General features: G+C 63.5%; 56 protein-coding genes and 1 tRNA gene (1 of these 57 only partly in view). 33 read left to right on the top strand and 24 right to left on the bottom strand.

Going from position 1 to position 56101, the window contains the following annotated elements:
- Nucleotides 1-153: 153 nt before the first annotated feature.
- The 4 genes from QQL24_RS21995 to QQL24_RS21980 all read right to left on the bottom strand — a co-directional run bounded on the left by QQL24_RS21995 (nt 154) and on the right by QQL24_RS21980 (nt 3730).
- Nucleotides 154-426, bottom strand: coding sequence for a hypothetical protein (locus QQL24_RS21995; protein ID WP_284314439.1), 273 nt, complete (start codon nt 424-426; stop codon nt 154-156).
- Between the two features lie 110 nt (nt 427-536).
- The gene (locus tag QQL24_RS21990; RefSeq protein ID WP_284314438.1) at nt 537-1346 is read right to left on the bottom strand and encodes a DUF6065 family protein; all 810 of its coding nucleotides are present in this window, start codon (nt 1344-1346) and stop codon (nt 537-539) included.
- Nucleotides 1333-2103: a DUF6065 family protein gene (locus QQL24_RS21985; protein ID WP_284314437.1), complete on the bottom strand. Its 771-nt coding sequence runs from the start codon at nt 2101-2103 to the stop codon at nt 1333-1335. Before QQL24_RS21985 ends, QQL24_RS21990 begins: the two co-directional genes overlap by 14 nt.
- A gap of 238 nt (nt 2104-2341) precedes the next feature.
- Entirely contained in the window at nt 2342-3730 is a 1389-nt protein-coding gene (locus tag QQL24_RS21980) for a coiled-coil domain-containing protein (protein WP_284314436.1), read from the bottom strand.
- A gap of 589 nt (nt 3731-4319) precedes the next feature.
- On the opposite strand from QQL24_RS21980, the gene QQL24_RS21975 reads away from it, so the two are divergent.
- Nucleotides 4320-5012 carry an outer membrane protein gene (locus QQL24_RS21975; RefSeq protein ID WP_284314435.1) on the top strand — a complete coding sequence of 231 codons (693 nt, stop codon included), beginning with the start codon at nt 4320-4322 and terminating at the stop codon, nt 5010-5012.
- A gap of 240 nt (nt 5013-5252) precedes the next feature.
- Here QQL24_RS21975 and QQL24_RS21970 read toward each other — a convergent pair whose 3' ends face one another.
- Complete coding sequence (locus QQL24_RS21970) at nt 5253-5978, bottom strand: outer membrane protein (RefSeq protein WP_284314434.1); 726 nt, start codon at nt 5976-5978, stop codon at nt 5253-5255.
- Between the two features lie 332 nt (nt 5979-6310).
- A tRNA-Thr gene (locus tag QQL24_RS21965) sits at nt 6311-6386 on the bottom strand.
- A gap of 149 nt (nt 6387-6535) precedes the next feature.
- Here QQL24_RS21965 and QQL24_RS21960 point away from each other — a divergent pair.
- From QQL24_RS21960 to QQL24_RS21920, 9 genes are all read left to right on the top strand, one after another.
- Nucleotides 6536-7900, top strand: coding sequence for an L-serine ammonia-lyase (locus QQL24_RS21960; protein WP_284314433.1), 1365 nt, complete (start codon nt 6536-6538; stop codon nt 7898-7900).
- Nucleotides 7901-8151: 251 nt separating this feature from the next.
- Nucleotides 8152-8475, top strand: a complete 324-nt coding sequence (locus QQL24_RS21955) for an ArsR/SmtB family transcription factor (RefSeq protein WP_284314432.1) — start codon at nt 8152-8154, stop codon at nt 8473-8475.
- Nucleotides 8472-8903, top strand: a complete 432-nt coding sequence (locus QQL24_RS21950) for an SRPBCC family protein (protein ID WP_284314431.1) — start codon at nt 8472-8474, stop codon at nt 8901-8903. The genes QQL24_RS21955 and QQL24_RS21950 overlap by 4 nt, the downstream gene beginning before the upstream one ends.
- A complete protein-coding gene (locus QQL24_RS21945) occupies nt 8903-9430 on the top strand; it encodes a cytochrome b (RefSeq protein WP_284314430.1) in 528 nt (175 codons plus the stop codon). The genes QQL24_RS21950 and QQL24_RS21945 overlap by 1 nt, the downstream gene beginning before the upstream one ends.
- Nucleotides 9431-9687: 257 nt before the next feature.
- Complete coding sequence (plsX, locus tag QQL24_RS21940; RefSeq protein WP_284314429.1) at nt 9688-10764, top strand: phosphate acyltransferase PlsX; 1077 nt, start codon at nt 9688-9690, stop codon at nt 10762-10764.
- On the top strand, nt 10764-11741 hold the full coding sequence (locus QQL24_RS21935; RefSeq protein ID WP_284314428.1) for a beta-ketoacyl-ACP synthase III: 978 nt from the start codon (nt 10764-10766) through the stop codon (nt 11739-11741). The genes plsX and QQL24_RS21935 overlap by 1 nt, the downstream gene beginning before the upstream one ends.
- A gap of 416 nt (nt 11742-12157) precedes the next feature.
- Nucleotides 12158-12475: an integration host factor subunit alpha gene (locus QQL24_RS21930; protein WP_284314488.1), complete on the top strand. Its 318-nt coding sequence runs from the start codon at nt 12158-12160 to the stop codon at nt 12473-12475.
- Nucleotides 12476-12675: 200 nt separating this feature from the next.
- A complete protein-coding gene (locus tag QQL24_RS21925; protein WP_284314427.1) occupies nt 12676-13335 on the top strand; it encodes a MerR family transcriptional regulator in 660 nt (219 codons plus the stop codon).
- Nucleotides 13336-13415: 80 nt separating this feature from the next.
- A complete protein-coding gene (locus QQL24_RS21920) occupies nt 13416-15047 on the top strand; it encodes a phytoene desaturase family protein (protein ID WP_284314426.1) in 1632 nt (543 codons plus the stop codon).
- Nucleotides 15048-15288: 241 nt separating this feature from the next.
- Here the strand turns inward: QQL24_RS21920 and QQL24_RS21915 are convergent, their stop codons facing one another.
- Complete coding sequence (locus QQL24_RS21915; protein WP_284314425.1) at nt 15289-15561, bottom strand: DUF4242 domain-containing protein; 273 nt, start codon at nt 15559-15561, stop codon at nt 15289-15291.
- An 81-nt stretch (nt 15562-15642) separates the two neighbouring features.
- Between QQL24_RS21915 and QQL24_RS21910 the strand changes: the two genes are divergently transcribed.
- Nucleotides 15643-16656 (top strand): AraC family transcriptional regulator, encoded by a 1014-nt coding sequence (locus QQL24_RS21910; protein ID WP_284314424.1) that lies wholly within the window; start codon nt 15643-15645, stop codon nt 16654-16656.
- A 62-nt stretch (nt 16657-16718) separates the two neighbouring features.
- On the opposite strand, the gene QQL24_RS21905 is transcribed toward QQL24_RS21910, so the two are convergent.
- The 3 genes from QQL24_RS21905 to QQL24_RS21895 form a co-directional block, all read right to left on the bottom strand.
- A complete protein-coding gene (locus QQL24_RS21905; protein ID WP_284314423.1) occupies nt 16719-18869 on the bottom strand; it encodes a sodium-translocating pyrophosphatase in 2151 nt (716 codons plus the stop codon).
- Between the two features lie 313 nt (nt 18870-19182).
- Entirely contained in the window at nt 19183-20766 is a 1584-nt protein-coding gene (ggt, locus tag QQL24_RS21900; RefSeq protein ID WP_284314422.1) for a gamma-glutamyltransferase, read from the bottom strand.
- Complete coding sequence (locus tag QQL24_RS21895) at nt 20763-21482, bottom strand: FadR/GntR family transcriptional regulator (protein WP_284314421.1); 720 nt, start codon at nt 21480-21482, stop codon at nt 20763-20765. The genes ggt and QQL24_RS21895 overlap by 4 nt, the downstream gene beginning before the upstream one ends.
- 176 nt (nt 21483-21658) lie before the next feature.
- Here QQL24_RS21895 and QQL24_RS21890 point away from each other — a divergent pair, with 176 nt between their 5' ends.
- The 4 genes from QQL24_RS21890 (at nt 21659) to QQL24_RS21875 (ending at nt 25732) form a co-directional block, all read left to right on the top strand.
- Nucleotides 21659-22495 (top strand): ABC transporter substrate-binding protein, encoded by an 837-nt coding sequence (locus QQL24_RS21890; protein ID WP_284314420.1) that lies wholly within the window; start codon nt 21659-21661, stop codon nt 22493-22495.
- Between the two features lie 10 nt (nt 22496-22505).
- On the top strand, nt 22506-23273 hold the full coding sequence (locus QQL24_RS21885; protein ID WP_284314419.1) for an amino acid ABC transporter permease: 768 nt from the start codon (nt 22506-22508) through the stop codon (nt 23271-23273).
- Entirely contained in the window at nt 23270-24079 is an 810-nt protein-coding gene (locus QQL24_RS21880; RefSeq protein WP_284314418.1) for an amino acid ABC transporter ATP-binding protein, read from the top strand. Before QQL24_RS21885 ends, QQL24_RS21880 begins: the two co-directional genes overlap by 4 nt.
- A 108-nt stretch (nt 24080-24187) precedes the next feature.
- Nucleotides 24188-25732, top strand: coding sequence for an esterase-like activity of phytase family protein (locus tag QQL24_RS21875; RefSeq protein WP_284314417.1), 1545 nt, complete (start codon nt 24188-24190; stop codon nt 25730-25732).
- A gap of 234 nt (nt 25733-25966) precedes the next feature.
- Here QQL24_RS21875 and thiL read toward each other — a convergent pair whose 3' ends face one another.
- From thiL to QQL24_RS21830, 9 genes are all read right to left on the bottom strand, one after another.
- The gene (thiL, locus tag QQL24_RS21870) at nt 25967-26953 is read right to left on the bottom strand and encodes a thiamine-phosphate kinase (protein WP_284314416.1); all 987 of its coding nucleotides are present in this window, start codon (nt 26951-26953) and stop codon (nt 25967-25969) included.
- 92 nt (nt 26954-27045) lie between these two features.
- Nucleotides 27046-27507: a transcription antitermination factor NusB gene (gene nusB, locus QQL24_RS21865; RefSeq protein ID WP_284314415.1), complete on the bottom strand. Its 462-nt coding sequence runs from the start codon at nt 27505-27507 to the stop codon at nt 27046-27048.
- The gene (locus tag QQL24_RS21860) at nt 27504-28028 is read right to left on the bottom strand and encodes a 6,7-dimethyl-8-ribityllumazine synthase (RefSeq protein WP_284314414.1); all 525 of its coding nucleotides are present in this window, start codon (nt 28026-28028) and stop codon (nt 27504-27506) included. The genes nusB and QQL24_RS21860 overlap by 4 nt, the downstream gene beginning before the upstream one ends.
- A gap of 73 nt (nt 28029-28101) precedes the next feature.
- Nucleotides 28102-28716 carry a riboflavin synthase gene (locus tag QQL24_RS21855; RefSeq protein ID WP_284314413.1) on the bottom strand — a complete coding sequence of 205 codons (615 nt, stop codon included), beginning with the start codon at nt 28714-28716 and terminating at the stop codon, nt 28102-28104.
- Nucleotides 28717-28722: 6 nt separating this feature from the next.
- Nucleotides 28723-29877, bottom strand: a complete 1155-nt coding sequence (gene ribD / locus QQL24_RS21850; RefSeq protein WP_431310733.1) for a bifunctional diaminohydroxyphosphoribosylaminopyrimidine deaminase/5-amino-6-(5-phosphoribosylamino)uracil reductase RibD — start codon at nt 29875-29877, stop codon at nt 28723-28725.
- An 84-nt stretch (nt 29878-29961) separates the two neighbouring features.
- Nucleotides 29962-30444 carry a transcriptional regulator NrdR gene (gene nrdR, locus QQL24_RS21845; RefSeq protein ID WP_284314411.1) on the bottom strand — a complete coding sequence of 161 codons (483 nt, stop codon included), beginning with the start codon at nt 30442-30444 and terminating at the stop codon, nt 29962-29964.
- 126 nt (nt 30445-30570) lie between these two features.
- A complete protein-coding gene (gene glyA / locus QQL24_RS21840; RefSeq protein WP_284314410.1) occupies nt 30571-31866 on the bottom strand; it encodes a serine hydroxymethyltransferase in 1296 nt (431 codons plus the stop codon).
- Between the two features lie 349 nt (nt 31867-32215).
- The gene (locus QQL24_RS21835; RefSeq protein ID WP_284314409.1) at nt 32216-33460 is read right to left on the bottom strand and encodes a L,D-transpeptidase family protein; all 1245 of its coding nucleotides are present in this window, start codon (nt 33458-33460) and stop codon (nt 32216-32218) included.
- Between the two features lie 298 nt (nt 33461-33758).
- A complete protein-coding gene (locus QQL24_RS21830) occupies nt 33759-34166 on the bottom strand; it encodes a DUF6163 family protein (protein ID WP_284314408.1) in 408 nt (135 codons plus the stop codon).
- 275 nt (nt 34167-34441) lie between these two features.
- Here QQL24_RS21830 and hemB point away from each other — a divergent pair, with 275 nt between their 5' ends.
- The 3 genes from hemB to QQL24_RS21815 all read left to right on the top strand — a co-directional run bounded on the left by hemB (nt 34442) and on the right by QQL24_RS21815 (nt 36127).
- A complete protein-coding gene (gene hemB / locus QQL24_RS21825) occupies nt 34442-35482 on the top strand; it encodes a porphobilinogen synthase (RefSeq protein WP_284314407.1) in 1041 nt (346 codons plus the stop codon).
- Nucleotides 35483-35575: 93 nt separating this feature from the next.
- Complete coding sequence (locus tag QQL24_RS21820) at nt 35576-35827, top strand: type II toxin-antitoxin system ParD family antitoxin (RefSeq protein ID WP_284314406.1); 252 nt, start codon at nt 35576-35578, stop codon at nt 35825-35827.
- Between the two features lie 12 nt (nt 35828-35839).
- Nucleotides 35840-36127 carry a type II toxin-antitoxin system RelE/ParE family toxin gene (locus tag QQL24_RS21815; protein WP_284314405.1) on the top strand — a complete coding sequence of 96 codons (288 nt, stop codon included), beginning with the start codon at nt 35840-35842 and terminating at the stop codon, nt 36125-36127.
- Here QQL24_RS21815 and QQL24_RS21810 read toward each other — a convergent pair whose 3' ends face one another.
- The gene (locus tag QQL24_RS21810) at nt 36128-36412 is read right to left on the bottom strand and encodes an Rdx family protein (protein WP_284314404.1); all 285 of its coding nucleotides are present in this window, start codon (nt 36410-36412) and stop codon (nt 36128-36130) included.
- A 112-nt stretch (nt 36413-36524) separates the two neighbouring features.
- On the opposite strand from QQL24_RS21810, the gene QQL24_RS21805 reads away from it, so the two are divergent.
- The 7 genes from QQL24_RS21805 to QQL24_RS21775 all read left to right on the top strand — a co-directional run bounded on the left by QQL24_RS21805 (nt 36525) and on the right by QQL24_RS21775 (nt 43427).
- A complete protein-coding gene (locus QQL24_RS21805; RefSeq protein WP_284314403.1) occupies nt 36525-37865 on the top strand; it encodes a branched-chain amino acid ABC transporter permease in 1341 nt (446 codons plus the stop codon).
- Nucleotides 37866-37990: 125 nt separating this feature from the next.
- Nucleotides 37991-38740 carry an arginyltransferase gene (locus tag QQL24_RS21800; protein ID WP_284314402.1) on the top strand — a complete coding sequence of 250 codons (750 nt, stop codon included), beginning with the start codon at nt 37991-37993 and terminating at the stop codon, nt 38738-38740.
- Nucleotides 38741-38838: 98 nt separating this feature from the next.
- Entirely contained in the window at nt 38839-39120 is a 282-nt protein-coding gene (locus tag QQL24_RS21795) for a GCG_CRPN prefix-to-repeats domain-containing protein (protein WP_284314401.1), read from the top strand.
- 474 nt (nt 39121-39594) lie between these two features.
- The gene (locus QQL24_RS21790) at nt 39595-40470 is read left to right on the top strand and encodes a carbohydrate ABC transporter permease (protein ID WP_284314400.1); all 876 of its coding nucleotides are present in this window, start codon (nt 39595-39597) and stop codon (nt 40468-40470) included.
- A complete protein-coding gene (locus QQL24_RS21785) occupies nt 40455-41270 on the top strand; it encodes a carbohydrate ABC transporter permease (RefSeq protein ID WP_284314399.1) in 816 nt (271 codons plus the stop codon). Before QQL24_RS21790 ends, QQL24_RS21785 begins: the two co-directional genes overlap by 16 nt.
- A gap of 1 nt (nt 41271) precedes the next feature.
- A complete protein-coding gene (locus tag QQL24_RS21780) occupies nt 41272-42321 on the top strand; it encodes an NAD(P)-dependent alcohol dehydrogenase (protein ID WP_284314398.1) in 1050 nt (349 codons plus the stop codon).
- 20 nt (nt 42322-42341) lie between these two features.
- On the top strand, nt 42342-43427 hold the full coding sequence (locus tag QQL24_RS21775) for an ABC transporter ATP-binding protein (protein ID WP_284314397.1): 1086 nt from the start codon (nt 42342-42344) through the stop codon (nt 43425-43427).
- Nucleotides 43428-43683: 256 nt separating this feature from the next.
- Here QQL24_RS21775 and QQL24_RS21770 read toward each other — a convergent pair whose 3' ends face one another.
- Nucleotides 43684-44598 carry a PfkB family carbohydrate kinase gene (locus tag QQL24_RS21770; RefSeq protein WP_284314396.1) on the bottom strand — a complete coding sequence of 305 codons (915 nt, stop codon included), beginning with the start codon at nt 44596-44598 and terminating at the stop codon, nt 43684-43686.
- A 607-nt stretch (nt 44599-45205) separates the two neighbouring features.
- Nucleotides 45206-45364 (bottom strand): hypothetical protein, encoded by a 159-nt coding sequence (locus QQL24_RS21765; RefSeq protein WP_284314395.1) that lies wholly within the window; start codon nt 45362-45364, stop codon nt 45206-45208.
- A 239-nt stretch (nt 45365-45603) separates the two neighbouring features.
- Here QQL24_RS21765 and QQL24_RS21760 point away from each other — a divergent pair, with 239 nt between their 5' ends.
- Together QQL24_RS21760 and QQL24_RS21755 are read left to right on the top strand one after the other, a co-directional pair.
- Nucleotides 45604-46164: a GNAT family N-acetyltransferase gene (locus tag QQL24_RS21760; RefSeq protein ID WP_284314394.1), complete on the top strand. Its 561-nt coding sequence runs from the start codon at nt 45604-45606 to the stop codon at nt 46162-46164.
- 291 nt (nt 46165-46455) lie between these two features.
- Nucleotides 46456-46914 (top strand): hypothetical protein, encoded by a 459-nt coding sequence (locus QQL24_RS21755; protein WP_284314393.1) that lies wholly within the window; start codon nt 46456-46458, stop codon nt 46912-46914.
- 108 nt (nt 46915-47022) lie between these two features.
- Here QQL24_RS21755 and QQL24_RS21750 read toward each other — a convergent pair whose 3' ends face one another.
- Nucleotides 47023-48153, bottom strand: a complete 1131-nt coding sequence (locus tag QQL24_RS21750) for a Gfo/Idh/MocA family protein (protein WP_284314392.1) — start codon at nt 48151-48153, stop codon at nt 47023-47025.
- 242 nt (nt 48154-48395) lie between these two features.
- Here QQL24_RS21750 and QQL24_RS21745 point away from each other — a divergent pair, with 242 nt between their 5' ends.
- Nucleotides 48396-48563: a hypothetical protein gene (locus QQL24_RS21745; RefSeq protein ID WP_284314391.1), complete on the top strand. Its 168-nt coding sequence runs from the start codon at nt 48396-48398 to the stop codon at nt 48561-48563.
- A gap of 246 nt (nt 48564-48809) precedes the next feature.
- On the top strand, nt 48810-49637 hold the full coding sequence (locus QQL24_RS21740; protein WP_284314390.1) for a MurR/RpiR family transcriptional regulator: 828 nt from the start codon (nt 48810-48812) through the stop codon (nt 49635-49637).
- Between the two features lie 59 nt (nt 49638-49696).
- On the opposite strand, the gene iolG is transcribed toward QQL24_RS21740, so the two are convergent.
- Nucleotides 49697-50683: an inositol 2-dehydrogenase gene (iolG, locus tag QQL24_RS21735; protein ID WP_284314389.1), complete on the bottom strand. Its 987-nt coding sequence runs from the start codon at nt 50681-50683 to the stop codon at nt 49697-49699.
- Nucleotides 50684-51033: 350 nt separating this feature from the next.
- On the opposite strand from iolG, the gene QQL24_RS21730 reads away from it, so the two are divergent.
- From QQL24_RS21730 to iolB, 4 genes are all read left to right on the top strand, one after another.
- On the top strand, nt 51034-52953 hold the full coding sequence (locus QQL24_RS21730; RefSeq protein WP_284314388.1) for a bifunctional 5-dehydro-2-deoxygluconokinase/5-dehydro-2-deoxyphosphogluconate aldolase: 1920 nt from the start codon (nt 51034-51036) through the stop codon (nt 52951-52953).
- A gap of 165 nt (nt 52954-53118) precedes the next feature.
- Complete coding sequence (iolD, locus tag QQL24_RS21725) at nt 53119-54945, top strand: 3D-(3,5/4)-trihydroxycyclohexane-1,2-dione acylhydrolase (decyclizing) (protein WP_284314487.1); 1827 nt, start codon at nt 53119-53121, stop codon at nt 54943-54945.
- Between the two features lie 94 nt (nt 54946-55039).
- Nucleotides 55040-55924: a myo-inosose-2 dehydratase gene (gene iolE, locus QQL24_RS21720; RefSeq protein WP_284314387.1), complete on the top strand. Its 885-nt coding sequence runs from the start codon at nt 55040-55042 to the stop codon at nt 55922-55924.
- Between the two features lie 126 nt (nt 55925-56050).
- Nucleotides 56051-56101, top strand: partial view of a 5-deoxy-glucuronate isomerase gene (iolB, locus tag QQL24_RS21715; protein WP_284314386.1) — the beginning only. Its footprint extends 744 nt past the window's final position; only the first 51 of its 795 coding nucleotides appear in the window; its start codon is at nt 56051-56053; its stop codon lies beyond the right edge, outside the window.

Here is a 56101-nt window from a genome sequence, read left to right as displayed (position 1 = left end):
TGAGGGGCAAGACTGCCCATCGACCATGCGAACCTGACCTCTTCCTGAAATCTACGATTCAGCAGGCCTCGCCTCGGGCGAGCAATTTCACACCGCCCGGATGATATTTCGGCATCTCCTCGCGCCATTCGAAGGAATGGCGGGAAGCCGCCGCTACCGATCCTCCTGCTTTCCGACGATGCGGCTAACAACCGGAGCCGGGCTTTCGGCACCGGTTCGAACCCTGCCGCGCACATAACCTCTGGCAACCGCCGCCGCCAGGCGTTCGACCTCCGCCTCCAGATAGGCATTGGCAATGAGGGAAGCGGCAAGGGCCGAACGGACATCGCCGTCCGCGAGGCGAATCGCTTCCTCGACGGATCGCGCCAGTTCATCCTCGTCGATCGCAGGTTTGCTTCCGACTTCCCCGACCTGATCCCGTTCCATGTCTTGCCTCTCCGGATCCGCTCTCCTTCATGCCCGAGTTATCGGAACAAATAAAGAACAAACATGACAGGCAGATCCGCCGACTGGAGATATCGACAAGGAAAACTTGGCTAATCCTGCACCGGTTTGACGCGACTGGCAGGAAGCGGCTCCTTCAGGCCGCGCTTCACGCGGTGGTTCTCGTCAGCCGTCGACTTGCCGGTCGGCGACTTGCCGACCAGATAGTTCTTTTGCCATTTCTGCTCCAGCGCCAGTTCGTCGCCCGCATTCAAGGCAGCATTGAATTTGGTGCGCTCGCTGTTCCAGGATTTGTATTCCCGGTGGAGATCCGGGTTGTCCTCGATGCGTCCCATCACCGGCTGGACGCTTTCGATGGCGACGCTGGGCACCATAGTGATGAAGCAGAAGGGCTCATCCTTGGCGAAATGCACCGTACCGGGCTCGGTGAATTTCCAGTTCATGGTGAAGGTAAATGGCAGCCAATTGGTCTCCACCAGGCCGTCCAGCGCCTGGATGCCGTGCTTGAGCCTGTTCGGCGCGCCCCGAGCCCAGACCATCCAGCCCGGATCCGTGCGGAAGAGGTAACCGGGGTGGAAGGTGATGATGCCATGACCAAAGTTCAGCGCGACATGATGAAGGTGCCGGCCTGGGTCATGCGGCCGCAGGATAACCTCGCTGGAGGCGTTATAGCCGGTCCAGGTCGCCGAAAATCCAAGCGGATTGAGCAACTCCCAGCCCGACGAATTTGCCATGGTCAGAGGCGTGCAGCGATAGGCGAAGCGATGATTGGTATAGTCCATCCAGTCGCGCTCGGCGACGCCTGGCACCAGCGCCGGCGGATTGTCGATGAGCGCGTAGCATTCGAACCTGGGCGCTTTCGTCGGCGCAGGATCCGTTTCGTTCCTGTCATTCGGGCTCATGCTTCACCGGACACTCCGAGACGGGCCTTCTGAGACTGCGCTTGACGCGGTGATCATCGCCAGCGATCGAACGCCCCGAAGGCGATTTACCGACAAGATAATTTCTCTGCCATTTCTCTTCCACGGCCAGAGGGTCGCCCAGATTGAGCGCTGCCGAGAATCTCGTTCGCTCGCTGGCCCAGATCTTATATTCGCGATGCAATTCTGAAGCGTCCTCGATCGGCCTTATCGTGGGCTGGATGCTCTCGATTGCGACGCTGGGCACCACCGTGATGAAGCAGAAGGGTTCGTCCTTCTCGAAATGCACCGTGCAGGGCCGGGTGAACTTCCAGTTCATGGTGAAGGGGAAAGGCAACCAGTTGCTCTCCACCAGCCCGTCGAGGGGGTGAATACCGTCCTTGATGCGGTTGGGGGAGCCACGCGCCCAGATCACCCACCCCGGATCGGTGCGGAAGAGGTAGCCGGGATGAAAGCTCAATATGCCGTGCCCGAAGAAGAAGCCCGTCTGGTGCAAGGATCGCCCCGCCTCGTGGGGCCGCAGGATGATGTCGTCCTTGCCGTTGCCACCGGTCCAGGTTGCGGAAAAGCCGGAGGGATTGAGCACTTCCCAGCCTGTCGCATTGGCGATGGCCAAGGGTGTGCAGCGATAGGCGAAATGGTCGCTGGTGCGATCCATCCAATCGCGCTCGCTCGAGCTGGCAACCAATTCCGGCGGATTTGGAGAGAGCGCGAAGCAATCAAGCTTGGGAGGTGCCATCATGGAAACCCGGAGAAAGCCGGAGAGCAGGATGCGACAGTCGGACCATCAAATGCCAGCCGAAAATCGGGCCTCTCCACTGCGTTCGAACGTCGGAGAGACAGCGTCGGCATGAAGCAGGGGGAGCCGGGCGCGCCTTAGCCCGGCCTTTGCCTGAGCAACCGATCATGAGGAACCCGCTGTTTTGTGAGGGCAGCGAGCCCTGGTGTCACTTATCCGTAGTCAGGGTCGGCTCAAGCTAACCGGCAGGGCCCGTTGGGCCCGTTGGGCCTGTAGGGCCGGTCGGTCCCGGTGGGCCCGGCGGTCCGGTGTCGCCCGTCGGGCCGGTTGGGCCGGTCGGCCCCGTGTCGCCCACCGGTCCGGTCGGTCCCGTCGGGCCGGTCGGACCAGTCGGTCCGGTGTCGCCCGTTGGCCCAGGAAGACCGGGTGTCCCAATAGGACCCGGTGTCCCAGGCAGACCCGGTGTCCCGGGGGTTCCAGGTGCGCCGGGTGTTCCGCCAACGGCTGCTCCCCTAGGCGGACGTGGCAGGTCTGCGGCATCCCGGCCAATATAGCTCGGCATATAGTCTTCGCGATCCCGCCGGATGAGCGACTTGCCCTCAGGGTCGGGCGTGATCACACAGCGATAGTTCTGTTCGGGATTCTTGCACCAGACCGCCACCGATGGCGTGGACCGGCTCGGCTCCGTACCGAAGAAGACCCGCACGCCGGCCATGAACGAAAAATCATGTCCGTCACGCGAACGGCCCAATGCGTCGTCGGACCGGCCGCCAAAAGCCGCATCGGCGAAGATCGACGCCGCCGTATTCGTCGTGAAATTCGTGAGGTACTCGGCGCCGCCGACGAGCTGGTTCCGGCCGCCGCTGTAGCGATGGCCGATATTCAGCTTGAGATTGTCCGTGACATACCAGGCGATGCGGGCATCGTCGAAGAAGCGCACCTCATTCTTCTGCCCATCCAAGCCAACTACATCGCCCACCCGGCTCCACTCGGCGCCGGCAATCCCCTCGAAGCTGAACTGCCCCCAATAGAGCTGTCCTTCCAGACCGGCCTTGGCGTTGTACATGCCGGCCGTATTCGACGCCCAGGCTCCGCTACCATAGACATAGCTGCCATAGGCGCCGATCGCGCCAGCCTGCGGATCACGCCAGAAGGCATGGCCGGCTGCTCCCGCAAACCCATTGTCCCGCGTCATACCGCCGAGGGCATCGATCTGGAAACCAAAGGGTTCGCCTAGCGGAATCGCCGCCGAGCCACCGACATATCCGAAGGCGCTGCCGCCATTGCCACCGCCGCCGCCAGCCTCAAGCTTGAAATTGGGGGCGGAAACGGCCTGCCTGCTCGGTACCGGTGGAGTGACTACGGCTTCAACCGGCTGAGCAGGGGCCGGCTCCGCCGTCACCACCTCGCGCCTCTTGCCTGCCGGCCTGGACTTCAACCGGTCGATCTCGGCATCGGCGGCCTTCAGCTTGTTCTCAAGCACCGACTGTCTGGCCTGAAGCTTCATGAGGAGCTTATAAAGCTCGGCATTGGACGCCTCCTGCCCCCAAGCAGGCGCGGCCAGCCCCAGGAAACAGGCAATCGCCAAGGCAGAGCAACTCGCACGAAGCTTCTTATTGACAGTCATATGTTCGATCCCGCCGTGACAATGCCTTCTGATGGCTACTCACTGTGCCGGACAGTCATATATTCTGCTGAGAACCACTTCCGCCTGCCCCAGGCCGGAAAGCGCGCAATCCTCGCCTGCCCCTGCTTCAAGGAACATCAAAATGCAGCCTATGAGTCAAGTGATTCTGCGGCATGCGATTAACGCAGTCTGAATACTGTGCTACGTCATACAAGTTGAATCTTAGTCTGGGCGACTTATCGTCAAAGCAAACGAGTACAGAAAGAGTTGTCTCTCATTGCGCTCCGCTGCAGCATTCTTCAAGCTATGCTCCATCGCTCGAAAGACTTTTCTGGTCGAGCAACCGAGTGATCAGCGGCCAGAAGCGCTGCCACCCGTGTGCTGTTGACCATGACGGCTTCGTACACGACACTCCAGTCCGAAACTGTCGAGAAAGGCCGCCGAAGCTTGTTTGTCGATCGACTATCTTATCGCTAAGTTGAAACTCAAGACTATGGAGTGATAAAGAACGCAACGGAAAGATTGACCGTTCATACTGCGATATGGCACATATATTTGCGATTCTTCCTTGGCACGGGGCTGGAACGTCATGAAAAGATTCGTATTGGCGATGTTGTTACTTTCCCCAGTACCCGCATTCGCGGCGGATCTCTCACCGGAACCCGCGGAGCCTGCGCCCGCCGTTGTCACACCTTACAATTGGACGGGTTTTTACGTCGGCGCGCATATTGGCTATGGCTGGGGACGAGAGCACGACACGCTGAGAAATACCACCTTGGCGGAGGCGATGGATCGTTTCGACGTCAACGGCGTGCTCGGCGGTATCCATGGGGGCTACAACCAGCAGTTCGACGGCAATTTCGTTGTCGGCCTGGAGGCAGACGCCGATTTGAGCGGCATCCAGGGTAACGACCACACAGCACAGGCGGGCGGGGCAAGCCGGCTTGACATGAGGAACCGTTGGCAAAGCTCAATCCGCGCCCGCGTCGGTTACGCCTTTGACCGCTTTCTGGTCTATGCGACCGGAGGCATGGCTATCGGCGATATACGCGAGCGTTGGACCATTCTTAACGGCACCCTTGCCGGCTCCTCGACCAAAACGCGCGTTGGCTGGACCGCCGGCGCAGGCGTCGAGTATGCCTTCGACGATCACTGGGTCGGTCGTGCGGAGGTTCGCTATACCGATTTTGGCAAATCGAACTTTACGGTGGGTTCGGGTGTCCGCTTCAAGGCGGGCTTTCATGAAACCGTGGGCCTGATCGGCGTCAGCTACAAATTCTGACGACACGCCCCAGAGCAAAATGCATTCAGGCAGGAGCGGGGTTCCAGATCAGCTCGCTGGTAGCGAATGCATTTTGCGATTCTTGGTGATTCGATCTGAGGGTAAAACGCCCTAAGTTTCAAAGCGAGGTGCTGCCCAAGCCTCTCATCTCAGCCTAGCTGGCCGTTACGCGACATCGTCAGGCGTGACGACAGGGAGGCACCGATGTGTGAAAACGGCGCCCTCTGAACAGCTGATGTCTCAGAATTTGTAACTGACGCCGAGTGTTGCCGTGGTCTGGTTCCAGCCGGCCTTTACCGGCCCGTCAACTGTCTCGTAGCTCTTCTTCGAAAAATCGCTGTAGCGAATCTCGGCGCGGCCGATCCAGCTCGGAGTGAAGGCATATTCGGCACCTAGGCCCACCGTCCAGCCAATATGGGTGTTGCTGGAGTCCTGGCCGGCCGTCGTGAGCTTGGCATTGGCGAAAGCAACGCCGCCGGTGGCGTAGAGCAGCAGGTTGTCGATGGCGTAACCGGCACGAAGACGCGCGGAGCCTTGCCAGTCCGTCTTGAGCTCCAAAGTGCGGACAACGGCGCCGCCGGCATAAACCGCTCGCGCACTGCCACTCAGGTTCGTGTAGTCAAGATCGCCTTCGACACCGAGAACGAACCGGTCGATCTGGTAGTTGTAGCCGGCGTGAGCACCGCCGACAAAGCCATCCAAGTCAAATTTGTCGGCACTGGTCGCAATTACCAACCTTGGATCGCTGAAACCGGGGAACAAGTCCCCCTGATTGTCCTCTTCCCGGCCCCAACCATAGCCCGCGTGGACGCCGATATAGGGGCCGTTCCAGTCATACGGCGCGATTGCGGGCGCCACGGGTTCCGTTGGTGCGGCGGCGAGGTCCGCAGCATGGATCGACGATGTCGAAAAGAAAACCGCCACCGCGGCAACGGCAACACGACCTGAATACATAGACAGCCCCATTCGATACCCGCATCATCATTATGCTCGGGACCAAGGGGATTCAAATGGGATTGCGCCCAAACATCCCGATATGACAAAGTTTTGGGCAAGCCTGTTACCGGGAAGCGACATGGCTTCCACCAGCACTCGAACGTGCTGCCGCCCTACATGAAATCCATCGACCGCCAGTTGGCCAACATCGCAAAAAAAGCCGCTCGGCGCGCCACAGTGAGACTCGCTGAGAACAAAATCAGATATTTTTGTCGGAACGGCTACCGCCTGTGTGTCGGAATAACTTTCCGACAGGAGACCCGAAGTAGGGTATAAGCCCCTGAGATGCAAAATGAATATGATGGTGCCGGTTGCGTGAATCGAACACGCGACCTACCGCTTACAAGGCGGTTGCTCTACCAGCTGAGCTAAACCGGCGTCGGTTTTGGGGTAGCAATTCAGGCCTCGCGGCGCAAGTTTCCTGTGCAACGAAAATTGATGTAATATTTGTTACGAGTCGCCCAAAGGCAACCTGTTTCGATTGTTGCAGTCCAGTCACAGCGGCGTTTCAGGAGAGTCTTCTGCCGATGATAAGTGTCTTCGACATCTTCAAGATCGGCATCGGCCCCTCCTCGTCCCACACCGTGGGCCCGATGCGGGCGGCGGGCCGCTTCGTGCAGTCGCTGCGCAAGCAAGGCCACTTCGTCCGCACGCACCGGGTCGAGACCACGCTCTTTGGTTCGCTGGCCTGGACAGGCCATGGCCACGCCAGCGATATCGCCGTGATTCTCGGCCTGGCCGGCGAGGAGCCCGAGACGGTCGATCCGGAGGCGGTCGCCACCATCGTGGAGGAAGCGACCTCCAAGGGCATGATGGCGCTGGGCGGGCGGCGCGCCATGAGCTTCGAGCGCAATCGCGACATCATCTTCGACCGCAAGACGCCAGCCAAGGGCCATCCCAACACGCTCTCCTTCACTGCCTGGGACGAGGATGGCACCGCGCTGCTCACCGAGTTCTATTTCTCCATCGGCGGTGGCTTCGTGCTGGCCGAGGGCGAGAGCGCCGTGGCGAAGGATGCCGTCGAAGTCCCCTACCCCTTCGCCAGCGCCGCTGATTTGCTGCGCATCGGCAGCGAGCATGGCCTCACCATTGGCGGCGTCGTGATGGCCAACGAAAAGGCGAGCCAGCCGGAAGCCGCCATCCGCGAACGCCTCGCCCGCATCCGCGCGGTGATGGATGCCGCCATCGACCGTGGCATGAGCCTGGAAGGCGAGTTGCCGGGCGGCTTGCGCGTCAAGCGCCGCGCCAAGGCGTTGCATGACCGCCTGCTCACCGATATCGGCCGCAATGTCCGCGCGCCGCATGAGGTGATGGATTGGGTCTCGCTCTATGCCATCGCCGTGAACGAGGAAAACGCCGCGGGCGGACGCGTGGTCACGGCGCCCACCAATGGAGCGGCCGGCATCGTCCCAGCCGTGCTGCGCTACTACCACGACTTCTGCGATTTCAGCGAGGAAGGCGCCGACGAATTCCTGCTCACCGCGGCCGCCATCGGCATGCTGTTCAAGATGAACGCCTCGATCTCGGGCGCCGAGGTCGGCTGCCAGGGAGAGGTCGGCGTCGCCGCCTCCATGGCGGCCGGCGGCCTAGCCGCGGCGCTGGGCGGCACCATCGCGCAAGTGGAAAACGCCGCCGAGATCGGCATGGAGCATCATCTCGGCATGACCTGCGACCCGATCGGCGGCCTGGTGCAGATCCCCTGCATCGAGCGCAACGCCTTCGGCGCCAACAAGGCCATCGCCGCCGCCTCCCTCGCCCTACGTGGCGACGGCACCCACAAGGTCAGCCTCGACCAGGTGATCACCACCATGCGCGTCACCGGCGCGGACATGCAGTCCAAATACAAGGAAACCTCGCAGGGCGGCCTCGCCGTCAACGCGGTGGAGTGCTGAGGGTAGAAGCCGACAGACAGTGGCTCGCCATGGCGAGGCGCAGGGTCGGAGTGGCGATCACCGATCGCCAATCTTGGCTGTCGGCGCTGCATACATAAGGTTCACGGGCAGGAAAGATGGCGATTGGTAATCGCCACTCCGCGCTTGGTGCGCCTTTCCCAAAAATGCGAACGCCCTTTTCACGATCGGCATACCGGCTTGACAAATCCATAACTGCAAAGTTATTAATAACTATGGAGTTATGAATTGCGATGAACGCGGCATCCGACACCCTCTTCCGGACCCTCGCCGACCCCACGCGCCGGGCGATCTTCGAACGCCTGGTACGAGAGGGGGAGTTGACCGTCCGCGCCCTCACCGATCATTCCGGTGTCTCGCAACCTGCCATCTCCAAGCATCTGGGCGCCCTCAAGCTCGCCGGCCTCGTGCAGGACCGCCCCGAAGGACGCCAGACCCACTACAGTGCCCGGCCCCAGGGCCTCGCGCCGCTGATCGACTGGATGAGCCTCCATGCCGCTTTCTGGCAGGACCGCTTCGACCGGCTTGAAGATCTCTTGAACAGGATGGACCAATGACTGCCAATCGTTCCGTCGTCGTCGAGCGGCTGATGCCGCATCCGCCTCAGAAGATCTGGCGCGCCCTCACCCAGGGGCCGCTGATCGAAGAGTGGCTGATGAAGACCGATTTCGAGCCCAGGCTCGGCCACAGATTCAATTTCCGCACGGACCCCATGCCCTATTGGAACGGCGTGCTCGACTGCGAGGTACTTGCGCTCGAACCCCACGAGAGCCTTTCCTACAGCTGGAACGCCTCCGGCGCGGAGGCGGCCAACGGCTTGAAGACCGTGGTGACCTGGACGCTGACGCCCACCGAGGGTGGCACGCTGGTACGCATGGAACAGTCCGGATTCCGGGCCGAGGAGGAGGCGAATTATCAGGGCGCTCTTCATGGCTGGCGGCGCAATCTGGCCGGCCTCGAGCGCATCGTCGCGGGCCTTGCCTGATGCGCTACCACCCTCTCCTCGTGGCGCTGCATTGGCTCTCGGCGGTTCTTGTCATCGCCACTCTTTTCGTCGGTTTTGGCCTCCTCGCAACCATGCCGAATGAGGCCGCCGGCAAGATCGCCATCCTGCGCTGGCACATGGCCGGTGGGATGCTGATCCTTGCCCTGACGGTCATCCGCCTGGTGGTGCGCTGGCGCACCGCCAGGCCGGCAGCCGCACCGACGGGCAACATGCTGCTCGACCGCCTGGCCACGCCCGCTCACTACGGCCTCTATTTGCTGATCGTGCTGATGGTCGCGACGGGCTATGCCACCGGCATCCTCGCCGGCCTTCCCGCCATCGTCTTCGCCAATTCAGGCGATCCCTTGCCCCGGAGCTTTGCAGCCTATCCGACCTTTACCGCCCATTTTCTGCTGGCCCTCCTGCTGGCGGGCCTCATCGCGATGCATATCGTTGCCGCGCTCTATCATCATGTCGTCCTGAAGGACGGCCTGTTCCGGCGCATGAATTTCGGACGCCGCTCCTGAAGCTCCGGAGCCTTGCGCCGTTGTGCCCCGCCACCCATGGGCTCACAAGAATAAGCGCGCTTTCCCCAGAATCGTCAAAATCATCATCTTTCTGACGTGAGAATCTGCCATCGGGCAGGGCTATGCGCGGGGGATGACGGCGAAATTCCGGCCGTCAACCTTCGTTATACTCTTGTGGTGCATGGTCTTTTGCTGCAAAACGCAGCGCCTTCCGACCGCGCGCAGCGGACAGACGAAACAGGGCTCTCGAGCGATTCATGGCTTCCGACAATCGGGCTTCGAAAATTCGTATCGCCCTTGATGCGATGGGTGGCGATCACGGCCCCACGGTCGTGGTCCCCGGCGCCGAAGTCGCGCTCCTCCACCATCCCGATCTGAGCTTCGTGTTTTATGGCGACGAGACGGCCGTGCGTCCGCTACTGGATGCGCGCCCCAAGCTCGCAGCGGTTTCCAGCATCCATCATACCGATATCTCCATCCGGATGGACGACAAGCCGAGCCATGCCTTGCGCTATGGCCGCAAGAAATCCTCGATGTGGCTCGCCATCGACGCCATCAACAAGGGCGATGCCGATGCCACCGTCTCGGCGGGCAATACCGGCGCACTGATGGCGATGGCCCGCTTCTGCCTGCGCACCCTTGCCGAGATCGACCGCCCCGCCATCGCCGCCCTCTGGCCGACCTTGCGCGGGGAATCCATCGTGCTCGATGTCGGCGCCTCCATCGGCGCGGATTCGGATGCCCTGATCGACATGGCCGTGATGGGTGCGGCCATGGCCCGCATCGTGCTGGGGGTCGAGCAGCCTACCGTCGGCCTGCTCAATGTCGGCGTCGAGGAGGTCAAGGGCCTCGAAATGGTGCGCGAAGCCGGCCGCATCCTGCGCGAGACCAGCCTGCCGGACCTCACCTATCACGGCTTCGTCGAGGGCGATGATCTCGGCAAGGGCACGGTGGATGTCGTCGTTACCGAAGGCTTTGCCGGCAACATCGCCCTCAAGACCGCCGAGGGCACTGCCAAGCAGATCGCCTCCTATCTCCGTTCGGCCATGTCGCGTACCCTGATGGCGCGCATCGGCTATCTCTTTGCCCGCGGCGCCTTCCAGGCCCTGCGCGAAAAGCTCGACCCCAACCGCGTCAATGGCGGTGTCTTCCTCGGCCTCAACGGCATCGTCATCAAGAGCCATGGCGGCGCCAATGCCGAAGGCTATGCGGCGGCCATCGGATTGGCCTATGATATGGTGAAACAAGACTTGATGAAAAAGATCACCGAAAGCCTGAGCTTCGACCACCGCGCCGTGACGGCCGCTGCTGCAGCCAATCCGGATGCAGCATAATGGCAACGCTTCGTTCCGTGGTCCGGGGTATCGGTTCCTACCTTCCCGAAAAGCGCGTCACCAACGACGATCTCGCCAAGATCGTCGACACCTCCGATGAATGGATCGTGCAGCGCACCGGTATTCGCGCCCGCCACCAGGCGGCCGAGGGAGAGTTCACCTCCCATCTCGCCACCAAGGCGGCGGAACGGGCGCTGGCCGAGGCCGGGCTGAAAGGCTCGGACATCGACCTGATCGTACTGGCGACCTCGACGCCCGACAATACTTTCCCGGCCACCGCCACCACCGTGCAGGCCAATATCGGCATGACGGGCGGCGCTGCCTTCGACGTCCAGGCCGTCTGCACGGGCTTCGTCTATGGCCTCTCCATCGCGGACAATTTCCTGCGCTCTGGCTCGGCCAAGCATGCGCTGGTGATCGGCGCCGAAACCTATTCGCGTATCCTCGACTGGAACGACCGAACGACCTGCGTCCTTTTCGGCGACGGCGCCGGCGCCGTTGTGCTCGAAGCCACCATGGGCGATGGCTCGATCCATGACGAGGGCATACTGGCCGCGAGGTTGCGCTCGGACGGCACCCACAAGTCGAAGCTCTTCGTCGACGGTGGTGTCTCCTCCACCGGCACGATCGGCAAGCTGCGCATGGACGGGAAGGAAGTCTTCAAGCTCGCCGTCGGCATGGTGCCACAGATCCTGCATGACACGCTCGACGATGTCGGCCTGCCCTTCGATGCGGTTGATTGGTTCGTGCCGCACCAGGCCAACAGCCGCATCATCCACGCCACGGCCGAGAAGCTGGGCCTGGCGCCGGAGAAGGTAGTGCTCACCGTGGCCGACCACGCCAACACGTCCTCGGCCTCGATCCCCCTGGCTCTCGACGTCGCCGTCAAGGACGGGCGCATCAAGAAGGGCGATCTGGTCCTGTTGGAGGCCATGGGTGGCGGCTTCACCTGGGGCGCTGCGCTCATCCGCTGGTAACAACGGACCAGTCCTCCTCACTCATCGCCGCGTTGCGGCCATCAGTAAGTGTGCACTGCGGCATGAAGTGCCCCTGTGCGCGCACGGGATCGCCCGTATGGCGCAATTTTCTTTACACGGTCCCGCGTCTGCGAAGCATCATTTCGCGCCACATTGCGCGCTAGATGACTCCGGCCTCGATTGGAGGTTGACCTTGGCCGCATTCGTCAATAGCTTCGCTTTTTCAGTGACATAGAGTCGGGACTTGAATCCTGGCCACACTGGTGGGGATTGCGGAGTGGATTTCACGGTGGTGCTACGGTCATTGCCGGATATTGAACATAGTTCAATTGCGTAATCTGGAACTGCAGTGATCGAACAATCGACAGGCTGCCCGTATCAGGCAGGGTGTCTGTCCAGCGAGGGGCATGAAAGCGATGGCGGGAAATACCGTCACAAGAGCAGATCTTTGCGAAGCGGTTTATCAGAAGGTAGGCCTGTCGCGGACCGAGTCGTCAGAGCTCGTCGAACTTGTGCTCCATGAAATTTCGAGTTGTCTGGAACGGGGCGAGACGGTGAAGCTGTCCTCCTTCGGTTCCTTTGTCGTGCGCTCCAAGGGCGAGCGCATCGGCCGCAACCCGAAGACTGGCAAGGAAGTGCCGATCTCCCCGCGGCGGGTGATGGTGTTTAAGCCGTCGAACATCCTCAAGGCCCAGATCAACGGCGAGACCCTTGACGGCGTTTCGGACGAATGATCCGAGCCGGGCAGGACATGCGCCGGCCCTCGTCACAACCTTGCGGAAGGCTACGCGGCGTCATCGAAAGTGGCCCGCTTATACCTTGCGATGATGTTTTGGGTTGGAAAGACGCGACAAATGCTTGTCTTTCATGGCAGAATCGGTCGACTGATAAGGTGGAGCAAACTTAGCCGCCTTCCGGTCAGGAGTTCGGGGCCATGGAAAAAGCACCTGACGCGTTTCGCACCATCAGCGAAGTTGCCGAAGATCTCGATCTTCCGCAGCACGTGCTACGCTTCTGGGAGACCCGCTTTACCCAGATCAAGCCGCTGAAACGTGGCGGCGGCAGGCGCTATTATCGGCCCGACGACATCGATCTGCTCAAGGGCATCCGCTACTACCTCTATGGCGAGGGCTACACCATCAAGGGCGTGCAGCGTATCCTCAAGGAGCGCGGCAACCGCCATGTCATGGAGATCGGCCGCGCCCAGAGCGAGGATTATGTGCCGCCCGTCGCCGTGATCCCGCGGGCGGATGAGGAAGACCGCCGCCGCGAGCGCGCCGAATGGCCGGAGGCGGAAACCCCGGCCCATGGCGATGCGGCCGATGATTATGAGGATATGCCGGAGGAGCGTCTCGAGCCTTCGCTCGACGAGGAGGCAGAGAGCTACGAGCCGGCGCCGGCCCAGCAATCTCTGCCGCTGTCCTCGCTTGCCGGTCCGCCGATACGGGCCGAAAGCCGCCCTGCCCCGCCGCCGGCCGAGAGCCGTGCAGCGTCGTCGCCGCCGGGAGTGGTGCGGGACGACCGCCGCCGCCTGCAGACCGTCCTGATGGAACTCGACGAGTGCAAGCGCATACTTGACGCCGCGCGTAGTTGATGCTGCGGATCTTTGACATCGCATCGTTGTCTGGCGGGGCCTGGGGATTGCTCCCGGCGCGATGCTGAAGAGGCAGGAAATTGGCTGGAGCATTATCGCAGCAGGGCGCGGCAGCACAGGTGGCCTATGACGCCGTCATCATCGGGGGCGGCCATAACGGCTTGACCTGCGCCTATTATCTGGCGCGGGCTGGCCGCAAGGTGAAGGTGCTGGAGCGCCGCTCCGTGGTCGGCGGCGCCGCCGTGACGGAGGAATTCCATCCCGGCTTTCGCAATTCGGTCGCCTCCTACACGGTCAGCCTGCTCAATCCCAAGATTATCCACGACATGGAGCTTGCCCGCCACGGCCTCAGGATCGTGGAACGCCAGGCGTCCAATTTCTTCCCCTTTCCGGACGGGCGCTACATTCTCTCGGGCGAAGGCCGGACGCAGGCCGAGATTGCCAGGTTCAGCACCCGGGATGCCGAGCGCTTCCCCGCCTACAGCGCCGAGATCGACACCATTGCCGATGTGCTGCGCGACCTCATCCTGCAGACCCCGCCCAATGTCTCCGACGATGGCTGGTTGAGCTCGCTGCCCGAACTGCTGAGGGCCGGCAAGCTTGGCCACCGCCTCGCCAAGCTCGACATGCATCACCGCCGCGTGCTGCTCGATCTCTTCACGAAGTCGGCCAGCGATTATCTCGGCGACTGGTTCGAGAGCGAGGAGGTCAAGGCGCTGTTCGGCTTCGATTCGATCATCGGCGCCTACCTCGCGCCCTCGACACCCGGCTCGGCCTATGTGCTCCTGCACCATGTCTTCGGCGAGGTGAACGGCAAGAAGGGCGCCTGGGGCCATGCCATCGGCGGCATGGGCGCGATCACGCAGGCGATGGCCGCCGCCGCGCGGGAGGCCGGTGCCGAGATCGAGACGGATGCAGCCGTGAAGGAGATCATCGTCGAGAAGCGCGCCACCGCCGGCGTGCTGCTGGAAGATGGCCGCATCGTCCGCGCCAAGGCGGTGGCCGCCAATATCGGGCCGCGCCTGCTGTTCAACAAGATCGTGCCGGAGGATGCGGTTCCAGCCGATTTCCTGCGACGCATCCGCCGCTTCAAGGTGGGATCGGGCGTGCTGCGCATGAATGTCGCCCTGTCCGAGTTGCCGAGCTTCACGGCCCTGCCCGGCCATGAGCAGGGCATCCATCACACCGCCGGCATCGTGATCGCGCCGAGCCTGGCCTATATGGAAGACGCCTTCCTCGACGCCAGGCGCACCGGCTGGAGCAAGGCCCCGATCGTCGAGATGCTGATCCCCTCGACGCTCGACGATACGCTCGCGCCCCAGGGCCGGCATGTCGCGAGCCTGTTCTGCCAATATGTGGCGCCGCAGCTTCCAGGCGGCCAGAGCTGGGACGAACGGCGGGAGGAAGTCGCCGATCTGATGATCGAGACGGTCGACCGTTACGCCCCCGGCTTTCGGCAGAGCGTGCTGGGACGACAGGTACTGACGCCCCTCGATCTCGAACGCATCTTCGGACTGGTCGGCGGCGACATCTTCCACGGCGCGCTCTCGCTCGACCAGCTCTTCTCCGCCCGCCCGATGCTGGGCTATGGCGACTACCGCACCCCGCTGAAGGGGCTCTATATCTGTGGCTCCGGCACCCATCCCGGCGGCGGCGTCACCGGCGCCCCGGGCCACAATGCCGCCCGTGAGATGCTCTGCGACCGGGTGTGAAGGGCCTGACCCGGAAAATCGCGGGAGCCTCGACTTTTGTCATTGCCGGGCTCGCCCCGGCAATCCAGGAAGCGCCCTTGCCGGGGAAGTTGTGCCTGGATACCCGGGACAAGCCCGGGTATGACAAAATCCGAGCCTTTTTTCGGTAATGCTGGGTTCAGGCTTTGCAGATCAATAAAGGGGTCCGACGGCCGGATGTGTCGGGCGTTCCGGCCGCCGGGGTCTCACAAGATCGGAGTTGTCATTCCGCCGTCATCGGCTCGATAATGGTCCGAACCTGTGATACTTTGTTGGCTGGGAAGCCGGCGCGCTTGGCGTGCTCGCGCACCATTCCTTCGTCCGGCGCAAGATAGATGCAGTAGATCTTATCGTCCGTGACATAGGAGTGGATCCACTGGATCTGCGGGCCGAGGGCGCCGAGCACCGCGCAGGATTTCTGTGATGCGCCCTGCAATTCCGGCCGTGTCAGTCCGCCCACGCCGGGCATGTCACGCTCGATTACGAATTTTGGCATAAGTGCCTCCCAATTGTTGGTTCCTCCACAGGAGCAATGTGCTCCCCTTGAGTGGCAACAGGATCACCCGGAGCTCGTCTCATGACCATGATCGACTCACCGAGGCCTTTGATCGAAACCCCTGATGTTGCAGTTGCAACACAAAGAGTTGACCTTCTCTCAGACGTGCTGGCTCATATCCGGCTCTCCGGCGCCGTGTTCCTGCACGGGGAATATTCCGCACCCTGGGCGCTCTCCTCCCCGGATAATCCGGATCTCATCGCCCTGCTGGCGCCGGGCACGGCCCGTCTCATCCTCTTTCACATCGTGCGCGAGGGCAGTGTCTGGATGAGCGCCTGCGGCTTCCGGGTGGAGGCCGAAGCGGGCGATATCGTGGTGCTGCCGCATGCCCACCAGCATGCCATGGGCAGCCTGGAGAGGGCCGAGCCGGTGCCGATCGCCACGCTGCTGCCCACGCCGCCCTGGCAGGGTATCCCCACTTGCCGTGTCGAGGGCGGCGGCGAGACGGCGCAGATCGTCTGCGGCTATCTGCGCTGCGGGGATCTCCTGTTCAACTCCTTCATGCGCCGCCTGCCGCCGATCTTCCGGGTTCGTCCGCCCAAGGGGCCAACCGCGGAGTGGATCCGGGCCTGCATCAATTATGCCCTCGACCAGAGCGAGCAGCCCCGCCAGGGCAGCGCCATGATGCTCTCGCGACTGCCCGAACTGCTGCTGATCGAGGTTCTGCGGCTCCACTGCGAGCAGGATCAGAACGGCACCGGCTGGCTGGCCGCCACCGGCGACCCCCTCATCGGTCGGGCGCTCGCACTGATCCACGCCGCTCCGGCGCGCAAATGGACGGTGGACGATCTGGCATGCTGCGCGGCTACCTCCCGTTCGGTGCTCGATGCGCGCTTTCGCGACGTTCTCGGCCAAGCACCCATCCGCTACCTCGCCGAATGGCGCATGCAGCTCGCCGCCGATCTCCTGCGCTCAACCGACCTCAAGATGGCGGCAATTGCCGAAGAGGTCGGCTACGGCTCCGAGGAAGCCTTCAGCCGTGCCTTCCAGCGCCATCTCGGTCGCTCACCCGCCGAATGGCGCTGCGCGGCCTGAGCAACTCATAAAAAAGGAGGGCATCGCGCCCTCCTTCTTCGAACCTGTGCTGATCCTGAGGCTCAGTGATGGGCCAGGATCGCCAGCAGCAGCAAGGCCACGATGTTGGTGATCTTGATGGCCGGGTTCACCGCCGGACCGGCCGTGTCCTTGTAGGGATCGCCGACCGTATCGCCGGTCACCGAAGCCTTGTGCGCTTCCGAACCCTTGAGATGCTTGGTGCCGTTGGCATCGATGAAGCCATCCTCGAACGATTTCTTGGCATTGTCCCAGGCTCCACCGCCCGCCGTCATCGAGATGGCAACGAACAGGCCCGTGACGATCACGCCGAGCAGCATGGCGCCGACTGCGGCGAAGGCGTCCGACTTCGAGCCCGTGATCAGGAGGACGACGAAGTAGATCACGATCGGCGACAGCACCGGCAGCAGCGAGGGGATCAGCATTTCCTTGATGGCAGCACGGGTCAGCAGGTCCACTGCCTTGCCGTAGTCGGGCTTCTCGGTGCCCTTCATGATGCCGGGCTTCTCGCGGAACTGGCGGCGAACTTCCTCGACGATGGCCGAGGCCGCCTTGCCGACGGCGGTCATGGCGATGCCGCCGAACAGATAGGGGATGAGCCCACCCAGCAGCAAGCCGACCACCACGAAGGGATTGGCCAGTGAGAAGTTGGGCTGCACGCCTTCGAAATACGGATATTGCGCTGCATTCGCGGAGAAGTAGGTGAGGTCCGACGTATAGGCTGCGAACAGCACCAGGGCGCCGAGGCCGGCCGAACCGATGGCATAGCCCTTGGTGACGGCCTTGGTGGTGTTACCGACGGCGTCGAGCGCGTCGGTGGATTTGCGCACTTCCTTGGGCAGGCCGGCCATTTCGGCGATGCCGCCGGCATTGTCGGTAACCGGACCGAAGGCGTCGAGCGCCACCACCATGCCGGCGAGCCCGAGCATCGTGGTCACCGCCACGGCGGTGCCGAACAGGCCGGCCAACATGTAGGTGGCGATGATGCCGGCGACGATGACGATGGTCGGCAGGGCGGTCGCTTCCAGCGAGACCGCGAGGCCCTGGATGACGTTCGTGCCGTGGCCGGTGACGGAGGCCTGCGAGATCTGGCGTACCGGGCGATAGCCGATGCCGGTGTAATATTCGGTGATCCAGACGATTAGCCCGGTGACCACCAGGCCGACGAGACCGCATGAGAACAAGGCACTGCCGGTGATGGCGCGCCCGGCCACGGTTCCGATGGTGCCCCAGCCGATCAGCAAATGGGTGGCGATGGCAAGGCCGCCGATGGAGAGCACGGCAGAGGCGATGAAGCCCTTGTAGAGCGCGCCCATGATCGACTGGTTGGCACCGAGCTTGACGAAGAAGGTGCCGATGATCGAGGTGACGATGCAGGCCGCACCGATCCCGAGCGGATAGAGCAACACGTTGGAGAGCACCGGCGTGCCGGCGAAGAGGATGGCGGCCAGCACCATGGTGGCGACCACGGTCACCGCATAGGTCTCGAACAGGTCGGCCGCCATGCCGGCACAGTCACCGACATTGTCGCCGACATTGTCGGCGATGGTGGCGGGGTTACGTGGATCGTCCTCGGGAATGCCGGCCTCGACCTTGCCGACGAGATCACCGCCGACGTCGGCTCCCTTGGTGAAGATGCCACCGCCCAGACGAGCGAAGATCGAGATGAGCGAGGCGCCGAAGCCGAGCGCGACCAGCGAGTCGACGATCTCGCGCGCCTGCTTGGGATCGGCGAAGCTGAGAGCCATCGGGCCGGTGAGCACGTAATAGTAGACGGACACGCCCAGCAGCGCGAGACCGGCCACCAGCATGCCGGTGACGGCGCCCGCCTTGAACGCGACCTCGAGGCCGGCGCCGAGCGAGTTCATCGCAGCCTGGGCTGTACGCACATTGGCCCGCACCGACATGTTCATGCCGATGAAGCCCGCCAGACCGGAGAGAATAGCGCCAATGGCGAAGCCGATCGCGCTGGGAATGGAGAGGAAATACCAGACAAGGGCAAAGATGATAATGCCGACGCCTGCGATCGTCGTGTACTGGCGACGCAGATACGCCTGCGCGCCCTCGCGCACGAAGCCGGCGATTTCCTGCATCCGGGCAGTGCCGGCTGGCTGCGCCATCACCGACTGAAAGGCCCAGGCGCCGTAGACGAGGGAAAGCGCCCCGCACGCGATAATAACCCACAATGAAAGCATGGACGTCGTTTTCCTTGTCCTTTACTCGCACAAGCTGCCAAGCCCCGCCCCTAATTGAAAGCCGAGGTAGTGTCGGTGCGGCGAATCCTCCACCGGACGCCGTGAAATGTCCGGATTGCCCCGATGCTGCCAAAATCAGAGAGGCAGTGCAACCAACGCGGTGCGTTCAGTCGAAGTTCTTTGGCGGACAGGGTAACTTCCGCGAAGTAAAGCGCCCGAAGATGACAGGCGCATTTCGATATCCCCGGTTGATTGCCGATGAGCGCATCTTCGGCTTCACGGCTGCTCGATCACGCCTCTCATGTGGATGGCATCAATAGCCGATCGCCAGACCATCCTTCCGCGGATCGGAACCGCCGGTCAGGGTGCCCTTTTCCCAGTCGATCAGAATCATCTGGCCGCCACCCAGCGCCTCCTCCGCGATGCCGACCGCATGGCCGCGCTGCTGCAGGCCGCGCATGACGGCGGGTGGAACGCTGCGCTCGACCACCGCGGCAGTCCGGTTGTGGAACACACGCGGGAAATCGATGGCTGCCTGCGGGTCCATGCCATAGTCCAGCACATTGGTCAGCACATGGACATTGCCGAAGGGCTGGTAATCGCCGCCCATCACGCCGAAGGGGGCGAGCACGTGCCCGTCGCGCATCGCCATGCCGGGCATGATGGTGTGCAGCGGCTGCTTGCCCGGCGCGATGCAATTGGGGTGCTTGCGATCGATGCGGAAACCGGCGCCGCGATTCTGCAGCACGACACCCGATTTCGGGCCGACCAGGCCGCTGCCGAAGGACCAGTAGGTCGAGTTGATGAAGCTCACCGCATTGCGGTCGCTGTCGACCACGCAGAGGTAGACGGTGTCAGAAGGCTCCATGGCGCGAACCGGCAGTTCCAGCGCCCTCTCGGGCGAGATCCGCTCCCGCAGCCGGTCGGCATAGGCGTTCGACAACAGTCCTTCGATATCGACCTTCGCCTTGGCTGGATCGGCGATCAGGGCATCACGCACCTGGTAAGCGAGCCGGCCTGCCTCGATCTCCAGATGGAAGCGCGCTGCGCTGAGCGGATCGAGGCCGGCAAGGTCGAACCCGGAGAGGAGATTGAGCATGAGCAGGGCGGTGAGGCCCTGGTTGCTCGGCGGCATCTGCCAGATCTCTGCGCCGCGATAGCTCGTCTTGACCGGCCTGGCGTAATTGCCCTGTGCCGCCGCGAAGTCATCCAGCGTATGCAGGCCGCCGGCCGCCTTGAGGCGGGACACCAGGTCCTCGGCGACCTCACCCTCGTAGAAGCCGCTGCGTCCCAGCTTTGCGATGCGCCGCAGCGTCTGCGCCAATTCGGGCTGGCGGTGGACGTCGCCTGCCCGCGGCGCCCTGCCCCCGGGCAGGAAGATGCGCGCCGCCGCCTCGTCGCGGGCGAGCAGAACCTGCGTCTCCCGCCAATCGGCCTCGACGCGGTCATGCACGACATAGCCCTTCTCGGCGTAATGGATGGCGGGCGCCAGCACGCGCTCCAGCGGCGTGCGGCCATGATCGGCCGACAGGCGGCACCAGGCATCGATGGCGCCCGGAATGGTCACGGAATGAGGACTGTCGGAGGCAATGGCCGTGATGCCCCGCTCCTCATACCAATCGATATGGGCGGCCCCGGGCGCCCTGCCCGCGCCATTATAGGCGATGACCTCGCCCTTGCCGCCAGGCACGTAGAGGCAGAAGACATCCCCGCCAACGCCGGTCGACTGCGGCTCGACCACCGCGAGCACGGCCGCAGCGCAGATCGCCGCATCGATGGCATTGCCGCCTTCGCGCAGCAGCGCCAGGGCAGCAGCGCTCGCCATGGGCTGGGAGGTCGCGACCACAGCTCCGGTCGCACGCACGGGCGAACGACCAGGGAAATGCAAATCTCTCATAGTATCGATTCCTGAAATGAGCCTGTTGGTGGGATGCCGTGCTCGGCCCCCTCGTCGAGCAGGAGCGCATGCTGGACGGAACGCAGGTGCCGGCGCATCGCCGCTTCAGCCGCCGGCGGATTGTGGCTGGCGATCGCCTCGACGATCTCGCGGTGATGAGCGGTGAGTTCGTCGAAACGTGCCGGTGTGGTCGGATCGTTGCGCAGGCGCCTCCAAGCCCCCTCGTCGCGCACGGCATTCAGGCTGTCGAAGACCGCCACGGCCAACGCGTTGTGCGTTGCCTCGGCGATGGCCCGGTGCAGGCGCACATCCCAGATGTCCCAGGTAACCGGGTCGCGTGCGGCGGCGCTGCGGCCGAGGAGGTAGCGCAGATTGTCGATGTCCATGCGGCTCGCCCGCAGAGCGGCCGTACGCGCAAAGGTCGGCTCGATCCACAGGCTGACATCCATGAGTTCGGCCGGGCTGGTACTCGCGGTGATCAGCGACATGCCGAGTTCCCGCTCGGGCGGCCTGCTGCCGACGAAGGTCCCCTTGCCGACATGGCGCCAGAGCCGCCCCTCGGCCTCCAGCATCTCCAGGGCATGGCGCAAGGCGCGGCGGCTCACCCCGAGCTCGAGGATCAGTTCGCGCTCCGGCGGAAGCTGCGCCCCGGATGGATAGCGGCCACTGTTCACGAGCGCGAGCAGGCTGTGGATGGCTTGGTCTTTTGAATTCATTTGGAACCAATTTTGTTATTGGTTTCAGCGATTATCAGCATCAAAGTACAAATGTCTATCGTAAATGCAATTTTTCTTGCCCATGCGCCATAGAGTATGCACCAATATTGATATCGCCATACAAATTGGTCCCAGACAGAAGGGCCAGGCTGGCAAACCAACCGGAGCATCACACCATGCGCGTCCCACGTGCCCTTTTGCCTTGTATGCGTTCCTGCCTGGTCTCCCTTACCGGAGCCATCCTGTCCGTCGGCCTGGTGCAGGCCGCCCAGGCCCAAGCCATCACACCGCCACCCGCCATCGCAGCGGCCAAGAAGGTGGTGATCTGCGCCGATATCGGCTCGCCGCCGCTCTCCTTCTACAAGGAGGACGGCACGCTGGTCGGCGCGGAGGTCGATCTCGGCAACGCCATCGCCAAGCAATGGGGTGTCGCGACCGAATGGAAATACGTCATCTTCGACGACATCATCCCCGCCCTCGTCGCCAGGCAGTGCGACATGATCATGTCCGAGCTCTACGACAAACCGGCGCGCCGCGAGGTGGTGGACTTCGTCGACTATCTCAATTCCAGCGAGTCCATGGTGGTGCTCAAGGGCAATCCCGCCGGCATCAAGACCCTCGATGACCTTTCCGGCAAGAAGGTCGCCGTGCAGAACGGCACGACCGTGCAATCGCTGATCGAGGACGAGAACAAGAAACTGGCAGGCGCGAACAAGGCGCCGGCGCAGATCGTGGTGTTCCCGAAAGATACCGATGCCTTCCAGGCCCTGCGCGTCGGCCAGGTCGACGCCTACGGCACCACCGTGAAGACCGCCGGCTACTATTTCACGCAGGCACCCGACCTCTTCGAGATCGCCGGCGAGCCGTTCTCGCGCACGATCATCGGCGCGGCCTTCCGCAAGGACGAGAAGGATCTCGAAACCGCCTTCGCCCAGGCGCTGGACGCAGTCCACAAGGACGGCACCTACATGAACATCCTGAAGACATGGGGCATCGAGCGGGACGCCCTGTGAGGTCTGGCCGATGATCTTCAACTGGAGCGTCTTCTTCCACTATCTGCTCGAGCCCAGCAGCATCTATCTGCACGGGCTTTGGCTCACGCTCAGCATCAGCGTCGTGTCGCAATTGATCGGCACGACACTGGGGCTCTTCGCCGCCCTCGGCCGGCTCTCGCGGCTGCGCATCCTGCGTGGGCTCGCCGGCTTCTATGTCTGGGTGATGCGCGGCACGCCGCTGCTGGTGCAGATCGTGTTCATCTACACTGCGCTGGCGGCCGCCAACATCATCCACTTCCACGACATCGATCTCGGCTTCGTGGTGCTGCCCGGCAATGTGCAGGCCGGCATCATCGCGCTCAGCCTCAACGAGGCAGCCTATATGTGCGAGATCATCCGGGCCGGCATCAATTCGATCGACAGGGGCCAGACGGAAGCGGCCAAATCGCTCGGCATGACGCCGGGGCTGCTGCTTCGCCGCATCATCCTGCCGCAGGCGGCGCGCGTCATCATTCCGCCATTGGGCAACAACTTCAACTCGATGCTGAAGAGCACCACGCTGCTCAGCGTCATCGGCGTGCCTGAACTGCTGCTGGCGACGCAGATGGTGACCTCGGCGACCTTCCGCGTGTTCGAGCTGTATTCCGTCGTCGCGCTCTATTACCTGTCGCTGACGACGTTGTGGGGCTTCCTGCAGCGCCTGATCGAGGAGCGCTACAGCGCGCCCTTCGCCGAGACGCGCAGCAAGCCGGCGCGGCGTTCGCTCCTCGCGGGCCTGTTCGGAGGCACGCCATGAACCAGGGCAGTTCGCAATGGGTGGTCGAGGCCGAGGAGGTCGAGAAATGGTTCGGCCCGGCTCAGGTGCTCAAGGGTGTTTCGCTTACCGTGAAGCGCGGCGAGGTCGTGGTCATCGTCGGGGCCTCCGGTTCGGGCAAAACGACCTTCGTGCGCTGCATCAACCATCTGGAGAAGATCCAGAAGGGCCGGATCATGGTCAACGGCCACCTCATCGGCTATCGCGAGGCGCGGGGGCGGCTCATCGAGGACAGCGAGCGCAACATCGCCCGCCAGCGCCGCGAGATCGGCATGGTGTTCCAGCGCTTCAACCTCTTCCCGCATCTGACGGCACTCGGCAACATTACCGAGGCGCCGGTCCAGGTGTTGGGGGTCGACCAGGCGACGGCGCAGGCCGAGGCCATGGCCCTGCTGACCCGGGTCGGCCTCGGCGACAAGGCGGCCGCCTATCCCGCGCAGCTCTCGGGCGGGCAGCAGCAGCGTGTCGCCATCGCGCGGGCGCTGGCGATGAAGCCAACGCTCATGCTGTTCGACGAGCCCACCAGCGCCCTCGATCCGGAGATGGTCGGCGAAGTCCTCGAGGTCATGAAGGAACTTGCCCGCGATGGCATGACGATGATCGTCGTCACCCATGAGATGGGCTTTGCCCGCGAGGTTGCCGATCGGGTGGTGATGATGGACGCGGGCAAGGTGGTGGAGGAAGCGCCACCCGAGATCTTCTTCACCGCCCCGAAGTCGGACCGCACCAGGGCCTTCCTGGCCCGCGTGGCGGGAGCGCTGGTGGATGAGGCGAGACCGGCAATCTGAACGTATCGCAGCGACGGGTAAGCCCCGTGGTACACGTAAGGATTGTCATGCCCCTGTCACGCCGGCTTGCCAAGGAAACCCCGATGCAAGCCGCCCTGCGAGGAAACCATGCGCCTTCTCAGAACCGCCCTTCTCATCGCTGCTGCGACCCTGCCCATCGCCGCGCATGCCGAGCCGCTGGCCTACAAGGCGCCCTTCGTCTCGACGAATGCCGGCGATGACAAGATCGATTTCGCCGGCGGCACCTTCATCAATCATGGACTGGTGGGCGTCGGTCGCCTGAGCGCCGACCTCAAGGATGCCAAGGGTGATTCGCTCGGCTCCTTCTCCTCGATGGCGATCGACCCCAGGAGCTGGACCAAGACCGCCACCGGCTATAGCGGACGCCTCTACTCCCTGCCCGATCGCGGCTACAACGATCCCGACAAGAACCTGTTCTTCGATTATCAGGGCCGCGTGCTGGCCTTCGACCTCAGCTTCACACCTTATTCCGGCCCTGATCTGCCGGCCGCGACCTCTTCGCAGTCGCAGGTCGTCCTCAAGCCGCTCGACGACAAGGCGGTGTTTCTCACGGGCCTCGACGGCAAGCCCACCACCGGTGCCGACCCCGGCTCCAACACCGTGACGATGGATGGGTACACGCTGCCGATCCCGCCCGCCGGTACGCTCGGCGCCGGCTCGCTCTCCTTCGATGCCGAGGCGCTGACCTATCGCGCCGATGGCAGCTTCTATGTCGGCGATGAATATGCCGCCGCCCTCTATCTCTTCGGTCCCGACGGCAAGCTCAAGGGCATGATCCCACCAGGCCCGGCGCTCACGCCGATGAAGGGCGGCAAGATCAACTACACCTCGCTCGATGCGCCCGATACGGGCCGCCGCAACAATCAGGGTCTGGAAGCGGCCTCGATCACGCCGGACGGCAAGACCCTGCTGGCCGTGCTGCAGAGCGCCACGCTGCAGGACAGCGGCGCCAAGGGCCAGCAGAACCGCGCCGTCACCCGTATCTATGTCTATGACATCTCCGCCGATCCGCTGCCCAGGACACCGAAGGCCGTCTATGCCATCGAGCTGCCCGTCTACTCCAAGAAGGGCGACGGCAAGATCGATGCCACCGCGGCACAGAGCGAGATGGTCGCTCTCGACGATCACCGCTTCCTGCTGCTCGCCCGCGACAGCACCGGCCATGGCTGCAGTTGCAAGGCCCCGGAAATGGTCAAGGCCGTGCTGGTTGTCGACACCGCCGGCGCCACCAACCTCGCCGGCACCGAATATGAGACGGGCGTGAAGCCGATCGCCCCGGAGAAGGACGGCAAGGATGTGCTCGATGCCTCGATCACGCCGGCCAAGTCGCAGATGCTGGTCAACATGCTGAATACGACCCAGCTCGGAAAGTTCGGCATGAACATCGACAATCCCAAGGCCAACGACCTGACGCTTGGAGAGAAGTGGGAAGCCATGACGCTGGTGCCGGCCCTCGATCCGGCGGCGCCGAACGATGCCTTCCTGTTCATCGGCAACGACAACGACTTCCTCACCACCAAGGGCATGATGAAGGGCTCGGCCTATGATGCGGGCCTGACCAACGACACCATGGTGCTGGCCTACCGGCTGACGCTCCCGGAGGACCTGGCCAAGGCGCTGGCGGCGAAGTGACCGGGAGCGCGGACTTCCAGTCCGCTCTTTGGTGTGCCGACCTCCAGGTCGGCGCTCTTTCTTCAGAACGATGCGGTTCCGTGCCGACCTGGAGGTCGGCACACCAAGACTCGCCCTTGCCTGAGGCGCGATGTGTTTGAGGACAGCATCGGGGGGCGGGTCTTCAGACCCGGCCCCTTGGTGGCGGGCGCGGTCAAGAGCCGGGTCTGAAGATCCGCCCCCCGGTAGCGCCCATCAAAAATGACTGAAACTGCCCCGCCCGAACTTCCTCTCCCGGCCATCCCCCTCGAGGAAACGGGGCGGCTCGCTGCCTGAGGTCACCGTGCCGACCCGCGTCACCGTCACCCCGAGGGCCCGCGCCATGCCTTCGAAGGCGCTGCCTTCCCCGAGCGGCACGGCGCAGAGGATCTCATAGTCATCCCCACCCGTCAGGGCCCGTTCGAAATGCGCCGCGTCGAGGGCGCATGCGTGCCTTGCGGCTTCGGACAGGGGCACGGCCTCGAGCTCGACATCGGCCGAGACCTTTGAGGCGCGCAGCAGTTTGCTCAGATCCCCCACGAAGCCGTCCGAGATATCCATGGACGCGGAAGCATGCGTGAGTACGGCCGCCGCCAGCCCGGTACGAGGCTGGGGCAGAAGGTAGCGCCGGATGAGATAGTCCCGATCTTCTGCCGCAAGGTCGGTGAGCCCGCCCTGCCCTGTCCGCGTCAGCAGCCCGAGAGCACCGTCCCCGATCGTGCCGGAGACATAGAGGCTATCGCCCGGCCGTGCACCGTCGCGGCGGGGGATGCGGTCGGTGGGCGTGAGGCCGAAGGCGTTGACGGCGATGGTCAGCGGTCCCGGCGTCTTCACCGTATCGCCACCGAGCAGGGCAAAGCCGAATTCCCCGCCGTCCTGCCTGAGCCCCTCGGCAAAGCGCGCCAGCCATTCTTCGCGCCAACCCTCCGGCAAGGCGAGGCAGAGCGTATAGGCATGCGGCGTGGCTCCCTTGGCCGCGAGATCGGAGAGGTTCACCCGCAGGGACTTGCGGGCGATGAGATCGGGCGGATCATCGGGGAGGAAATGCACGCCTGCGACGAGCGCATCGGTAGTGACGACGAGGTGCTGGCCCTCGGGCACGCTGAGCGTGGCGGCATCGTCGGTGAGACCGCGTGCGCCATTGTCGGTCGCGAGTGGCGCGAAGTAGCGGCTGATCAACTGGTCTTCGGTGAGGCTTGCCATGGATGCCCCTGGGATCGCAGGCATCCTGCCTGCTCTTGGAAACGCTGCTTTCGCAGAAAAGAGGTCGGCAGGATGCCGGCGATCCCAGGAAATTACGAAGCCTGCAGGTGGTCGCCGCGTTCCGCCTTGGCGATCTTGTCGAGCACGGCGTTGACCATGCCGGCCTCGTCGCGGTCGAGGAAGGCGTGGGCGACGTTGACATATTCGGAGATCGTCACCTTGGGCGGGATGTCACGGCGATACGACAGCTCATAGACGCCGGCGCGCAGGATGGCGCGCATGATGGCGTCGACCCGCTTCAGCGGCCAGCCATCGGCAAGCGCCTGGTCGACCTTGGGATCGATCGTGCGCTGCTCGCGCACCACGCCGCCGACGATATCGCGGAAGAAGCCTTCCTCCGCCGGCGAATATTCGACGCCCTCGATCTCCTGGCCGATCCAATGGTTCTCGAACTCCGCCAGCACCTCCACGACGCTGCTGCCGCGGATGTCCATCTGGTAGAGCGCCTGCACGCTGGCAAGGCGCGCGGCGGAGCGTTTCTGCGCCCGGCTCATGCCTCGACCCCATGCAGGCGGCGTTTCAGTGCAACCATGTGCAGGGCTGCGTCGGCGGCGCCGCCGCCCTTGTTCATTTCCGAAATGCTGGCCCGCGCCTGGGCCTGCTCGTCATTCTCGACCGTGAGAATGCCGTTGCCAAGCGGAAGGGCGCGCTGAACGGAGATGTCCATCAGGGCGCGCGAGCTTTCGCCGGCCACGATGTCGTAATGGGTGGTCTCACCGCGCACCACGCAGCCGAGCGCCACGGCGCCGTCATAGGCACGGCCACGCTGGGCGGCAGCGTCGAGCGCCATGACGATGGCGGAGGGAATTTCGAGAGCGCCGGGCACGGTGATCACATCGAAGGTGGCGCCCGCCGCCTTGATGGCGCCAGTGGCGCCGGTGAGCAGACCGTCGGCGATCTCATCATAATAACGCGCTTCGACAATCAGGATGTGAGGGGCAATCGGGCCGCCGAACTGGGTATCGGCGGTTTCGGAAGAACGGGACGAGCTGGAAACACGCCTTGGGCCGGCCATAACAAATCTCTTCATTTGGAAGGAAGCGGCCCGGATGGTCCCGGCCGCGCAATGATTTCGTTTGGGGCGTTCACTAGCGCCCGGCAGCGACATCCGCAAGCCGCGCAGCGTAGCGGGCCATGGTGTCGATCTCGATATTGACCTTGTCGCCCACCTTGGCGTCGCCCCAGGTGGTGACGGCGAGGGTGTGGGGGATCATCATCACGCTGAAATCGTCGCCCTCGACGTGATTGACGGTGAGCGAGGTGCCGTTCAGCGCCACCGAGCCTTTCTGGGCGATGAATTTGGACAGCGCCGCCGGCGCCCGGAAGACGAAATGCGAGGTGCCGTCCTGATCCTTGCGTGAGACGATCTCGGCGATGCCATCGATATGGCCGGAGACGATATGGCCGCCAAGCTCGTCGCCGATACGCAAGGCGCGTTCCAGATTGACCTTGTCGCCGACCTGCCAGGCACCCATCGTCGTGCGCTCGATGGTTTCGGAGGAGGCGTCAATGGTGAAGACCGTATCCTTGTTCCCTCGTGCGGCCAGCGTGGTCACCGTCAGGCAGACGCCCGCATTGGCGATGGAGGCCCCGATGGCGATCGAGTCGAGGGGATAACCGCAGGCGATGGCGATGCGCTTGGCCGAGCCATGATCCTCGAGCGAGATGATCTCGCCGATGTCGGTGATGATGCCGGTGAACATGGGGCGTTAGCTCCTGCGTTGAACAATCATGGTATCATGCCCGGCCATCCTCGCGGCCAGGTTGGGGAGTTGCGCGTCGATTTTCGCCAGCAGTTCGGGGGTAAGTGCCATCACGCCCTCCCCGATCGGCTCGGGCGAGGAGAACTGCACGAATTCCTCGATCAGGTCCTGCTCGATCAGCGCGGCGGCAAGATGCGGGCCAGCCTCGACCATCAGGCGGGTGATGCCGCGCGTGCCGAGGAGCCGCAGCGCTTCGCCGAGGTCCAGTGAAGGCGCGGCCGTGGCCGGCACGGCGGCGCAGCCGATGCGCATCACTTCCACCCCAGCCGCCACCAGCGCCCCCTCGGGCTCAACTGGCGCATCGGCGCGGGCAATCACCCAGAGGGGCGTCTCACGCGCCGTGCGTACCAGCTTCGAGGTGAGCGGGATGCGCAGGTTGGAATCGAAGACGATGCGCAGCGGGGACTGGGCGGCCATCCCCGGCAGGCGCACATTCAGCATGGGATCATCGGCCAGCACCGTGCCGATGCCGACCGCAATGGCATCGCTCTGGGCACGCATGAGATGGACGCGCGCGCTGGCGTCGGGGCCGGTGATCTTCACCTGCCTGCCGCCCGGGCCGGCCAGCTTGCCGTCCGAGGAGACCGCGATTTTCGCGGTCACCGCCGGGCGGCCGAAGGTCACGCGGGTGATGTGCCCGATATGCGCCTGGAAGGCTTCATCCGCCAGTACACCCTCGGTCACTTCGAGGCCGTAGCGGCGCAGCATGTCGAAACCGCGGCCGCCCACGCGGGGATCGGGATCGCGCAAGGCGCCGACCACCCGTCCCACGCCCGCGCGTGCAAGCGCGTCCGCGCAGGGGCCCGTACGGCCGTAATGGGAACAGGGTTCGAGAGTGACATAGGCGGTGGCGCCCTTGGCTAGCGGCCCTGCCTCGGCAAGCGCCTGCGTCTCCGCATGCGGCCGCCCGCCCGGCTGGGTCCAGCCGCGCCCGACAACAACATCGGCATCGCCGACGCGGCGCACGATGACGCAGCCGACCGCCGGATTGGGCCAGGTATTGCCAAGGCCGCGCCGCCCCATAGCCAGCGCCGCGCGCATGAAGCGCTCGTCACGGCGCAAGGCCTCGATGGCGGAGGGAAGGAAGGGCGCTGTCACGATGGGTCAGGATCCGCCGGAAAGGTCGAGCACCAAATAGAGAGGCGCGAGCTCCGGTTCAACCCGCAAAGGCGCAGGGCTGCTCTGTCAAAGCGGCTCTGCGCCGTCCTTGGCCTCGTCCTCACTGCTGAGTTCGTCGAGCACCGCGGTGAAATCCTTGGCCTCGTTGAAATTGCGGTAGACCGAGGCAAAGCGCACATAGGCGACATCGTCGAGCGTCTTCAGCCCCTTCATCACGATGCGGCCGATCTGCTCGGAGGTGATTTCGCTCTCGCCAAGCGACTCGATCTGCCGCACCAGGCCGTTGACCAGGCGCTCGACGCGCTCCTCGCTGACGGGGCGCTTGCGCAGCGCCGTCTCGATGGAACGCGAAAGCTTGTCGCGGTCAAAGGCCACCTTGCGGCCCGAGCGCTTCACCACGGTCAATTCGCGCAGCTGCACGCGCTCGAACGTGGTGAACCGGCCGCCGCAATCCGAGCAGACCCGGCGGCGGCGTATCGAGGTTCCGTCATCGGTGGGGCGGCTGTCCTTCACCTGGGTGTCGGGCGCGCCGCAATAGGGGCATTTCATGGGATATCCCTGGGAACGCGGACGTCACAACGACATTATATCGAAGATAAATGTCGTGATGTCCGCTCTTCCCTATCCTGCAGGCGTTACGATTCCAAAAGGCGGACAAGATGTCCGCGCTCCCGGTCAGTAGATCGGGAAGCGCGCGGTCAGCGTGTTGACCTTGGCGCGCACTGTCTCTTCCACGCCGCCATTGTTGTCGGCGCCGTTCTTGGCAAGCCCTTCCAGCGTCTCGGTGATGAGATCGCCGACCTCCTGGAACTCCTTGACGCCGAAGCCGCGCGAAGTGGCCGCCGGCGTACCCAGGCGGATGCCCGAGGTGACCATCGGCTTCTGCGGATCGTAGGGAATGCCGTTCTTGTTGCAGGTGATGTGAGCCCGCTCCAGCGCCTTCTCGGCAAAATTGCCGGTGAGGTTCTTGGGACGCAGGTCCACCAGCATCAGATGGTTGTCGGTGCCGCCTGAGACAATATCGAAACCGTTGGCCTTGAGATTGTCGGAGAGCGCGGCGGCGTTCTCGACGACCTTGCCTGCATAGGTCTTGAACTCCGGGCGCAGCGCCTCGCCGAAAGCGACAGCCTTGGCGGCGATGACATGCATCAGCGGGCCGCCCTGGAGGCCCGGGAATACGGCCGAATTGACCTTCTTGGCGATGTCCTCGTCATTGGTGAGGATGATGCCGCCCCGGGGCCCGCGCAGGGTCTTGTGGGTGGTCGAGGTCGCGACATGGGCGTGCGGGAACGGCGAGGGATGGGCGCCGCCCGCCACAAGGCCGGCAAAATGGGCCATGTCGACGAAGAAATAGGCGCCGACCGCATCGGCGATCGCACGGAAACGGGCAAAGTCCCAGTGGCGGGCATAGCCCGACCCGCCGGCGATGATCAGCTTCGGCTTGTGCTCATGGGCGAGGCGCTCCACCTCGTCCATGTCGACGCGATGGTCGTCCGGGCGCACATTGTAGGGCACCACATTGAACCAGCGGCCGGACATGTTCACGGCCGAGCCATGGGTGAGGTGGCCGCCGGCATTGAGGTTGAGGCCCATGAAGGTGTCGCCCGGCTTCATCAGCGCCAGGAACACGCCCTGGTTAGCCTGACTGCCGGAATTGGGCTGCACATTGGCATAGGCGCAGCCGAACAGCTTCTTGACGCGCTCGATGGCCAGATTCTCGGCCATGTCGACGAACTCGCAGCCACCATAATAGCGCCGGCTCGGATAGCCCTCGGCATATTTGTTGGTCATGATCGAGCCCTGCGCTTCCAGCACGGCGCGCGAGACGATGTTCTCCGAGGCGATCAGCTCGATATGATCGCGCAGGCGGCCGAGTTCGAGATCGATCGTGTGCGCCAACTCCGGATCGGCGGCATGCAGATCGGCGGCGAAGAAGCTGTTCGACAGGGTGGCGGAGCGGGCGTCATTCATCGGGAGCGGCCTTGTTGGAGCGGAGGCAGACGACATAACCAAGTTGCAGCCCAAAGTCATGTCTGCAAGCGACCAAAGTGTGATTGGTCAGCACGGCGCAGGCGTTCCTGGGACCGTAGGCGTCTCGCCTGCTCTTGGAAACGATGCGGTTCAAAATGCAGGCGAGACGCGTGCGGTCCCAGGAATCGGCCGCATCCATGAAAATGTGGCGCCCAAATAAAACGGCGCCGCAAGAAGACCTGCGGCGCCGAAATTTTTCCCCGGGTGCGCGGGCATCTTGTCCGCATCGACCCTGCCATCAAGCCCTAGGTTTCCAAGAGGCGGACTGGAAGTCCGCGCTCCCAGGGGATCAGCCCTGCTCTTCCTTGGTCACCACGGCCAGATTCGCGTAGCCGTCCTTGTTGTAGACATCGTCGCGGAACTCGACGAGGCCTTCGGGCGTCGCCCAGGCGGTGATGTAGGCCCAGAACACCGGCACCTTGGTCGTCGGGATCGCCGTGATACGGGAGCCGGCGCGAATGACTTCATCGATATGGTCGCGGGTATATTCGGTGCCCTGCAAGATCCAGGCGCAGAGCTCACGCACGTCCTGCACACGGGCGCAGCCCGAGGAGTCGAAGCGATATTCCGAGCCGAACACCGACTTGTAGGGCGTGTCATGCATATAGACGCCATACTGGTTGGCGATGTTGATGCGCACCTGACCGAGCGAGTTGCCGAAGCCCGGATCCTGGGTGAAGCGCATGCGGGTCGCTTCATCGGTGTTCCAGTCGATCTGGTCGGGCTGGATCTCCTGGCCCTGGGGGTTGTAGATGCGGATATGGTGCTCGGCGAGATAGGTCGGCTCCTTCTGCATCAGGGGGATCAGGTCCTTCTTGATGATGGAGAGTGGCACCGTCCAGAACGGGTTGAAGTTGACGTTCTGGACCGTGGTGGAGAGGATCGGCGACGGGCGGTCCGGCTTGCCGATCACGGTGTTGTGGCGCTGCTCGACCACGCCATTGCTCACGGCTTCGAGTTCCGTCGCCGGGATGTTCATCATGATGTAGCGGTTGCCGAGATTGCCCATGGTGCGCAGGCGCACGATGTTCATCTGGAGCTGCTTGACGCGAATGTCGACCGGGATGGCGAGGGCGGCGCGCGAGGTGTCGCCGACCACGCCGCTGGCGAGGATGCCGTGGCGGGACTGGAAGCGCTTCACGGCGCCGTCGAGATAGGAATCGAACACCGGCGAGCCGCCAAGCGAAGGCGCAAGGTCGCCCGAAACGATCAGGCGCTGGCGCAGCGACACAACGTCGGCATTGCGGTCGCCGAGCTGGAGGCGGCCATTGCCGGTGACCTGCGGCCAGCCGCCCTGGGCGGCAAGCTCGCTATATTTCGCCAGCGCGTTCTGGGTCGCCTGCAGCGTATAGGGCGAGAAGGTGGGGGAAGAACTCGTCGCGGCGGCGATGGGGCTTGCCACGGAATCGTAGCGTTCCTTCATCTCCATTTGGCCGAGGCCAAGATCATCGGCAAGCGCCGGACGAACGAGAGCAGTCGTCGCGGCTCCCAGCGCAAGGGTGGAGAGAAAATCGCGGCGAGAAAAATGAGACATAGTGATCCAATCCTGCAGTCAAAGCCTGCTTCCGCCACGCGCCTACCGTATCGGCAATCCCCCGCGGCCATGAATTGGCGCCGGTAATACACCAGGAAGGTAAACGAACCGCGACCGGAGCAGTACTCTGTCACCGATCCCCGATAGGGACACGCGTACTAAACCTAAGGCGAGGCCTACCGGCAGAAAGCGGCAAAACCGGGACAAATGTGGCAAGGAGCCGGCAGAATCATCCGGGCGTGAGCTTTACCTGCCGCATCGTGACATTGTTGCAACAACCCCAATACGAGCTGGGGCTTCAACGGTGGTGGCGTTCGCGGGAGGCAAAATACGCCAAGCCGACATAAAGGACAATCAGGACGCCGATGGTCGTCATCATCGCATATTGCCGCCCGAAGATCTCCGGACGGAACAGCGAGATGATGAAGTAGCCGCCTGAAGCGATCAGCCAGATCACCCCGCCCCAGGTCGTCGCCATCCACAGGCCGACGGCGGCGACGAGATCGAATACGGCAAAGAAGATCACGGCGGTCTGCGTCAGCACCGGCATGCCGAGGAAGCGGTCAGGATCGGCATGGCCAATGCCGAGGATCAGGCACCAGTGGATGATGCCCTTCGCCATCCACAAAACAGCGACAGCGCGCATGAACCACAACAGATAGGCGCCATAGGGCGGGCCGTCGCGGTCAAACTCGATATCACTCATCACATGCCTCGTTGCAGGCGGCTGTTCTAGCGGGGAGCGCGCCGGAGAGCAAATATCCTGGGAGCGCGGACATCCTGTCCGCTCTTGAAACGGTTCGGATTGGCGAAAGGCCAAGACATTGAGGACAGCACGGTTACCCTGCGACTTCTCCTGCAAGGATACCGTTTCAAGAGCGGACAGGATGTCCGCGCTCCCAGGGGTGTGACATGACGCCCTCTTCGCAAGTGCCGGGATGTGCTAAAACCAGCGCAACCAACGCACTTGAAGAGACTGCCATGCCCTCGTCCGTCACCCCGCTCAAATCAGCTCCCGTTCCGGCCAGGGAGAGGCTGGATCTTGTCGAGCGCCCCCGTCGCAACCGCAAGAGCGAATGGGCGCGCCGGCTGGTGAAGGAGAATGTGCTCACCACCAATGACCTGATCTGGCCCATCTTCGTGCAGGATGGCGTCAACACGCGCACGCCCGTCACCGCGATGCCCGGCGTCGATCGTGTCACCGTCGACATCGCGGTGAAGGAAGCCGCACGCGCCGTCGCCCTCGACATCCCCGTGGTGGCGATCTTCCCCTACACCGATCCGGACCTGCGCGATCCCACCGGCAGCGAGGCGCTCAACGCCCAGAACCTCACCTGCCGCGCCTGCCGCGCCATCAAGGCAGAGGTGCCGGATATCGGCCTCCTAACCGATGTTGCGCTCGATCCCTATACCTCCCACGGCCATGACGGCCTCCTGGAAGGCGGCCGGATCCTCAATGACGAGACGGTTGCCCTGCTGGTGCGCCAGGCGCTGGTGCAGGCCGAGGCCGGCTCCGACATCATCGCGCCCTCGGACATGATGGACGGGCGCGTCGGCGCCATCCGCGCAGCCCTGGACGAGGCTGGTTTCATGGACGTGCAGATCATGGCCTATTCGGCCAAATATGCCTCGGCGTTCTACGGCCCCTTCCGCGAGGCGGTGGGTTCTTCCGGCACGCTCAAGGGTGACAAGCGCACCTACCAGATGGACTATGCCAACACGGACGAGGCCGTGCGCGAGGCCGAGCTCGATCTCGCCGAGGGCGCCGACATGATCATGGTCAAGCCCGGCCTGCCCTATCTCGATATCGTCGCCCGCCTGAAATCGACCTTCGGCCGCCCGACCTTCGCCTACCAGGTCTCGGGCGAATACGCGATGATCATGGCCGCTGCCCAGAATGGCTGGATCGACGGCGAAAAGGCGATGGTGGAAAGCCTCACCGCCTTCAAGCGCGCCGGCGCGGACGGCATCCTCACCTATTTCGCGCCACGGGCGGCGGAGTATCTGAGGAAGGGAAAGTAGGGTCCTTCCTCTCAAGTGATCGCGGCTGCTCGATAACAAACTTTGCTAAAGTCTGTTATCGCGCTTATATTCCTAACAGTTGGAGCAGCCATCATGAATATGAACGTCTCCCTCACGGAAGAGCTGGCCCGCTTCGTGAAGGCTAAAGTCGAAACGGGCCGCTACACCTCTTCGAGCGAGGTCGTCCGCGAAGCCCTTCGCTTGTTGGAAAAACACGAGCAGGCCGAAGATCTTGCCTGGCTGCGTCGTGCGTGGCAGGAAGGCGTAGACAGCGGAGACGCCGGCGAGATTGATTTTGACGCCTTAAAACGCGAGGCTCGAGCCCGGCTTGCCGCAAAGGCCTAACCTGTGGGGGTAGTGCGGTATTCGAAACTTGCGAAGGAAGATCTCCTGAAGATCTGGCGCGACATCGCGGTCCATGATGAAGCAGCGGCAGACCGAATCTTCGACCTGATCCATGATCGCTGCGATCTGTTGCGCGATCAGCCCCGTCTCGGACCACAACGTCCTGAGATTGGCGAGGGAACGCGAGTTCTCGTTATCGAAAAGTGGATTGCATTCTACCGGGAGATAGCTGGCGGCGTGCAAATTGTTCGCGTTGTCGACGGGCGCCGTGACCTGAAACAGATCGAATGGCTGCATTAGTCATGATCTATCGATATGCCCCAGATCCCGCTCAGGATCGAGCCGATCGCGCACCAGTTGCTTGAGCGTCTTCACATCGGGAAAGCCGCCGTCGCGCTTGCGCTCCCAGATCTCCACGCCCTCATATTCGATGCGGAAGGCCCCGCCCGTCGCCGGCACCAAGGTGACTTCGCCGAGATCCTCCTGGAAGGTGGAGAGCAGTTCCTGCGCCATCCAGGCCGCCCTGAGCATCCAGTTGCACTGCCGGCAATAGACGATGGTCACCCCAGGCTTGTTGTCACGCATCACGATTCCCCGAACCAACACAGGATAGGATAAAGCCAAGATAGGCTTGCGCCCTGCCCCACGAAAGCGCATCGATCATGGCATCCGCAAGACTGTCCCGATAGCAGCCGCCTTGATTCAACGCCTTGTCGCCCTGATCCTCCTGGCCATCTGCCTTGTCTCCTGCGGTGATGGGCTCGATCGGCAACAAGTCACCACCTGCCGGCAGACCTTGCCGGCCGTCAATCTCGATGCGGAGAAGATCTACGTCACAAAGGTCGGCCCGGCGCCGCCGCCTTATACGATGCGGATCGACTATCGCCTGACCCAGCAAGGGCAGACGAGCCCCTCCTTCGTGCTCTGCGGCTTCGGCCCGAGCGAGCGGGACGACAAGGTCATCGAACTGAAGATCCTCTCGACACCCACCGAGATCTTCTCGCCGATGAAGCTGCACATCCTCAACCGTTACTGGCTCGATCGCCACGACCTGTCCTACCCGGCCGATCCCGGGCCTGGTGATACCGAAGCCAATGTCCCCGAGGTGCCCAAGGCGCTCGCCTATCTCCTGCAGAGCGTCGCCAACGGCCTGCCGAACATGGCGATGACCACGCTCATCGCCGTGGCCTACGCCCTCATCTTCGGCCTGGTCGGGCGCATCAACCTCGCCTTCGGCGACTTCGCGGCCCTCGGCGGCATCGTCAGCATCGCCGCGGTGCTGACCATGCTGGCGCTCGGTTCGAACTCCCTGGCCCTCAACCTTGTCCTCGCGGCCCTGATCGGGGTGGGGCTGGCGGTGCTTGCCGGGCAGGTCGTCGAGCACCTCGTCTTCGCTCCCCTTGCCTTCCGGCGCGGCCAGTCCATCCTGATCGCGACAGTCGGCGTCGCCGCCATCATGCGCGAGCTCATGCGGCTGCTGGAAGGGCCTGAGAATCGCTGGGTCCCGCCGATCGACGCCATGCCTATCCCGCTGGTCAAGGCCGAGGGCTTCATCGTCAACGTCACGCCCATGCAGATCGGTGTCGGGCTCGGCGCCACGCTGCTGGCGCTGCTGGTTGCCAGGCTGATGCAGGTCAGCGAGTTCGGCCGGCGCTGGCGCGCCATCTCGGACGATGCGCTGATGGCCAACCTCCTGGGCATCTCCAGCCGCGGCATGCTGAGCCAGACCTTTGCCCTCGCCTCGGCCCTGGCCGGCCTCTCCGGCTTCATCATGACTGCCACCTATGGCGGCACCGATGCCTATAGCGGCGTGCTGATCGGCCTCAAGGGGCTGGTCGCGGCCGTGATCGGGGGCATCGGCTCGGTGCAAGGGGCCCTCCTGGGAGGCCTTGCGCTGGGTCTGTTCGAGATGGTCTGGCAGGCCTACCTGCCCATCGGGGATCGCGACGTCGCGGTGATGGTGGTGATGGTGGTGATGCTGATCTTCCGCCCCGGCGGTTTCCTCGGCTATGCGGAAACCGGTCCGCGCCAGGTCTGACGCGGCACCCTTGGGGGCGGCCCGATTACGCCATCAACGGGGCAGAATGCATTCAAATCTCCACGAGATGCTGGCAGTCGACGCGGGCCGGTGGTACGCTTCTGCAATTCGCAAGGAGCGTGGCGTTGAGCATAGAAATTCGGGACTCACCGCAATTCTATCTGACGGCCCCCTCGCCCTGCCCCTATCTGAAGGGCAGGCAGGAACGCAAGGTTTTCACCCACCTGATCGGCGAACGCGCTGCTCGACTCAATGACGTGCTGAGCCATGGTGGCTTCCGCCGTTCGCAGACCATCGCCTACCGCCCGGCCTGCGAAAACTGCAAGGCCTGTGTGTCCGTACGCGTGCCTGTGGCAGACTTCGTCCGCAGCAAATCCTTCCGGCGCACCTGGACTGATAACCAGGACGTCGTCTCGGACATGCGCAGCGCCACGCCGACATCCGAGCAATATTCCACCTTCCGCGCCTATCTCGACCTGCGCCATGCCGATGGCGGCATGGCCGACATGACAGTGCTTGACTATGCCATGATGGTCGAGGACACCCATGTGAACACGAGGCTGGTGGAATACCGGCTTACCGGCAAGAACCTCCCGCTCAACCGCCAGGGCGAGGGCCCGCTGATCGGCGTCTCCCTTACCGATATCCTCGCGGACGGCCTGTCGATGGTCTATTCCTTCTACGAGCCGGAGATGGCCGAGCGCAGCGTCGGCACCTACATGATCCTCGACCATATCGAACGCACCAAGACCATGGGCCTGCCCTATCTCTATCTGGGGTATTGGGTCGAGGGCTCGCGCAAGATGGCCTATAAGGGCCGCTTCCTGCCCCAGGAGCGCCTCGGCCCCAATGGCTGGGACCGCGTCGAGAAATAATCAGAAACATTCCTGAACGAGCGATGACGGGCGCACTCAAGCCTCGTTCAGTCGGCCCGGGCCATAGTTCCCTCACCGTAATGCCAGTGAGGGTACCGATGAATTTCCCCACCAAGACCATCTTTGCAGCCGCGCTCGCGATCGCCGGCCTGACTGCTACCGTTGAGACTTCCTCCGCTATGCCGCTGGGCCCGGCCGCGCCGGCTGCCGCGCCCCTGGTCCAGGATGTACGCTGGGGCTGCGGCCCGGGCTGGCACCCCAATCCCTGGGGCCGCTGCGTTCCCGATCGTCGCCCGGCCTATGCCTATGGCTATGGCTACCATCCACACTATTGGGGCCATCCCTTCTACCGGCCCTATCATCGCTGGTATCGTTACTAGAGGGTTTTTACCTTCAAATCGAATCACCGAGAATAGCAAAATGCATTTAGTGCCAAGCAGTTATTCTGGAAACCTGCCCCTGCTTGAATGCATTTTGCTCCAGAGTAGTTCCGGTTGGAGCCACCGGTTGTTGCGTCAATGGCTCCGGTCTGGAAAACGGCGTCCCTCGGGGCGCCGTTTTTCCTTGTGATCCGTCCGACCTTCCGAGGCATCAGGTCAACTGCGTTGACGCATCGCCAAGTTTGATCGATAGTTGCCTACCCCAACAATCTCGGCGGGGTTGCATGAAGACAAAAACAGACCTTGGAGGAACCGCGCTGGGGCAATCCTGTCCCGCCGCACTCATAGCCAGGCGCCCGCGCCCGCAATCCCGATTCGGGAAAACGTGGCAGCAAGGCAGCACCCTCCTGCAGAATGGATGGCGTCGCCAAACTTCATATCGCCCCTGACCCTCGTTGTGCGGTGGTTGCCTCCATGAAGATCAAGACACGTCTTCCGTTGCTGTTCACGGCGCCGCCGATGCTGACGCTGCTGTTCCTGTCGCTGGTGCCCACGGTCTACGCCATCAACATCGCTTTTGAGGATCGCGAGTTGAGCAGCGACGAAGTCGACTATGTCGGTTTTGCCAATTTCATCGACCTCTTCCACGACAACCGCTTCCTCAATTCCATCAAGGTGTCGCTGATGTGGGAGATTTCCACGGTCATCGCCACCATGGTGGTCTCGGTGGTGCTCGCCATCCTCCTGTTCGAGACGACCTCGCCGCGCATACGCAATATGCTCTGCGCCATCTTCATTATCCCGGTGCTGCTGCCGCGCGTCTCCGCCGCCTTCGTATGGAAATTCGCCTTCCACCCGCTGTTCGGCATCGCCGTCTATCCGATCCGGATGATCGCCGGTGAGCCGATCGATCTCCTGGCCGATCCGCGCACCGCCATGGCGACGGTGGCCATCGTCGACGTCTGGCAGTGGAGCCTCCTGTTCTGTGTCATCCTGGTGAAGCTCCTGGAGACCCTGCCGCAGCAGCCGCTCGAGGCGGCTCGCCTCGACCATGCCCGCACCTGGGAAGTTTATTTCTACATCGCCCTGCCGATGCTCGCCGCACCGCTCGTCAGCCTGACCTTCGTCAAGATGGTCGAGTCCTTGCGCGCCTTCGACCTCATCTATGTCATGACCCGCGGCGGGCCCGGCATCGCCACCGAGACGCTGGACATGTACGCCTTCTCGCAAGGCTTCATCGAATCCGGGCGCATTTCCTACGCCTCTTCCATGGCCGTGCTGATGATGGTCGCCACCACCATCGCCTTCACCATCATCTTCAAGCGGGTGAAAAAATGGCAAGAGGTCTGACGCGCTACCTGGCCTGGCTGATCATCGCCGTCCTGGTCTTCCTCACCCTCTTCCCGCTGTTCTGGACGCTGCTCAGCGCCTTCAAGAACCGTGTCGACATCGTCACCACCTCGCCGGTCTTCTTCTTCACGCCGACCCTCGACAACTTCACCTACATCCTCACCCGCGACAGTGTGCAGGCCGGGCTGATCAACTCGCTGATCGTCACCGGCTCGGCGGTCGCCATCGGCGCCGTGCTTGGCCTGCCCTGCGCCTATGCCGTGGCGCGCTATCCCATGAGGCTCGCCGACGACATCAAGTTCTTCGTGCTCTCGATGCGCTTCATGCCGCCTGTCGCCATCGCCGTGCCGCTGATGGTGATCTGGCTCAATCTCGGCCTCTATGACAGCAGGATCGCCCTGATCATCACCTATTCCCTGTCGACCCTCGCCACCACCGTCTGGCTCGCCATCCCCGCCTTCTCCCGCGTGCCGCGTGAAATCGAGGAAGCCGCCTATGTCGACGGCTACGGCCCCTATTCGATCTTCTTCCGTATCGCCATTCCCGTCGCCGCCAAGTCGCTGATCGGGGCGATCGTGTTCTCCTTCATCCTGGTGTGGAACGAGTTCTTCATTGCCCTGATGCTCACCACCTCGGACGCCAAAACACTGCCGATCGTCGCCTCCGAATTCACGCTGCTCGGCCGCGACGTGCCCTGGGGCATCCTCAACGCCTCCGTCATTCTGCTCTCGCTGCCGCCGCTGCTCTTCCTTGGTGTCATCTCGAGCTTCATCAACTCGGCCCTGAAATCACGAGACTGAAATGCGCGCGCTTGTCCTGGAAAAGAAAGACGTCCTCTCCATCCGCGATATCGACCTGCCTCAGGAGGTCGGTCCGCATGATGTGAAGATCCGCCTGCACACCGTCGGCATCTGCGGCAGCGACGTGCACTATTACACCCATGGCGGCATCGGTTCGCGCAAGGTCGAAGCGCCGATGGTGCTGGGCCACGAGGCCTCGGGCACGGTGGTCGAGGCCGGCTCGGCCGTGAAGAGCCTGAAGGTGGGCGACCGGGTCTGCATGGAGCCCGGCATCCCCGACATGAACTCCAAGGCCACACTGCTCGGCATGTACAATGTCGACCCTTCCGTGACCTTCTGGGCAACGCCCCCCATCCATGGCTGCCTGACGGGCTATGTCGTCCACCCCGCCGCCTTCACCTTCAAGCTGCCCGACAATGTGAGCTATGCCGAGGGCGCCATGGTCGAGCCCTTTGCAGTGGGCATGCAGGCCGCCGCGCGGGCGAAGATCAAGCCCGGCGATGTCGGCGTGGTGCTCGGCGCCGGACCCATCGGGATCATGGTGGCGCTGGCGGCTCTCGCAGGGGGTTGCAGCAAGGTCATCATCACCGATCTGCACCAGCCCAAGCTCGACATCGCCGGACGCTATCAAGGCATCATTCCCGTCAACGTCCGCAGCCAGGATGTGAAGGACGTCGTCAACCGCGAGACGGACAATTGGGGCGCCAATGTCGTGTTCGAGGCGAGCGGCGCGCCCAAGGCGATCGAGAGCGCGCCCACCCTCGCCTGCCCGGGCGGGGCGATCGTCTTCGTCGGCATCCCGGTCGATGCCTATCACCTCTCGATCCATGCCCTGATGGGCAAGGAGCTCAGGGTCGAGACCGTGTTCCGCTATGCCAATGTCTATGACCGGGCCATCAGCCTGATCGCATCCGGCAAGGTCGACCTCAAGCCCCTGATCTCCGGGACCTTCAACTTCGAGCAATCCATCCAGGCTTTCGAGCGCGCCGCTTCAGGCCGCCCCGAGGACGTCAAGCTGCAGATCGAGCTCGCATCCACGCAGGACTGGTAGTCTCCAGGATTGGTGTTCCTATGGCCGATATCTCGTTTCGCAAGGTCGTCAAGAAGTTCGGGGAAGTCGGCGTCGTGCACGACTTCAGCCTGGAGGTGACGGATCGCGAATTCATCGTCTTCCTCGGGCCCTCGGGTTGCGGCAAGTCGACCTTGTTGCGCATGCTCGCAGGGTTGGAGAACATTACCGGCGGCGAAATCGCGATTGGCGGCCGAGTGGTCAACGATCTCACGCCGCGCGAGCGCGATATCGCCATGGTGTTCCAGAACTACGCGCTCTATCCGCATATGAGCGTCTACGGCAACATCGCCTTCGGTCTCAAGCGCATGAAGATCGCGAAGGCCGAGATCGACAAGCGCGTGCATGCGGCCGCGGCCACGCTCGGCCTGGAGCCCTTCCTCCAGCGCAAGTCGACGGCGCTGTCGGGCGGCCAGCAGCAGCGCGTCGCCATCGCCCGGGCCATCGTTAAGACGCCGGGCGTCTTCCTGTTCGACGAGCCGCTGTCCAACCTCGATGCCAAGTTGCGCAACCATATGCGCGTGGAGATCGCCCGCCTGCACCAGCGCCTCAACACCACCACCGTCTATGTCACCCATGACCAGCTCGAGGCGATGACGCTGGCCGACCGCATCGTGCTCCTGCGCGACGGCGTGATCCAGCAGGTCGGCACGCCGCGCGAGATTTTCGAGCGCCCCCTGACCCAGTTCGTAGCCGCCTTCATCGGCACGCCCGCGATGAACTTCATCGATGTCGACCTGCGCGGCAATGGCGGTCTCGTGCTCGACCGCACCCGCTTCGACCTCGACGGCCGCAGCAAGGTGGTTGCCGGCATCCGGCCGGCCCATTTCCGGCAGGCCCCGCCCCAGGAGAACACCAACATTATCGAGGGCATTGTCGATCTCATCGAATTCCTCGGCAACGAGGCCCTGATCAGCCTGCAATATGCCGGCATCGAGCTCGGCATCCTGGTGCCGGCGGGCCAGTGCCCCGCTGTCGGCGACAAGGCGCGAATGACTTTCGATGCCGACAACGTGCATGTATTCGACGCGGAGAGCGGCATGTCGCTGCGGCGGCCGGAGGCGGGACGGTCGAGGGCGGTGGCATAGGCTTCCCGGGATCGCGGGCATCTCTGCCGCTCCTGGAAACGCAGCCTGTGGGATGGGAGTAGGCAGGCAAAGATGCCCATAGGCGCTAGCTTTGCAGGCCGAAGCGATGGAAACTGGAGGGGCGATCACCGATCGCCCTCTTCCTTCCCCGTAAGACGCCCCGTTTCCAGGATTGTCGATCAGTGATCGACACTCCCACGCCACGCTCCGCAAAGTTGACGCCCATGAGCAGGGTGCCAACGCCCCCAGGAAGACCTCAGCCCAGCCTCTCCATCGCCTGCTCTACCGCTCGGCGATCCGGCATCCCGTCCCAGCCATTGCCGAGCTCGCATTTGAGGCTCGCCGCGGCGCTGGCGAAGCGGGCCGCCTGCAACAGCGGCTGGCGTTCGGCGAGGGCCGCCGCGAGGGCGCCGTGGAAGACATCGCCGGCGCCGGTGGTGTCCTGTACCGTGACCGGCAGGGCGGGGACATGCGCCAGCCCGCCATCGGTCCACCAGATCGACCCCTCCGCTCCAAGCGTCACGCCGATCGTGGTGCCGAGGCTCTCCGCCAGCGCCTGGCAGCTCGCCGCATCGGGCGCGGCGCGCCTGCTGATCAGGGCGAAGCCGTCCTCGGAAAAGACCGGAAGACTGGAACGCCGGGCAAGATCGAACAGCTTGTCATGCTCGATCCCCTCCGCATCGAGCACCGAGGGCACTTTCGCCGCCCGGGCGGCATCGAGCAGGGCCACGGCGCCTTCATACCAGCTGATGTCGGCAAGAACCGCACCGGCCTTCGCCACCTGATCCAGTGGCAGATGCTCGGGCGAGCACGGCAGCGAGCCGTGGCCATAACCGACGATGAAGCGCTCGCCCTTGCGGTCGACGATGACGACGGCCGTCACCGTATCCGCACCGCTCCGGAACAAGGTGCCGGAAAGGCCCACGCCGTGGTGGAGCAGCCTCTCGCGCAGGAACTCGCTTTCCGAATCAGCCCCCATCCGGCTCCACAACTCGGCCGGCTGGTCGAGGACGGCGCAGGCCACCGCGGCTGTCGCCGCTGGCCCTCCACCCCGCTTGGCATGACGCAAGGCCGGAATCTTGATGGCCTGCTTGGGCATCTCCTCGATTTCGAGTACCTGGTCCAGCGTTGTCGTACCCACGCAGATCACGGGCCGGGATCTCGTTACCACACTTGCCACCGTCGTCGATCCATTCCTCGGCTACCAGCGCTGGGCCGGCCGTTTCCTCGAATTTCATAGTGCCGGGGAACAGGTTCCGATTCTTGACGATCGGCTTGCAAACGGGCCCGGACCGGGGCATTCCCACTCCCATGCTAGAATATCGCGCCGAAAAGGGGAAGCGCATTTCAAGACAGAAAATGGTGCGATAACAAGGACCTACGAGGACGGCACGGCCATCGGGCCGGGCATCGCTCCGCATGGATCAAAGCCGTGGTTTATCCGGGGTAAAGGCAGACAGCCACGTTGCGATGCGCCGGAACCCGGATAGGGTGGCGGGGATCGATCGCGTTGGGGGCCATGCCGGGCCGGGTTCACCAGGCAAGCTGCTTTCCGCATCGATATAACACCTGCGTCACGCTGTGATGGTGATGCTTGGGGCAGTATCCGCAGCCCTCTGGGGGAGCGCCTTATGCAGAAAAGGACGAAAGTCGTCTCGTCGTCCGGCTGTAGCAGCGTACCACGCCGCACGGGTCCCCGCGGACTAATCGAGCAAAACAAAAGCCCGGCTCGCAATCATGCAGCCGGGCTTGATTCTTATGGAGAAGTACCGAATGTATCAGCCAAGCCGGGCGAGGTCAGAAATATCGCCACGGCTAAAGCCGATTTCGGCCAAATCCTTGTCGGTCAGCATCTGATAGGCCGCCAGACGATTCTGGTAGGCCCGATAGGCCTGGTAACGGGCACGCAGAGCGGCAATAAGGCTCGCAAAAATCATGATCTCTCTCTCAAATCCGTTGTTTGTTGCAGTGCAATATAAAGATGCACCGCCTCAGCCGGTAGCGATGAGAGTGCATGGCTACCATGCGGCCACATCGCAACCACGCCCGTAAAAGGAGCAAAATTATCGCCTACCTGACCGCCCCCTCTTCCCAGCCATCGGCGTCGGGCCATCCCGTCCGGCCGGTTGCTACTCTAGCTACCGATCCATCATTCGCGATCGAGGAAAGTTCGCCCATGCCCCGTTTGTCGGCATTCACCGTGCCTCCAATCCTCGAGACGCCGCGCCTGATTTTGCGCGCGCATGGTCCCGGCGATCTGGAAAGCTGCACGGCGATGTGGTCGGAGCAGGCGGTGCTGCGCTATATCCGCAAGTCCCCCTATCCGCGCGAGGAAGTGTGGACGCGCATCCTGCGCTATGGCGGGCACTGGCAATGGCTGGGCTTCGGCTTCTGGGTCATCCTCGAAAAGATAACCGGTCAATTCATTGGCGAAGTCGGCATCCAGAACTTCGAGCGTGATATCGAACCGGAATTTCGGGGAACGCCCGAGCTCGGCTACAGCATCACCGGCACCAATCAAGGTAAAGGATACGCTACGGAAGCAGCGAAGACGGTTCTAAGCTGGTTCGATGGCCATATTGATATTCCCCATACCAATTGCATGACGAGCCCCGATAATATTCACTCGCAGCGCGTCGCGCTCAAATGCGGCTATGAATATGTACGGCAGTCCATTCATCAGGGCTCCCCCGTTGCAATGTTTCGCCGCCGTCGCGCCGCGCAGCCAGCGGCCTAGACCATTCCGAAAAACGCCACAACCTCTACCTGCTGACGTTACGGAGCAACTGCCGTCAACTGTGACATATTCATGCAATGCGCGCTGGGCGCGAGTGCCCGGCAAGCTTTGCCCGAAACAGAAACTTGGCTGATTACCCGAAAGTTCCGCTTTTTTCTTTCTCAGACTCAGTCTATCACTTGCGAGTGCCGTACCTTCGCCGCAATCCTAATCGCAAAAATAGGCATCCGGCTGAGGGTTATCCAGGAGTCGGCGGCGGATGTGATCCGCCGAGAGAGAGGGAGTTATTCAATGATTCGTTCCGCTATCGTTGTCGCCGGACTGGCGCTCGTCGGTGCCATGGCTGTCACAGCCCCCGCCAACGCGCTCACCATGAAGGAGTGCAGCACCAAGTATGAAGCGGCCAAGTCGGCCAACTCGCTCAACGGCATGAGCTGGAACGACTTCCGCAAGGCCCAGTGCGGTGCTGATGCGACGCCCGCCGCCATGCCGGCTGCGCCCGCTCCGGCTCCCGCCGCTCCGGCCCCTGCACCGACGACGACCATGGCCAAGCCGAAGCCGGTGGCCGTGAGTGGCATGTTCCCGAGCGCCATCGACCCGGAATTCGCCAACGGCAAGGATGCGAAGATCAAAACTTGTGGCAAGCACTGGAAGGCCCTCAAGGCCGCCGGACAAACCAACGGCATGAAGTGGGGCAGCAAGGGTGGCTACTGGAGCCAGTGCGCCGCTGCTCTCAAGGGCGTTAAGTAAGCGCCTCGCCTCAGCAGTCAACGCTGTACCAACAGAACCACGAGCCTCGGGCTCGTGGTTTTTTCGTCAAAGGGTGGCCTTTGCTCCGCTTCCCGCGACACTGGCCTCTCACGCCACCTTGACCCAGCCCCCCTTGCCGAAGCTGTCGGCAATGGCGTGCACGGTTTTCTCGATGGCGATGCCATCGTCGAAATCGAAGATCGAGGCCTGCTCGCCCCTGATCCGGCCGATCAACTCGCGGCACTCGATCACCTTGAGGTCGTTGAAGCCGAGGCCATGGCCCGGTGCGGGGATGAAGCGGTCATAGGGCTTGTGCACCGGCGCGCTGAGGATGGTGCGGAAGCCCTGCGTTTCCTCGGCGCCCTCTCGTTTGAAGAGCTGCACCTCGTTGAAGCGCTCCTGGTCGAAGACGATGCTGCCGCCCTCACCGAAGAGCTGCAACTGGATGCGCCCCTTGCGCCCCCAGGCGGCGCGATTGACGGTGAGCACACCTGAGGCGCCGTTGTCGAGACGCAGCAGGGCTGTGGCGATGTCGTAATTCTCAATGGCGCGGCGCCCCCCCTTGCCGTCAGGCCGCTCGGCATAGGGCCGCGACATTTCACCGAACACTTCAGCCACGCCGCCGAGCACGAAGCGCAGCAGGCTGAGCGGATGCACCGCGAAATCGTCGAGCGCACCATAGCCGGCGCTCGCCTCGTTGCGCATGGCGAAAGGCGCTTGGGCATCAGCCATGAAGTCCTCATCCATCTCCAGGCGGACATGGTTGACTGCGCCGATCGCCCCCTCCGAGATCAGCTTGCGAATCAGGCGCATCGCCGGGTTCTGGATATAGTTGTAGCCAAGTGCCGCCACCTTGCCGCTGGCGCGCCAGGCGGCATGCATGGCCTGCGCCTCCTCCAGGCGCGGCGCCATCGGCTTTTCACACCAGACATGCTTGCCGGCCTTGAGGGCTTCGATTGCCATTTCGGCATGGAAGCGATTCGGCGTCGTGATGGAGATGACGTCGACATCCGGATTGGCGAGAAGCTCGCGCCAGTCGCCGGTCGCGCTGGCGAAGCCGAACTCCCTGGCCTTGCTGAGCGCGAGATCCACCGAGGCCTCCGCCAGCGCCACCAGCCGCGGTCGCTCGACATCGCCGAAGGTCGAAGCCACCGCATTCCAGGCAAGCGCATGGCATTTCCCCATATAGCCTGTGCCTACCAGGCCGACGCCCAGCCCAGCCTTGTCCGTTCCGTTCATGCTTGCGTTTCCTGCCCTCGAATTATCAAAACACCGTCATCCGGCGACGGCATACCGCCATGGTATGGCCGCCATTCCCTATCATTGTGCATCGCAACAAGGATTTGCTGTATGCTGCAGCGCATCAAGATCGGCATAGATCGATTCGTCCTTGGAAGACCGGCGATAGCTGCCGGGCGAAGAGAACCTATCCGAACGGGGCTTCTGGCCGCATGCGGCCAGGTGCCAAGGGGACAACTGCCATGCTTTTTACTGGCTTCATCGCGGCGCTGATTGCCCGCTTCTATGACTACCAGGCCCAGCGCCTGCGCGACCGGCGCCTGCCGCCGATGCATTCCGACGAATCCCGGAACGGGGACGAAGACGAACCAGGCGCCGGCAAGTCCGGCCCGCTCGCCCGCAACTGCTGAAGGAAGGCCTGCCACCCCTGGATTGCTTCGCTTCGCTCGCAATGACGGGAGCGGCACCAGATTAACTCGCAGCGATTGCCCCGGCTCGGCCCTGTTCACGCCTCGGGGGCTTGCGCTAACCCGCCGCCTGCCGCAACCTTTGTACGCGGCCGGGCGCCGGGCGTGAGATCGATGCTCTCCCAAGACGCCGCATAGGACTTGCGGGGCGGCAACGGTGTCGCCCCGTCTTAGGAATGGGGCATTTGGATGGCTGAAGACGATACGCGCGACTTTGCCGACTTCTCGGCGCGTCTCGCCGACCGGGTCGAGCAACTGCCCAAGCGCCTGCGGCAGGTCGCCCATTTTGCCCGTGAGCACCCTGACGAGATCGCCCTGGGCACCGCCGCTTCGGTGGCGGAGAATGCAGGGGTGCAGGCTTCCACCCTGGTGCGCTTCGCCAAGACGCTCGGCTATGCCGGCTTCTCGGACCTGCAGCAGGTCTTCCTGGCGCGGCTGAAGGAACGCTTCCCCGACTATCGCCAGCGCGTGGCCCTGCTGCGCGCCGACGCCAGTGCGGGCTCGTTGTCCGGCCCTCTGCTGAATGGCTTTGCCGATGCCGCGAACCTGTCGATAGAGCGCCTGCGCGCCTCCGCCGACACCGCCAGGATGGATGCAGCGATCGAATTGCTGGCGGGCGCCGAGATCATCCACCTGCTGGCGGCTCGTCGCCTCTTCCCTGTTGCGGCCTATCTCGCCTATGCCTTCGGCAATCTGGGCCAGCGCTGTGCCCTGGTCGACCATGTCGGCCAACTCGGCCGCGAGCAGATCGGTCTCGCCGGGCCAAGAGATGTGGTCCTGGCGATTTCCTATGCGCCCTATTCGCCGGACACGATTCAGTTCGCGACCCTCGCCTCCCAACGCGGCACCCCCGTGGTGGCCATCACCGACAGCCCCTCCAGCCCCCTCGCACGCCTGGCGAGGATACGCCTCGATGTCGAAGAGGCTGATCATGGCGCCTTCCGTTCGCTGGCCGCGACCTTCGCGCTGGCGATGACCCTTGCGGTCGGCACCGCCGAGCACAAGGGCCGCGATTGAGGCAGGCTGGGCTCTCGCTGCCATGGTTCCATCCCGGCGTCTGAAGATGACAATGCGTCTCAGAGCTTCACTGTCTGGCCGCTCTTGGCCGATTCGGTCGCCGCATCGGCCAGAACCTGGGCCTTGAGGCCATCCTCGCCTGACGGATTGGGCGCCTTGCCCGCGGCAATGGCGTCGAGGAAGGCGGTCATTTCGAGGCGGTAGGCCTCGGCATAGCGTTCCAGGAAGAAGTCCTGGATGGGATCGGCGAGGAAGCCGGCCCCGGTCGCCACCTCGACGGTGGTGCGCGGCACATTGTGGGCACGGATCAGGCCCTTGGAGCCATGCACCTCGATGCGCTGGTCGTAGCCATAGGTGGCCCGGCGCGAATTGGAAATCTGGGCGATCTTGCCCGAAGCGGTCTTTAAGAGCACGGCGGCGGTATCGACGTCGCCCGCCTTGCCGATGGCGGGGTCGACCAGGGCCGAGGCCACCGCATGCACTTCCACCGGATCCTCCGCCAGCAGGAAGCGGGCGAGATCGAGGTCATGGATCATCATGTCGCGGAAGAGACCGCCCGAGGTCTCGATATAGGAGACCGGCGGCGGGGCGGGATCGCGCGAGATGATGGTGAGAAGCTCGACCTCGCCGATCACGCCGTCGACGATACGCTGCTTGAGATTGGCGAAATTCGGGTCGAAGCGGCGGTTGAAGCCGATCATCAAGGGCTTGCCAGCCTTGGCGACTTCGGCGAGGCAGGCGCGGATGCGCTCGGACGACAGGTCCACCGGCTTTTCACAGAACACCGCCTTGCCGGCCTTGGCCGCCTTTTCGATGAAATCGGCGTGGGTCGTGGTCGGCGTGCAGATCAGCACCGCATCGACATCGGGTGCCGCGATGGCTTCCTCGATGGAGCTGACGCGGGCGCCTGTTTCGGCCGCCAGGGCTTCCGCCGAGGGCTGATGCGGGTCGGAGACCGAGACGAGCTTCGCCTGCGGATGCAGCGCGGCATTGCGCCCGTGGATCTTGCCGATGCGGCCGGCGCCAAGAAGTGCGAGACGAACCATTTCTCTCCCCTATAATCAATGTTTGGCCCGATAATCCGGGCGGCGGTCATGCAGGATCATAGCCGACAGAGGCCATCCTCAAAGGGTTTCGCGCCCTTTTGGCGGGCTGAAAACCGGCTTCCTGCTTCGTTCCAAAATATGGCATTTTTATTCTATATTGACAACACAATAGAATATATGTTTCATTTTTGGAGCGTGAGGCAAGGAAGCGCCGAGCCTCACATCGGCGCGGCTGCATGCCTGTGCGATAACAAGAAAAACGCGGCCCTGCCGGTATGGCTGGTCGCGACGAGGATGCGTCTTTCGCTGACCGGGATCGTCCGGACTGGTCGGCACATCTGGAGGTCAGGATGAACATGCCCGCACTCGATGTCATCACCATTGGCCGCTCCTCGGTGGACCTTTATGGCCAGCAGGTCGGCGGACGCCTCGAAGACATGGCCTCCTTTTCCAAGGCCGTGGGTGGCTGCCCCGCCAATATCGCCATTGGTACGGCCAGGCTTGGCCTGAAATCGGCACTGATCACCCGCGTTGGGGACGAGGCCATGGGCCGCTTCATCCGCGAGCAGATGGAACGCGAAGGCGTCGAGACCAGCGGCATCCACACCGACCCTGCCCGTCTGACCGCCCTCGTGGTGCTCGGCGTGCGCGACGAGAAGCAATTCCCCCTCATCTTCTATCGCGACAATTGCGCCGATATGGCGCTCGATGAAAGCGATATCGACGAGGCCTTCATCGCTTCGGCCGGCGCCATCGTGGTCACCGGCACCCATTTCTCTAAGCCGAACACCGACGCGGCCCAGCGCCGGGCCATCGCTTTTGCCAAGAAGCACGGCCGCAAGGTGGTGTTCGATGTCGACTACCGCCCCAATCTCTGGGGCCTCGCCGGCCATGGCGCGGGCGAGGAGCGCTACATCAAGGCCGACCATGTCACTGCCCATCTCCAGGCCATCCTGCCCGATTGCGACCTGATCGTCGGCACCGAGGAGGAACTGGCGATCGCCGGCGGGTCGGAGGATACGCTGGAGACGCTGCGCCGCATCCGCGCCGTCTCCAGGGCCACCATCGTGTGCAAGCGCGGCCCGATGGGCTGCGTGGTCTTCCCGCGCGACATCCCCGCCAGCCTCGAAGACGGCATCAAGGGTCCGGGCTTTCCGGTCGAGGTCTACAATGTGCTGGGTGCGGGCGACGCCTTCATGTCCGGCTTCCTGCGTGGCTGGCTCAAGGGCGAGCCCCTGGAGACGGCCTGCGCATACGCCAATGCCAGCGGCGCCTTCGCAGTCTCGCGCCTGCTCTGCTCGCCGGAGATCCCGACCTTCACCGAGCTGCAATATTTCCTCAAGCAAGGCAGCAAGGAGCGGGCCCTGCGCAAGGACGCAGCTCTCAACCATGTGCATTGGGCCACCACCCGCCGCCCCGCCGCCGAAGGCCTGATGGCTCTTGCCATCGACCACCGCGCCCAGATGGAAGCCATGGCGGACGAAGCTGGCGTGCCGCGCGAGAAGATCGCGGCTTTCAAGGTGCTCGCCGTGAAGGCGGCCGCCAAGGTCGCCGGAGGGCAGCCGGGCTTCGGCATGCTGATCGACGGCAATTACGGTCGCGAGGCCCTGTTCCGCGCCGCCGATCACCCGTTCTGGATCGGCCGTCCCGTGGAACTGCCGGGCTCCCGCCCGCTCGAATTCGAGGGTGGCGACGATGTCGGCACCAGCCTGATCGAGTGGCCTGTGGGCCACACCATCAAATGCCTGTGCTTCTACCATCCGGACGACCCGCCGGCGCTGAAGGAGCAGCAGGAACGGCAATTGCTACGCCTCTATGCGGCGGCGCGTACCGTGGGCCGCGAGCTCCTCGTGGAGATCATCGCCGGCAAGCACGGCCCCCTGAAGGACGACACGGTGTCGAGCGTGGTGCAGCGCCTCTACGATCTCGGCATCAAGCCGGACTGGTGGAAGCTCGAGCCCCTGAAGACGCCTGCGGCGTGGCGCGCGGTGGCCGACGTGATCGAGAACAACGATCCGCTTTGCCGTGGCATCGTGCTGCTCGGCCTTGAGGCGCCGGAGGAAGATCTCGAAGCCGCCTTCGCCGCCGCCGCCAGCGAGCCACTGGTCAAGGGCTTCGCGGTCGGCCGCACCATCTTCAACGAACCGGCCCGCGCATGGCTGCGCGGTAGCCTCAGCGACGAGGCCGCCATCGAAGCCATGGCCTCGAAATTCGCCCGGCTGGTGGGCGCCTGGGAGGCTGCCTCGAGGCACGCCGCAGCGGCGCAATAGGGTTCGCCCGTAACGGTGGCCCGCGCTATGATGCGGTCTTCAAAATGACCATGACATTGCAGTCTGCCTTTCAATAACAAGACTTTAGAGACCCTGGCTCAACCGTTTTCACGGTTGCCTCACCTGAATATAGGGAGAGTTCTCGTGGCAACGATCCGCCTCACAATGGCCCAGGCCCTGGTCCGCTTTCTTACCGCCCAGAAGACGGTGGTCGACGGAAAGACCGTGCCAGTATTCGCCGGTGTCTTTGCCATTTTCGGGCATGGCAATGTCGCCGGCATGGGCGAGGCCCTCTACCAGGTGCGCGATACCCTGCCGACCTATCGTGCCCATAACGAACAGTCGATGGCCCATGCCGCCACCGCCTATGCCAAGGCGATGCGCCGCCGCCGCATGATGGCCTGCACCACCTCAATTGGCCCCGGCGCCACAAATCTGGTGACCGCGGCGGCCGTCGCCCATGTCAACCGCATCCCCCTCCTCCTCCTGCCCGGCGATGTCTTCGCCAACCGCCGGCCGGATCCGGTGCTGCAGCAGTTGGAGGATTTCGGCGACGGCACGGTGACGCCCAACGACGTCTTCCGCCCCGTCTCGCGCTATTTCGATCGCATCACCAGGCCCGAGCAGATCATCCCGGCGCTGGCGCGCGCCATGACCGTGCTGACCGACCCGGCCGAATGTGGCCCGGTGACCCTGGCCCTCTGCCAGGACGTGCAGGCCGAGGCCTATGACTATCCCGCCTCATTCTTCGAGGAGCGCATCTGGTCCAGCCGACGTCAACGCCCGGACGAAGACGAACTCGCGGCAGCCATCGCGGCCCTCAGGGCTGCCCAAAAGCCGGTGATCGTGACGGGCGGCGGCACCCTCTATTCCGAAGCCGAGGCAACTCTGGCGGCCTTTGCCGACAAGCATGGCATTCCCGTCGGCGAGACGCAGGCAGGCAAGAGCGCGCTGTCCCACGACAATCCGCTCGGCATGGGCGCCATCGGCGTCACCGGCACCGGCGCGGCCAATGAACTGGCCGCGGATGCCGATCTGGTGCTCGCCGTCGGCACCCGCCTGCAGGATTTCACCACCGGCTCCTGGGCCCTGTTCAAGGGCGACAAGCACCGGATCGTCGGCCTCAACACCCAGCCTTTCGACGCGGCCAAGCACAAGGCGCTGCCCCTGGTCTGTGATGCCAGGGTGGGACTTGAACTGCTCTCCGCCGGCCTCGGCAGCTGGAAGGCGCCGGCCGCCTGGACGCAGAAGGCGATCGAGGGCCGCGGCGCCTGGCTGAAGACGGCGGCGCGCTACACCGATGCCAGCAATGCCGAGTTGCCTTCCGACGCCCAGGTCGTCGGCGCCGTGCAGCGCGCCGGCAAGCCCTCCGACATCGTGGTCTGCGCTGCCGGCGGCCTGCCGGGCGAGTTGCACAAGCTCTGGCAGCCGGGTGCGCCGGGCGGCTACCATATGGAATATGGCTATTCCTGCATGGGCTATGAGATCGCCGGCGGCCTCGGCGTCAAGCTGGCGCAGCCCGACCGCGAGGTTATCGTCATGGTCGGTGACGGCTCCTATCTGATGGCCAATTCCGAGATTGCCACCTCGATCATGGCTGGGGCCAAGCTCACCATCGTCGTGCTCGACAATCGCGGCTATGGCTGCATCAACCGTCTGCAGCGCGCCACCGGCGGCGAGAGCTTCAACAATCTCCTGCGCGATACCCGCCATGAGGAACTGCCCGACATCGACTTCACCGCCCATGCTGCCAGCCTTGGCGCCCATGCCGTCAAGGTGAAGAGCCTCGCCGAGCTCGAAGCGGCGGTGACGGTCGCGCGCGGACATAGCCGCACCTCGGTCGTCGTCATCGATACCGATCCGCTCGAATCGACCGATGCGGGCGGGGCCTGGTGGGATGTCGCGGTGCCGGAAGTCTCGGTGCGCCCGCAGGTCGAGGCCGCCCACGCCAACTATGTCAAGGCCAAGACCTTGCAGAGCATCGGCGACTAGCCTGGGGGCGGGTCGTCGGATCCGCCTTCTTCCAATCTTCCAGACGACAGGCGGGTCTGAAGACCCGCCCCCCAAATAAACCGGAGCCTTCCTTATGCCTATCCGCATCGGCGCCAACCCCATCGGCTGGTCGAATGACGACATGCCGGAGATCGGAGGCGATACGCCGCTCGAAACTTGCCTGGCGGAGGCCGAGGAAGTGGGCTTCGAGGGCATGGAGCTCGGCAACAAGTTCCCTCGCCAGGCCCCTGCCCTCAAGGCGGCGCTCGCGCCCTATGGCCTCGCCTGCGTCGGCGGCTGGCATTCGATCGAATTGCTGGAGCGCGACGAGCATGCCGAATTCGCCGCCGCCCGCGCTCATATCGACCTGCTCAAGGCGATGGGCACCACCGTGTTCATCGTGGCGGAGACCTCGAACGCCATTCATGGCGACAAGTCGAAGCCCCTTTCACAACGCCCGAAACTCGCTGACGGCGACTGGGCCGAGTATGGCCGCCGCCTCACGGCCTATGCCGAGATGTTGCAGGGCGAAGGCCTGCAGCTCGATTACCACCACCATATGGGCACGATCGTGCAGTCGCAGGCCGACATCGATCATTTCATGGCCGCGACCGGCCCGGCCGTGCATCTCCTGCTCGACACCGGCCACGCGACCTGGGGAGGCTCGGACCCGGCAGACCTCGCCCGCCGCTATCGCAGCCGCATCAGCCATGTCCACACCAAGGATATACGCGCCGATGTACGTGCGCGTTCGGATGCCGGGGACTGGAGCTTCCTCGATAGCGTGCTCGAGGGCGTCTATACCGTGCCGGGCGACGGCATGATCGACTTTGCCTCCGTCTTCAAGGAACTCGACGGCTATTCGGGCTGGGTTATCGTGGAAGCGGAGCAGGATCCCAAAAAGGCCAACCCGCTGAAATATGCCAAGGCTGGTTATGCCCATTTGAAGAAGGTGCTGGCGGAAGCGGCACTGGTTTAACCTGGGAGCGCGGACATCCTGTCCGCTCTTCCTCTGTCGCAAGACGAGTTGTTTCTGAGAGCGGACGTCGCCGCCACGTTGAACGAAATTCAATGTGGCTGAAATCCGCGCTCCCAGGAGGTCCCCATGTCCAAGCTTCTGATCCACCCCGACAAGTCCTCGTCGAAGATCCACCAC

Source organism: Labrys miyagiensis (assembly GCF_030160835.1).
Lineage (GTDB): Bacteria > Pseudomonadota > Alphaproteobacteria > Rhizobiales > Labraceae > Labrys > Labrys miyagiensis.
Note: the sequence above shows the minus strand (reverse complement) of the source record. Positions and strands in the feature narration are given on the sequence as shown.

Bases quoted from the DNA above. Each gene is read 5' to 3' on its own strand.
- QQL24_RS21995 (WP_284314439.1), bottom strand. From the start codon at position 426: ATGGAACGGGATCAGGTCGGGGAAGTCGGAAGCAAACCTGCGATCGAC.
- QQL24_RS21990 (WP_284314438.1), bottom strand. From the start codon at position 1,346: ATGAGCCCGAATGACAGGAACGAAACGGATCCTGCGCCGACGAAAGCG.
- QQL24_RS21985 (WP_284314437.1), bottom strand. From the start codon at position 2,103: ATGGCACCTCCCAAGCTTGATTGCTTCGCGCTCTCTCCAAATCCGCCG.
- QQL24_RS21980 (WP_284314436.1), bottom strand. From the start codon at position 3,730: ATGACTGTCAATAAGAAGCTTCGTGCGAGTTGCTCTGCCTTGGCGATT.
- QQL24_RS21975 (WP_284314435.1), top strand. From the start codon at position 4,320: ATGAAAAGATTCGTATTGGCGATGTTGTTACTTTCCCCAGTACCCGCA.
- QQL24_RS21970 (WP_284314434.1), bottom strand. From the start codon at position 5,978: ATGGGGCTGTCTATGTATTCAGGTCGTGTTGCCGTTGCCGCGGTGGCG.
- QQL24_RS21960 (WP_284314433.1), top strand. From the start codon at position 6,536: ATGATAAGTGTCTTCGACATCTTCAAGATCGGCATCGGCCCCTCCTCG.
- QQL24_RS21955 (WP_284314432.1), top strand. From the start codon at position 8,152: ATGAACGCGGCATCCGACACCCTCTTCCGGACCCTCGCCGACCCCACG.
- QQL24_RS21950 (WP_284314431.1), top strand. From the start codon at position 8,472: ATGACTGCCAATCGTTCCGTCGTCGTCGAGCGGCTGATGCCGCATCCG.
- QQL24_RS21945 (WP_284314430.1), top strand. From the start codon at position 8,903: ATGCGCTACCACCCTCTCCTCGTGGCGCTGCATTGGCTCTCGGCGGTT.
- plsX (WP_284314429.1), top strand. From the start codon at position 9,688: ATGGCTTCCGACAATCGGGCTTCGAAAATTCGTATCGCCCTTGATGCG.
- QQL24_RS21935 (WP_284314428.1), top strand. From the start codon at position 10,764: ATGGCAACGCTTCGTTCCGTGGTCCGGGGTATCGGTTCCTACCTTCCC.
- QQL24_RS21930 (WP_284314488.1), top strand. From the start codon at position 12,158: ATGGCGGGAAATACCGTCACAAGAGCAGATCTTTGCGAAGCGGTTTAT.
- QQL24_RS21925 (WP_284314427.1), top strand. From the start codon at position 12,676: ATGGAAAAAGCACCTGACGCGTTTCGCACCATCAGCGAAGTTGCCGAA.
- QQL24_RS21915 (WP_284314425.1), bottom strand. From the start codon at position 15,561: ATGCCAAAATTCGTAATCGAGCGTGACATGCCCGGCGTGGGCGGACTG.
- QQL24_RS21910 (WP_284314424.1), top strand. From the start codon at position 15,643: ATGACCATGATCGACTCACCGAGGCCTTTGATCGAAACCCCTGATGTT.
- QQL24_RS21905 (WP_284314423.1), bottom strand. From the start codon at position 18,869: ATGCTTTCATTGTGGGTTATTATCGCGTGCGGGGCGCTTTCCCTCGTC.
- ggt (WP_284314422.1), bottom strand. From the start codon at position 20,766: ATGAGAGATTTGCATTTCCCTGGTCGTTCGCCCGTGCGTGCGACCGGA.
- QQL24_RS21895 (WP_284314421.1), bottom strand. From the start codon at position 21,482: ATGAATTCAAAAGACCAAGCCATCCACAGCCTGCTCGCGCTCGTGAAC.
- QQL24_RS21890 (WP_284314420.1), top strand. From the start codon at position 21,659: ATGCGCGTCCCACGTGCCCTTTTGCCTTGTATGCGTTCCTGCCTGGTC.
- QQL24_RS21885 (WP_284314419.1), top strand. From the start codon at position 22,506: ATGATCTTCAACTGGAGCGTCTTCTTCCACTATCTGCTCGAGCCCAGC.
- QQL24_RS21880 (WP_284314418.1), top strand. From the start codon at position 23,270: ATGAACCAGGGCAGTTCGCAATGGGTGGTCGAGGCCGAGGAGGTCGAG.
- QQL24_RS21875 (WP_284314417.1), top strand. From the start codon at position 24,188: ATGCGCCTTCTCAGAACCGCCCTTCTCATCGCTGCTGCGACCCTGCCC.
- thiL (WP_284314416.1), bottom strand. From the start codon at position 26,953: ATGGCAAGCCTCACCGAAGACCAGTTGATCAGCCGCTACTTCGCGCCA.
- nusB (WP_284314415.1), bottom strand. From the start codon at position 27,507: ATGAGCCGGGCGCAGAAACGCTCCGCCGCGCGCCTTGCCAGCGTGCAG.
- QQL24_RS21860 (WP_284314414.1), bottom strand. From the start codon at position 28,028: ATGGCCGGCCCAAGGCGTGTTTCCAGCTCGTCCCGTTCTTCCGAAACC.
- QQL24_RS21855 (WP_284314413.1), bottom strand. From the start codon at position 28,716: ATGTTCACCGGCATCATCACCGACATCGGCGAGATCATCTCGCTCGAG.
- nrdR (WP_284314411.1), bottom strand. From the start codon at position 30,444: ATGAAATGCCCCTATTGCGGCGCGCCCGACACCCAGGTGAAGGACAGC.
- glyA (WP_284314410.1), bottom strand. From the start codon at position 31,866: ATGAATGACGCCCGCTCCGCCACCCTGTCGAACAGCTTCTTCGCCGCC.
- QQL24_RS21835 (WP_284314409.1), bottom strand. From the start codon at position 33,460: ATGTCTCATTTTTCTCGCCGCGATTTTCTCTCCACCCTTGCGCTGGGA.
- QQL24_RS21830 (WP_284314408.1), bottom strand. From the start codon at position 34,166: ATGAGTGATATCGAGTTTGACCGCGACGGCCCGCCCTATGGCGCCTAT.
- hemB (WP_284314407.1), top strand. From the start codon at position 34,442: ATGCCCTCGTCCGTCACCCCGCTCAAATCAGCTCCCGTTCCGGCCAGG.
- QQL24_RS21820 (WP_284314406.1), top strand. From the start codon at position 35,576: ATGAATATGAACGTCTCCCTCACGGAAGAGCTGGCCCGCTTCGTGAAG.
- QQL24_RS21810 (WP_284314404.1), bottom strand. From the start codon at position 36,412: ATGCGTGACAACAAGCCTGGGGTGACCATCGTCTATTGCCGGCAGTGC.
- QQL24_RS21795 (WP_284314401.1), top strand. From the start codon at position 38,839: ATGAATTTCCCCACCAAGACCATCTTTGCAGCCGCGCTCGCGATCGCC.
- QQL24_RS21790 (WP_284314400.1), top strand. From the start codon at position 39,595: ATGAAGATCAAGACACGTCTTCCGTTGCTGTTCACGGCGCCGCCGATG.
- QQL24_RS21785 (WP_284314399.1), top strand. From the start codon at position 40,455: ATGGCAAGAGGTCTGACGCGCTACCTGGCCTGGCTGATCATCGCCGTC.
- QQL24_RS21780 (WP_284314398.1), top strand. From the start codon at position 41,272: ATGCGCGCGCTTGTCCTGGAAAAGAAAGACGTCCTCTCCATCCGCGAT.
- QQL24_RS21775 (WP_284314397.1), top strand. From the start codon at position 42,342: ATGGCCGATATCTCGTTTCGCAAGGTCGTCAAGAAGTTCGGGGAAGTC.
- QQL24_RS21765 (WP_284314395.1), bottom strand. From the start codon at position 45,364: ATGATTTTTGCGAGCCTTATTGCCGCTCTGCGTGCCCGTTACCAGGCC.
- QQL24_RS21760 (WP_284314394.1), top strand. From the start codon at position 45,604: ATGCCCCGTTTGTCGGCATTCACCGTGCCTCCAATCCTCGAGACGCCG.
- QQL24_RS21755 (WP_284314393.1), top strand. From the start codon at position 46,456: ATGATTCGTTCCGCTATCGTTGTCGCCGGACTGGCGCTCGTCGGTGCC.
- QQL24_RS21750 (WP_284314392.1), bottom strand. From the start codon at position 48,153: ATGAACGGAACGGACAAGGCTGGGCTGGGCGTCGGCCTGGTAGGCACA.
- QQL24_RS21745 (WP_284314391.1), top strand. From the start codon at position 48,396: ATGCTTTTTACTGGCTTCATCGCGGCGCTGATTGCCCGCTTCTATGAC.
- QQL24_RS21740 (WP_284314390.1), top strand. From the start codon at position 48,810: ATGGCTGAAGACGATACGCGCGACTTTGCCGACTTCTCGGCGCGTCTC.
- iolG (WP_284314389.1), bottom strand. From the start codon at position 50,683: ATGGTTCGTCTCGCACTTCTTGGCGCCGGCCGCATCGGCAAGATCCAC.
- QQL24_RS21730 (WP_284314388.1), top strand. From the start codon at position 51,034: ATGAACATGCCCGCACTCGATGTCATCACCATTGGCCGCTCCTCGGTG.
- iolD (WP_284314487.1), top strand. From the start codon at position 53,119: ATGGCCCAGGCCCTGGTCCGCTTTCTTACCGCCCAGAAGACGGTGGTC.
- iolE (WP_284314387.1), top strand. From the start codon at position 55,040: ATGCCTATCCGCATCGGCGCCAACCCCATCGGCTGGTCGAATGACGAC.